At 55.2% G+C, this 53,076-nt stretch carries 47 protein-coding genes and 1 tRNA gene (1 of these 48 running past the window's edge); 22 read left to right on the top strand and 26 right to left on the bottom strand.

Annotated elements, in window-relative coordinates; all coding sequences use genetic code 11:
* From JO972_RS10805 to JO972_RS10815, 3 genes are all read right to left on the bottom strand, one after another.
* Window positions 1-154 carry the 5' portion of a LytR/AlgR family response regulator transcription factor gene (locus JO972_RS10805; protein WP_309490061.1) on the bottom strand. The gene continues 551 nt to the left of window position 1, outside the view, so only the first 154 of its 705 coding nucleotides appear in the window; the start codon lies at window positions 152-154; the stop codon falls past the left edge of the window.
* The gene (locus JO972_RS10810) at window positions 135-434 is read right to left on the bottom strand and encodes a hypothetical protein (RefSeq protein ID WP_309490062.1); all 300 of its coding nucleotides are present in this window, start codon (window positions 432-434) and stop codon (window positions 135-137) included. The genes JO972_RS10805 and JO972_RS10810 overlap by 20 nt, the downstream gene beginning before the upstream one ends.
* A gap of 217 nt (window positions 435-651) precedes the next feature.
* The gene (locus JO972_RS10815) at window positions 652-2,556 is read right to left on the bottom strand and encodes an ABC transporter substrate-binding protein (protein WP_309490063.1); all 1,905 of its coding nucleotides are present in this window, start codon (window positions 2,554-2,556) and stop codon (window positions 652-654) included.
* Window positions 2,557-2,798: 242 nt separating this feature from the next.
* Here JO972_RS10815 and JO972_RS10820 point away from each other — a divergent pair, with 242 nt between their 5' ends.
* A complete protein-coding gene (locus tag JO972_RS10820; RefSeq protein WP_309490064.1) occupies window positions 2,799-3,416 on the top strand; it encodes an N-acetylmuramoyl-L-alanine amidase family protein in 618 nt (205 codons plus the stop codon).
* Between the two features lie 19 nt (window positions 3,417-3,435).
* The gene (locus JO972_RS10825) at window positions 3,436-3,819 is read left to right on the top strand and encodes a Dabb family protein (RefSeq protein ID WP_309490065.1); all 384 of its coding nucleotides are present in this window, start codon (window positions 3,436-3,438) and stop codon (window positions 3,817-3,819) included.
* 118 nt (window positions 3,820-3,937) lie between these two features.
* Here the strand turns inward: JO972_RS10825 and JO972_RS10830 are convergent, their stop codons facing one another.
* Entirely contained in the window at window positions 3,938-4,810 is an 873-nt protein-coding gene (locus tag JO972_RS10830) for an alpha/beta hydrolase (protein WP_309490066.1), read from the bottom strand.
* The gene (locus JO972_RS10835; protein ID WP_309490067.1) at window positions 4,807-5,931 is read right to left on the bottom strand and encodes a TlpA family protein disulfide reductase; all 1,125 of its coding nucleotides are present in this window, start codon (window positions 5,929-5,931) and stop codon (window positions 4,807-4,809) included. The genes JO972_RS10830 and JO972_RS10835 overlap by 4 nt, the downstream gene beginning before the upstream one ends.
* 122 nt (window positions 5,932-6,053) lie before the next feature.
* Between JO972_RS10835 and lpxA the strand changes: the two genes are divergently transcribed.
* Complete coding sequence (gene lpxA, locus JO972_RS10840) at window positions 6,054-6,836, top strand: acyl-ACP--UDP-N-acetylglucosamine O-acyltransferase (RefSeq protein ID WP_309490068.1); 783 nt, start codon at window positions 6,054-6,056, stop codon at window positions 6,834-6,836.
* A gap of 26 nt (window positions 6,837-6,862) precedes the next feature.
* On the opposite strand, the gene JO972_RS10845 is transcribed toward lpxA, so the two are convergent.
* The 4 genes from JO972_RS10845 to JO972_RS10860 form a co-directional block, all read right to left on the bottom strand.
* Window positions 6,863-7,477 (bottom strand): N-acetylmuramoyl-L-alanine amidase family protein, encoded by a 615-nt coding sequence (locus JO972_RS10845; protein WP_309490069.1) that lies wholly within the window; start codon window positions 7,475-7,477, stop codon window positions 6,863-6,865.
* 82 nt (window positions 7,478-7,559) lie between these two features.
* Entirely contained in the window at window positions 7,560-8,450 is an 891-nt protein-coding gene (locus JO972_RS10850; RefSeq protein WP_309490070.1) for a hypothetical protein, read from the bottom strand.
* 36 nt (window positions 8,451-8,486) lie between these two features.
* On the bottom strand, window positions 8,487-10,031 hold the full coding sequence (locus JO972_RS10855; RefSeq protein WP_309490071.1) for an SUMF1/EgtB/PvdO family nonheme iron enzyme: 1,545 nt from the start codon (window positions 10,029-10,031) through the stop codon (window positions 8,487-8,489).
* Between the two features lie 150 nt (window positions 10,032-10,181).
* Complete coding sequence (locus tag JO972_RS10860; RefSeq protein WP_309490072.1) at window positions 10,182-11,408, bottom strand: hypothetical protein; 1,227 nt, start codon at window positions 11,406-11,408, stop codon at window positions 10,182-10,184.
* 117 nt (window positions 11,409-11,525) lie between these two features.
* Between JO972_RS10860 and pabB the strand changes: the two genes are divergently transcribed.
* The 3 genes from pabB to JO972_RS10875 all read left to right on the top strand — a co-directional run bounded on the left by pabB (window position 11,526) and on the right by JO972_RS10875 (window position 13,912).
* Window positions 11,526-12,824 (top strand): aminodeoxychorismate synthase component I, encoded by a 1,299-nt coding sequence (pabB, locus tag JO972_RS10865; protein ID WP_309490073.1) that lies wholly within the window; start codon window positions 11,526-11,528, stop codon window positions 12,822-12,824.
* A gap of 12 nt (window positions 12,825-12,836) precedes the next feature.
* Window positions 12,837-13,574: an alpha/beta fold hydrolase gene (locus JO972_RS10870; protein WP_309490074.1), complete on the top strand. Its 738-nt coding sequence runs from the start codon at window positions 12,837-12,839 to the stop codon at window positions 13,572-13,574.
* Between the two features lie 110 nt (window positions 13,575-13,684).
* A complete protein-coding gene (locus JO972_RS10875) occupies window positions 13,685-13,912 on the top strand; it encodes a hypothetical protein (protein WP_309490075.1) in 228 nt (75 codons plus the stop codon).
* 86 nt (window positions 13,913-13,998) lie between these two features.
* Here JO972_RS10875 and JO972_RS10880 read toward each other — a convergent pair whose 3' ends face one another.
* Window positions 13,999-14,655: a superoxide dismutase gene (locus JO972_RS10880; protein ID WP_309490076.1), complete on the bottom strand. Its 657-nt coding sequence runs from the start codon at window positions 14,653-14,655 to the stop codon at window positions 13,999-14,001.
* 180 nt (window positions 14,656-14,835) lie between these two features.
* On the opposite strand from JO972_RS10880, the gene JO972_RS10885 reads away from it, so the two are divergent.
* On the top strand, window positions 14,836-16,380 hold the full coding sequence (locus tag JO972_RS10885; protein WP_309490077.1) for a DNA recombination protein RmuC: 1,545 nt from the start codon (window positions 14,836-14,838) through the stop codon (window positions 16,378-16,380).
* A 47-nt stretch (window positions 16,381-16,427) separates the two neighbouring features.
* Here JO972_RS10885 and JO972_RS10890 read toward each other — a convergent pair whose 3' ends face one another.
* The 3 genes from JO972_RS10890 to JO972_RS10900 all read right to left on the bottom strand — a co-directional run bounded on the left by JO972_RS10890 (window position 16,428) and on the right by JO972_RS10900 (window position 18,740).
* The gene (locus tag JO972_RS10890; protein WP_309490078.1) at window positions 16,428-17,162 is read right to left on the bottom strand and encodes a DUF6250 domain-containing protein; all 735 of its coding nucleotides are present in this window, start codon (window positions 17,160-17,162) and stop codon (window positions 16,428-16,430) included.
* 28 nt (window positions 17,163-17,190) lie between these two features.
* Window positions 17,191-18,306, bottom strand: coding sequence for a lactonase family protein (locus tag JO972_RS10895; RefSeq protein WP_309490079.1), 1,116 nt, complete (start codon window positions 18,304-18,306; stop codon window positions 17,191-17,193).
* 359 nt (window positions 18,307-18,665) lie between these two features.
* Window positions 18,666-18,740 (bottom strand) — tRNA-Gly (locus JO972_RS10900).
* A gap of 150 nt (window positions 18,741-18,890) precedes the next feature.
* Between JO972_RS10900 and trpC the strand changes: the two genes are divergently transcribed.
* The gene (gene trpC, locus JO972_RS10905) at window positions 18,891-19,676 is read left to right on the top strand and encodes an indole-3-glycerol phosphate synthase TrpC (RefSeq protein ID WP_309490080.1); all 786 of its coding nucleotides are present in this window, start codon (window positions 18,891-18,893) and stop codon (window positions 19,674-19,676) included.
* Between the two features lie 32 nt (window positions 19,677-19,708).
* On the opposite strand, the gene JO972_RS10910 is transcribed toward trpC, so the two are convergent.
* From JO972_RS10910 to JO972_RS10925, 4 genes are all read right to left on the bottom strand, one after another.
* Complete coding sequence (locus JO972_RS10910; RefSeq protein ID WP_309490081.1) at window positions 19,709-20,089, bottom strand: response regulator; 381 nt, start codon at window positions 20,087-20,089, stop codon at window positions 19,709-19,711.
* 45 nt (window positions 20,090-20,134) lie between these two features.
* Window positions 20,135-22,270 carry a PAS domain-containing protein gene (locus JO972_RS10915; RefSeq protein ID WP_309490082.1) on the bottom strand — a complete coding sequence of 712 codons (2,136 nt, stop codon included), beginning with the start codon at window positions 22,268-22,270 and terminating at the stop codon, window positions 20,135-20,137.
* Window positions 22,271-22,420: 150 nt separating this feature from the next.
* Window positions 22,421-23,749, bottom strand: coding sequence for a mechanosensitive ion channel domain-containing protein (locus JO972_RS10920; RefSeq protein WP_309490083.1), 1,329 nt, complete (start codon window positions 23,747-23,749; stop codon window positions 22,421-22,423).
* 16 nt (window positions 23,750-23,765) lie between these two features.
* Complete coding sequence (locus JO972_RS10925; RefSeq protein ID WP_309490084.1) at window positions 23,766-24,563, bottom strand: ParA family protein; 798 nt, start codon at window positions 24,561-24,563, stop codon at window positions 23,766-23,768.
* Between the two features lie 189 nt (window positions 24,564-24,752).
* Between JO972_RS10925 and JO972_RS10930 the strand changes: the two genes are divergently transcribed.
* Window positions 24,753-27,806 carry an SNF2-related protein gene (locus JO972_RS10930; protein ID WP_309490085.1) on the top strand — a complete coding sequence of 1,018 codons (3,054 nt, stop codon included), beginning with the start codon at window positions 24,753-24,755 and terminating at the stop codon, window positions 27,804-27,806.
* A 2-nt stretch (window positions 27,807-27,808) separates the two neighbouring features.
* Here the strand turns inward: JO972_RS10930 and JO972_RS10935 are convergent, their stop codons facing one another.
* The gene (locus tag JO972_RS10935; protein WP_309490086.1) at window positions 27,809-28,738 is read right to left on the bottom strand and encodes an AraC family transcriptional regulator; all 930 of its coding nucleotides are present in this window, start codon (window positions 28,736-28,738) and stop codon (window positions 27,809-27,811) included.
* Between the two features lie 188 nt (window positions 28,739-28,926).
* Here JO972_RS10935 and JO972_RS10940 point away from each other — a divergent pair, with 188 nt between their 5' ends.
* The 6 genes from JO972_RS10940 (at window position 28,927) to JO972_RS10965 (ending at window position 33,646) form a co-directional block, all read left to right on the top strand.
* Window positions 28,927-29,799: a phosphoenolpyruvate hydrolase family protein gene (locus JO972_RS10940; protein WP_309490087.1), complete on the top strand. Its 873-nt coding sequence runs from the start codon at window positions 28,927-28,929 to the stop codon at window positions 29,797-29,799.
* A 4-nt stretch (window positions 29,800-29,803) separates the two neighbouring features.
* A complete protein-coding gene (locus JO972_RS10945; protein ID WP_309490088.1) occupies window positions 29,804-31,003 on the top strand; it encodes a Tm-1-like ATP-binding domain-containing protein in 1,200 nt (399 codons plus the stop codon).
* Window positions 31,004-31,022: 19 nt separating this feature from the next.
* Window positions 31,023-32,246, top strand: coding sequence for an FG-GAP repeat domain-containing protein (locus JO972_RS10950; RefSeq protein ID WP_309490089.1), 1,224 nt, complete (start codon window positions 31,023-31,025; stop codon window positions 32,244-32,246).
* 50 nt (window positions 32,247-32,296) lie between these two features.
* Window positions 32,297-32,593, top strand: coding sequence for a Dabb family protein (locus JO972_RS10955; RefSeq protein ID WP_309490090.1), 297 nt, complete (start codon window positions 32,297-32,299; stop codon window positions 32,591-32,593).
* 19 nt (window positions 32,594-32,612) lie between these two features.
* Window positions 32,613-33,251 (top strand): 3-keto-disaccharide hydrolase, encoded by a 639-nt coding sequence (locus tag JO972_RS10960; protein WP_309490091.1) that lies wholly within the window; start codon window positions 32,613-32,615, stop codon window positions 33,249-33,251.
* 98 nt (window positions 33,252-33,349) lie between these two features.
* Window positions 33,350-33,646, top strand: coding sequence for a hypothetical protein (locus JO972_RS10965; RefSeq protein WP_309490092.1), 297 nt, complete (start codon window positions 33,350-33,352; stop codon window positions 33,644-33,646).
* Window positions 33,647-34,020: 374 nt separating this feature from the next.
* Here JO972_RS10965 and JO972_RS10970 read toward each other — a convergent pair whose 3' ends face one another.
* A complete protein-coding gene (locus tag JO972_RS10970; RefSeq protein ID WP_309490093.1) occupies window positions 34,021-34,473 on the bottom strand; it encodes a thioredoxin family protein in 453 nt (150 codons plus the stop codon).
* A gap of 439 nt (window positions 34,474-34,912) precedes the next feature.
* Between JO972_RS10970 and JO972_RS10975 the strand changes: the two genes are divergently transcribed.
* The 3 genes from JO972_RS10975 (at window position 34,913) to rdgB (ending at window position 37,860) form a co-directional block, all read left to right on the top strand.
* Window positions 34,913-36,247 (top strand): serine/threonine protein kinase, encoded by a 1,335-nt coding sequence (locus tag JO972_RS10975; RefSeq protein WP_309490094.1) that lies wholly within the window; start codon window positions 34,913-34,915, stop codon window positions 36,245-36,247.
* 143 nt (window positions 36,248-36,390) lie between these two features.
* A complete protein-coding gene (locus JO972_RS10980) occupies window positions 36,391-36,963 on the top strand; it encodes a hypothetical protein (protein WP_309490095.1) in 573 nt (190 codons plus the stop codon).
* Window positions 36,964-37,266: 303 nt separating this feature from the next.
* Window positions 37,267-37,860, top strand: coding sequence for an RdgB/HAM1 family non-canonical purine NTP pyrophosphatase (gene rdgB, locus JO972_RS10985; RefSeq protein WP_309490096.1), 594 nt, complete (start codon window positions 37,267-37,269; stop codon window positions 37,858-37,860).
* Here rdgB and nirD read toward each other — a convergent pair.
* From nirD to JO972_RS11000, 3 genes are all read right to left on the bottom strand, one after another.
* Window positions 37,857-38,192 carry a nitrite reductase small subunit NirD gene (nirD, locus tag JO972_RS10990; RefSeq protein ID WP_309490097.1) on the bottom strand — a complete coding sequence of 112 codons (336 nt, stop codon included), beginning with the start codon at window positions 38,190-38,192 and terminating at the stop codon, window positions 37,857-37,859. The genes rdgB and nirD overlap by 4 nt on opposite strands.
* A gap of 28 nt (window positions 38,193-38,220) precedes the next feature.
* Window positions 38,221-40,740 (bottom strand): nitrite reductase large subunit NirB, encoded by a 2,520-nt coding sequence (nirB, locus tag JO972_RS10995; RefSeq protein ID WP_309490098.1) that lies wholly within the window; start codon window positions 40,738-40,740, stop codon window positions 38,221-38,223.
* A gap of 152 nt (window positions 40,741-40,892) precedes the next feature.
* Window positions 40,893-41,831 carry a LysR family transcriptional regulator gene (locus JO972_RS11000; RefSeq protein ID WP_309490099.1) on the bottom strand — a complete coding sequence of 313 codons (939 nt, stop codon included), beginning with the start codon at window positions 41,829-41,831 and terminating at the stop codon, window positions 40,893-40,895.
* Window positions 41,832-41,977: 146 nt separating this feature from the next.
* Between JO972_RS11000 and JO972_RS11005 the strand changes: the two genes are divergently transcribed.
* The 4 genes from JO972_RS11005 to JO972_RS11020 all read left to right on the top strand — a co-directional run bounded on the left by JO972_RS11005 (window position 41,978) and on the right by JO972_RS11020 (window position 49,271).
* Complete coding sequence (locus tag JO972_RS11005) at window positions 41,978-43,450, top strand: NarK family nitrate/nitrite MFS transporter (RefSeq protein ID WP_309490100.1); 1,473 nt, start codon at window positions 41,978-41,980, stop codon at window positions 43,448-43,450.
* Window positions 43,447-45,240, top strand: coding sequence for a bifunctional protein-serine/threonine kinase/phosphatase (locus tag JO972_RS11010; RefSeq protein WP_309490101.1), 1,794 nt, complete (start codon window positions 43,447-43,449; stop codon window positions 45,238-45,240). Before JO972_RS11005 ends, JO972_RS11010 begins: the two co-directional genes overlap by 4 nt.
* Before the next feature lie 76 nt (window positions 45,241-45,316).
* Complete coding sequence (locus JO972_RS11015) at window positions 45,317-47,026, top strand: DmsC/YnfH family molybdoenzyme membrane anchor subunit (RefSeq protein WP_309490102.1); 1,710 nt, start codon at window positions 45,317-45,319, stop codon at window positions 47,024-47,026.
* 25 nt (window positions 47,027-47,051) lie between these two features.
* Window positions 47,052-49,271, top strand: a complete 2,220-nt coding sequence (locus tag JO972_RS11020) for a molybdopterin oxidoreductase family protein (protein WP_309490103.1) — start codon at window positions 47,052-47,054, stop codon at window positions 49,269-49,271.
* Between the two features lie 169 nt (window positions 49,272-49,440).
* Here JO972_RS11020 and JO972_RS11025 read toward each other — a convergent pair whose 3' ends face one another.
* From JO972_RS11025 to JO972_RS11040, 4 genes are all read right to left on the bottom strand, one after another.
* The gene (locus JO972_RS11025; RefSeq protein ID WP_309490104.1) at window positions 49,441-51,138 is read right to left on the bottom strand and encodes a DUF2326 domain-containing protein; all 1,698 of its coding nucleotides are present in this window, start codon (window positions 51,136-51,138) and stop codon (window positions 49,441-49,443) included.
* Window positions 51,129-51,359, bottom strand: coding sequence for an ABC-three component system middle component 6 (locus JO972_RS11030; protein WP_309490105.1), 231 nt, complete (start codon window positions 51,357-51,359; stop codon window positions 51,129-51,131). Before JO972_RS11030 ends, JO972_RS11025 begins: the two co-directional genes overlap by 10 nt.
* Window positions 51,356-52,177 carry an ABC-three component system protein gene (locus tag JO972_RS11035; RefSeq protein ID WP_309490106.1) on the bottom strand — a complete coding sequence of 274 codons (822 nt, stop codon included), beginning with the start codon at window positions 52,175-52,177 and terminating at the stop codon, window positions 51,356-51,358. Before JO972_RS11035 ends, JO972_RS11030 begins: the two co-directional genes overlap by 4 nt.
* A gap of 339 nt (window positions 52,178-52,516) precedes the next feature.
* Window positions 52,517-52,939: a DUF3592 domain-containing protein gene (locus tag JO972_RS11040; protein WP_425498303.1), complete on the bottom strand. Its 423-nt coding sequence runs from the start codon at window positions 52,937-52,939 to the stop codon at window positions 52,517-52,519.
* Window positions 52,940-53,076: the final 137 nt, after the last annotated feature.

Below are 53,076 nucleotides of genomic sequence, written 5' to 3' on the forward strand. Positions count from 1 at the left end.
GCATGATCAGTTCCGGCTGCATGTTGTTAGCCAGCTCAATCCCCTGATGAATTGACTCTGCCGTTGCGATTACCTCATAGCCTTCGAAGGCGGCTAACAGAAGCTTGAGGTTCTCCATTTCTATCTCATTGTCTTCAATGATCAGAATCGTCATAGTGAATGGCTGTGCTGTTATTGACTTCCATCGGAGGTGCATTAATCGGTACAGGTAGAGGCTTATTCAGGTTCGTGCCATCTTCATCAACCGTGTCAATCTGCTCAGATTGGACTTCGGAGCAGTCGTTATGATCAAACTCACTGGTTTCCGGCGGCGACGCCAGCATAAAAGCGAACCAGAGTAAAAACGGACACGTAAACACCACAAAGATTCCTACAGCGCCCTTCATCAGGGAGAGGGAAGGAGTATCGTGATGATGGAATGAATGATTACTCATGCGCTTGATTAGAAAATGACAGCTGGGACCGCCGCATTCCGCATACTCGGTGCGGGTTCTCGTTAGACTGTCCGATTTGAGAATAAACTATCAGAAAACCTGAAGCACAGAGAGACTGCCTCTGCGAAATGTATGAAAATCACTGCGAAACGTTCGTTTACTACCTCAATGAGGGTTTGTTCATTGATGAAACTAACAAAGTTGCGAGGTGATCTAACTATCGCGATGCCATTTCAGGTAAAGAATTGAGTGGAACGGCGATGGAAAATACCGCTCCAGACGGCTGAGCCGGACTCACCTCGATGCTGCCTCCCAGCAGCTCCACGTTACGTTTGACAATGGATAGTCCGAGTCCGGTGGAAGTGTGGCCGGTGACACTTCGTTCGGATTGGCCGAACATCTTGAAGAGCTCCCTTTGTTTGTCGGGAGAAATGCCGGGTCCATGATCGCTCACTGTGAATTTCAGTGACTCGGGCTGAATGGAGAGAGCGAGCGTAACCGTTCCTCTCTCCGGTGAAAACTTGATGGCGTTGTGGAGGAGGTTAAGTAAAATTTGGGAGACGCGTGCGCGGTCCATTTCGAGAGTTCTCTGGTCACCTTGCCATGAGACATCGATGGAGACTTCCTTTTCATCAGCCAAAGCCTGCACCAGGTTCACCATGCTCGTGCAGCATTCCTCCAAGTTCAAGGTCTCCGGATGCACGCTCACGGCATTCATTTCCAAGGCGGAATGATCGAGGATATTGTGCAGCATCAACATCAGGAATTCCCCACCAGAATTGAGCTGACGGAGGAAGCGGTTGAACTTATCAGGTAAATTCAACGACTGGCTGTGGTGGTTGAAGATCTGGCTGAGGCTAATCATCGCACTCACCGGGGCTTTGAGATCGTGGCTGACATTGGTGATGAACCACGTTTTTTTGAGGTTGGCCTCTTCGGCGATCTGCTTGGCCTCGTTGAGTTTGGAATTCGTCGTCTGAAGGTGCTTTTCAGCATCCAAGCGGAGGGCGACTTCTTCCTTCAAGCGAACGTTCAGGCTCCGGAAGTAAAACGATATCACCGCGAGAATCAGCACGGCGGTGAGAACGGAGAGGAGGACTGGCCAGAACCATTTCGGGAGCTGTTTCGGTTGTTCATCGAAGATAAAGCCAGAGAGGTCCGGTTTCTTGCTGAGCATGCCGGTTTCCAGAAAAGTGTCCGAGATGTGGTTCCAGCGCTCCGGGTTCATATGTCCGGGGCGAACCAGGTTGGTCATCAAGTCCTGCGTCACGCGGGCCTCGTAGCGGAGTTTCTCACGGTTGTTGCCGGTGGGATACTCCTCGAGGATGAGGTTGATGGCTGTCTCGGGATCACGGAGGGCTTCCTGCCAGCCACGGATGGTGGCTTGACGAAATGCCTGCACCATTTCTTTTCGTTCATCGAGTGTCTGTCTGGCGGTGAAAAAATTATCCCCATAGAAATCGACGCCATAGGTGCGCGGGGAGAAGGTGTTGAACTCGATGCCATCCTCTAGCAGCGTGTAGGGCTCGTCGGTCTGATAGGCGGAGATGGAGCTGACGTTTTGGGATTTTTCCAAAATATCCAGCGCGTTATCGGGTCGGGCAATGATGTTGAGATTTTCTGATGCCAGTCCAGCCCTGCGGAGCATCGCCATGAGATCTCCCGAGTGGGCTTCGATCATCAGCGGGCCTTGGGCGACGGTTTCGATGGTGTCCGAAGACCGTTGTGTGCGTGTAATCAGCACCAGGGGTGAGTGCTGGTAGATCACTCCGAGCACTACCACGGGCTTTCCTGCGGCGTAATCGAGCAGTAAGCTGCTGGTGCCCACGCCAAAGTCGGCATTTCCTGAGAGCACTTCTTGGGTGACATCGAGAGTGGGGGTGCCGGGGCGGATTTCCAGATCGATCCCTTGGTCGGAATAATAACCCAAATGTTTCGCCATGTAGTAACCGGCAAATTGAAACTGGTGACTCCATTTCAACTGGAGAACCACACGCTCAGTTGCCTGACTTTCTGCTTTTACAACATTGGTTAGTGTTAGAAAAGTGACTAACACTATCACTGAGCATCGCCGTATAAGCTTCGGGTTGATCAGTGCAAAAAGGGAAAACACAAGCTCCATCCAATGGCGAATGGGGCAAGAACTCCATGAAAAAACGCCGCCTCGTGATATTCATTAAGGAAATGATTGGCGCTCATCTTTCGGCTTGGTGAGGTGAATTGTTTGCGCGGAATAAAACAGTGCGTTCCTTCTCGTATGTGATGAGTGGGCAACTCCATTCGGGCTAACTATTTGACTTGATATAAACTGATCTTAAAGTGCGTATGCCTGCCAGTCGATCAAACCATCCTCCGCTTGAATTCATGACCCCTTCCGCCCCCCTCCGCGTCACCTTGCCCATGCTGTTGGCGCTTGTCCTCTGTCAGGTTTCCCAAGCTCGCACCGTCAATCGCGTGATCATCGATGCCGGTCACGGGGGAAAGGACAAGGGAGCTCACCGGGGCAAGGTTTATGAGAAGACGCTGGCTCTCTCGGTAGCGAAACAAACCGAAGCGCTGCTCAAGAAGAAAGGCATGCCGGTGACCATGACGCGCCGCAGCGATGTTTTCATCTCGCTGACCAATCGCGCAGCCATCGCGAATCGTTATAAGAACTGCGTCTTTATCAGCATCCATTTCAACGCCCACAAGAGCAATGCCTATCATGGGGTGGAGACATACTACTACGGCACCGAGGGCAGCAAGCTCGCGGCGCACATTCACCTGCGGATGTTGAGTCGATTGAAAATCCGCAACCGCGACACCCGTCAGCGGAAGGATCTTGCGGTGCTGCGTCGCACCCGCTGCCCTGCTGTGCTGATCGAGTGCGGCTACATTAGCAATGCTTACGAGCGCAAACGCTGCCTCAGCGCTTCCTACCAGCAGAACTGTGCGCGCGCGATTGCCGACGGCATCATCGCTTATAAAAACTTCAAACAGTAAATTCACCTAACCATAATCTATGAAAACAATAACATTGATACTCGCCCTTTCCTTCGCCAGCCTCATCAGCGCATTTGCGCATGACCACGGTGATAAGAAAGCGCCATTCCGCCACGTCGTCTGTTTCAAGTTCAAGGCTGATGCCACACCTGAGCAGATCAAAACCGTGGAAAAAGCTTTTGCCGCGTTGCCATCGAAAATCGATACCATCAAAGGTTACGAATGGGGCACCAGCCTCGGTGGTGTGGAGCGTGCCAAGGGGTTCACTCACTGCTTTGTGGTGACCTTTGATAATCAGGCTGGCCTTGATGCCTACTCACCTCACGACGCGCACCAAGCTTTCATCAAGCTGTTCAAGCCCTTCGTCGAAGACGTCTTTGTGTTCGATTACATCGCCCAGTAAGCGATTCGTTTCAACTTATCCGAAAAAACCCACGCTGTATGTTCACAGCGTGGGTTTTTTCGTGCTGATGTGGCACGCGTGTCAGGTCACGCGGGTGCGGCGCTCTCCGGTAGAGGGGTTAGGGGGCGGTTGGCTTCGGCGTCGTGGCGAAACCTTGCTGCTTCATCCACTTCAGGCAGAGGCCAGGCCAAGTTTTAATCTCCGCGTTGGGGCGTGAACCTCCCATGCCAAAGCCATGTCCACCACTTGGGAAAATGTGTGCTTCTAACGAGGCATCCATGGCATTGAGCTTGGTCTTGAGCAGTTGACTGCTTGGGAAATAGGGATCGTTTTTGGCCACCGCGAGAAAGATCGGTGGGCTGTCCTTGGTGAAGTTTAGCTCCGGAGCCAGCTCCGTGGTGCTTTTTCCCTTCTGCAGATAGGCCGGGTAAATGAGGATGCCAAAGTTGGGCTGGGCGCTGAGGGGCTGGTAGGTTTTTTCATCGGGGTAATTCCGCGGGGGATTACCTAACAATGTGGCGGCAAGATGCCCGCCAGCGGAAAATCCCATGACGCCGATCTGATGGGGGTCGAGTCCCCAGTCCTTGGCGTTGGCGCGGATCATGGTCATGGCGCGCTGTGCGTCCTGCAAGGGGGCGGCATGTTTCGGCTGTCCTTTGCGTCGGGGGACGCGGTATTTCAGTAGCACTGCCGTGACGCCCTGCTTGCTGAGCCACTTACAGAGGGCGGTGCCTTCATGGGCGATAGCCAGCACGTTGTAGCCGCCGCCGGGGCAGACAAGGACGGCGGTGCCGGTCGCCTTGGATTTTTCCGGATGGTAGACTTCAAGTGTCGGCTTTGTGACCTCGCTGATACGCGTCATCGAGTCCTTTTTCTTGACGGTCTTTTCAGGCCCGGCCGTGGTTTCTCCGGGTGCCAAGCCTGGCCAGAGTGGGATGGGTGCGGCGTGGGCGCTGACGGTGAGGGTGAGCAGGAGGAGGATCTTTTTCATGACTTGGAAGCAGCCTCGGCTTCTTGGATCAATGCGTCCAGTGCTTTTTCCATGGCTTCGCCACGCAGTCCACGATGGCGGATCACGCCTTTGTGATCGATGATGTAGAGTGATGGCCAGGCTGAGACGTTCCAGCGGTCTGAGATTTTGAAGTCTTTTTGCTGATTGTTGAAGCTGCGCCAAGTGACGGTGCGTTTTTCCACCAGCTGCTTGAGCTTTGTGGGGTTGTCCGAGTTCACTCCGATCATTACGAAGGGGCGGTCTTGCCATTTCTCTACGAGCTTGCGCTCGTGAGGGACCATGGCCATGCAAGGGCCACACCAGCTGCCCCAGAAGGTGAGTTGAACCACCTTGCCTCGGTAATCACTGAGTTTGAAGATGGTGCCTGTGTGGTCGTCGCCGATGATTTCCGGTGCCTGACTGCCGACAGAGAGGTTGTTTTTCTCAAACATCACGGCTGAAATGCGGCCCGCCAGTGATTTTGAGACTTCGGCCACGCGTGGGTTCTCATTGAGTTTGGTGAGAATAGCGAAGGCTTTGTCGAGATAGGCCTGCTTGGCCTCTGGGCTGAGCCGACGGTTGTATTTCGTGCGGTTCTGTAAATTGACGGCGAGATAATACTGGCAGAAATAGCGGGTGTCCTCGCGGTTGGTTTGATCATGCAGTGTTTGCAGTGCCTTTGCCTGATCTTCGGAAAATCCGCGCGACAGCGAACGGGCGTAGAGGTTGATGATGGGATCGTCCAAGTAGTGCGCCTTGAACAGATCGGCGATCTCGCCTAGCTGATCACGGGTGCGGCATTTGCTGAGCGACCAGGTGAGCCCCTTTTTAGACATGGCGTCGTTGGGGTTTTTGACCACCTCGGTGAGAATTCGGTCGATGTAAGGGCCCGATGCCGGCATTTGGCGATACAGGGCGCTTGCTTTGCTTTTGTCCTTCAGAGCTTTGATCTTATCGGTGATCTCGACCTCCGCGGTGTTGAATTCGGTCATGTTTTTCTCGATGACTGCGGCGGAGAATGAGGCCTTTGCGGTGGCGGGTGCATTCTCGGCCTCCGGTGCTGCGGCACTCAGTCCGGTCAATGGGGCGAACAGGGCGCAGATCAGGATCTTCGGGTTCATGAATCTTGAGTAATCCTGTTTGGATTCCCTTGCAAATAGAAAGCAGCGCATTGGCGGATCCTTGAGTGGCGAGGCATTTTTTAGCGTTGGAAATTTCATCGACCGGTCCTAGGGTCGCGCTCATGCCAGACATCCATCCGAGTGCCATTGTCAGTGACCAAGCAACCCTAGCTGATGACGTCACCGTGGGGCCCTTTTCCATCATCGATGCCGGAGTAAATATCGGGGCAGGCTGCCAAATTGGTGCTCATGTATGGGTGACCGGTAACACCGTGATGGGGGCTGACAATCATATTGGATACGGGTCAATTGTCGGCACGGACCCTCAGGACGCTTCTTTTGACTCATCGTTGGAAAGCAATGTGGTGCTTGGCGATGGCAATCGGATCCGGGAGTATGTCACCATCCACCGCAGCACCGCGGCCGGAGGCAGCACGACGGTGGGGAACTCGAACTTTCTGATGACCGGGGTGCATCTGGCGCACGATGTTCAGATGGGCGATTTCAATAACCTCGCGAACAATGTGCTGCTCGCCGGTCACATCATCATCGGCAACCGAGTCTTTCTCGGTGGTGGTGCCGCTTTTCACCAATTTCTTCACATTGGCGACTTTGCCATTGTGCAGGGGAATTCCGCCATCAGCCGTGACGTGCCGCCATTTTGCACCGCGCACGGGCGGAACGAACTGGCCGGGCTGAACGTGATCGGTCTGCGTCGCGGTGGTTTCAGCGCGGAAGATCGGGCCGATATCAAGAGGGCCTATCAACTTCTGTTCCGCAGTGGTGGTAACCTGCGTGAAGCCTTGGCCGAAGCTGAAAACCGCAGCTGGTGTGATGCTGCCGAGGTGCTACTGGCCGCCGCCCGTCATCCCTCCCGTAAGGGCTTGATCACAGGTAAGTCCTGATTGATCCGATCGCTGATGCAGCGTAATTATCGGCTGCGTTTGTAGCTCAAAATCCCTTCACCGATGCCCTCGGCAATGGATTGCCGGAACCAGCCTTTTTTCATCCGGTTGCGCTCGCTGCTGTTGGAAACGAAGCCTCCTTCCACGAGGATGGCGGGGTTCTTGGAATGGCGCAGGACGTAGAACCGGGCATACTTCACGCCACGGTTGATGGTGGCGATCTTGGACATCATTTTCGACTGCACGTGAGTGGCGAGTTTTTTACCTTCGGCCCCATAATAAAAAGTTTCCAAGCCATGGGGGCTGGTCTTGCTCGCGTGGTTGTAGTGGATGCTGACGAAGATGGAGTTCCTGTATTTATTGCCGAAACTGGCGCGTCCGGGGAGCGAAATGAAGACGTCGCTGCGGCGGGTCATTTTCGTCCGAATACCTCGTTGCTTGAGCCAATATTCGAGCCTCAGCGCGGTATCTAGCGCCAGGTGTTTCTCGTATACTTTGCCGCTGAGACCTCCTTTGTCATGGCCTCCGTGTCCGGCATCAATGATGACGTAACGAAAATTCTTCGCTTGGGCGAGGCCGGCGAAGAGAGCGAGAGCGAGGAGGATGATCAGCGGGGTTTTGTGCGTTGGGCGGGAGATCATTCAGCGTGTGGCGGTGGATTGGCTGGAAGTGAAGTGGGGCGAAGTTGAGGAGAGCAGAAGGGGCGCTGGAGGCGCGGTCAGGCTATTTATACATGAACGGAGGGCGTTCGGAAATGTTGCGAATTATTTTCCGTTTCTCTGCCTCTGCCTTGGGGTTGTAGGGCACACTGCCGGCAACTTGAACTTCACCATTCCCAAAGGCCATCAGACGAGGGTCTCCGGAGGCTCCTCGTTTGTGGTAGCTGGACGAGAGCACCTGGCCGTTCGGTGAGATGATCGTGTGGGCGAAGAGGTTGGGTTTCACCTGGTAGAGCGCGTGCATGTTGCTTTTGCCATCGAGAGTGGCTTTGGGGCGGCGGAAATTGATCACCTTGCCGAGTGGCTGGGTGGCAATGTGGCGGCCGTTGTTTTGATTGAAGATCTGGGCATAGAGTTCGTGACCTTGGTTGGCCGAGAAGTTTACCAATTTATACTCACGGATTTGACCTGGTTGGCTGGGAAGTCCGGCGCGCTGAACCCAGACGGCACGACCTCCGGTGACGGTGAAGTGCACCCGGTTCGAGGTGTAACCATTGGTGGTGGACCCCGGCATTCTGACCGCTGCGGTGCAGGTGTAGTTCCCCATGTTCCCCAGTGCGTAGGTGGTGGAAAGGGTGATGGTGCGGGCGACCGTTTGGCCGACCGGGATGACGGTGGGGCGATAGCTGATGCGGCGTGCGGGTGGGACCACGCGACCGCGAGAGGTCATCTGAAAGCTAAGCCATGAAAGGTGGCTATTTCCCGAGAGCACCAGCTGCCGACCGGAGTGGTTGGTGATGTGGATGGTGGCGGTCACCGGCTCGTTGAGCAGGTAGTTCGTCTTGTTCATCTTCATCACTACAGCCACCTGGGCATGCGCCTGAACGAAGGCGAATAGGCCGAACAGGATAGCCAGTAGCGTGCGATGGCGGGGTGTGGTGGACTGGAAATTCATAGGTGCTTACTGATGTAGGAAATTCAGGGCCTGCCGTCAATCACCCTCTGAGCTGCGTTCAGGGGAGACTCCGCAGGTGCGGAAGCCGAGGTCCGGGCGGCGCAGGCTACGATCGTCCACCCACTCGTGGGCGCGGGCGCCGTATTTGGGCTTCAGGTAGGAGGCTCCGCAGAGGATGAAGCGGGCCGGCTTCGAGGGATCGGCGGGGTCGAAGACCGCCTTGCGAGTCCACTCGCTGACATTGCCTGCCATGCCGTGGACACCGAGCGAGGTTTTTTCCGTTTGATCGACCGCTTTCCAGCCGGTGCCGCCTAGTTTGGCAGGGTCCGCGCCGGCAGAACAGGAGCCATACCACTCGTCACGTGTTGGCAGGCGGTGGCCTTTCCACTCGGCATAGGCATAGGCATCCCACCAGTCGATTCCTACCACCGGGTAGTTCAGGTCCACCGGCAGGCCATTCCATTGACCTCCGGCGCTGGCTTCGGCGTAGAGCGAGTCCCAATCGTCCGGGAGATGGTCGGTTTTTTCCTCTGGCTGGTCGTCGTGCTGATAGACGGCGCGTTGCTCTGGGCTGATGACCGAGAGGGCGTTGAGGAATTTGGCATACTCGCCGATGGTGACTTCATGCGCACCGATCCAGAATTCATTCATCGTTACGGTCGTGCCCAGTGGTCCGGGGTATTGACCCGCGGGGATGCGGACGAGGTCCTCGAGCTGGCGTTCAGGTGGGGCGACTTTGCGGTTAGAGAGGTAATAGACCAGGCCAATGACAATCGCGAGGGTGGCCACGGCGATGGCGATCTTGGCGATAGTGGCACTGGAAATGAGCGGCCGCATCGGCATGGTCGAGCTAGCAATCTTGGCCTTGTTTCTTGGCTCGGCCAGCTGGCGCTCGATGCCGTCGGCCAGCTCGTAGATTTGATCCCAGCTCAATGGCTGGTCACGGTGGCCGTCTGCCATGAAGCCGAGTAGCGAGTCGGTGCGGGTCGAGCCCGGTTGGTTCGGCGTCAGCAAGTCCCGCAGTAACTGACCTAACAGTTGCTTGTCCTGCGTGGCAACTGATGGGTCTGGCTCGCCACTAATCGCCATGTTGACGAGTCGCGCGTGGAACTTTTCATCGATGATGACATCATGGGCAGTCAGCGGTAGGGTGGCGATCCCCTGGCTTTCTAGACTTTTAGAGGTATCGGCCAGGCTGCGAATGATGCGTGCCATCTGCAGTGGCGGAATACTGAGCCCCTGCTCGTAATGCTCGCTGAGTGGCTGACCGGGGAGTTTTTCGCGGGCAAAGAAACATTGTCCCTCAGAGTGGATGGCTTCTAACACTGAGCTGATCAGCGGGTGATCAACCGTGGCCTTGGCTCGCACATCTTCAAGGAAAGGCTCGGTGAGTGTGGGGTCATTACGTTGTTCTCCGTAGAGATTGCAAATGATTACTTCGCGCTGCACGGAGACCTGTGTGGCGTGCCAGGTAGCGGTCGCCTTGCCCTGATAGATGAGCTTGCCAATCTTGTAATCACCCATCTCCCGGCCTTCGGTGAGGTCTTCGGGAGTCAGCGCATTTTGAGTATCTGTGGACATGGTGTGAGGATAGGACTGCCTGGCGAGGCTCAAGTCCCGCGCATGCTAGCCTATCCCCATATACACGCAAAGAGGATTAGGGGAAATTTCCACCCGATTTCTGACATGTAGACCTCTCTGGCTGTTTTTCCGGTTAGACAAGGTGGCCTGTTAGCGTGTTGGCAGCGGGGGCAGGCGTGGATCGTCTCCATAGCCGCCGTTGAGGTCCGGCAGCAGGCTGTTGTTGTCCAGTGGAAGATCGAGCGGGAGGTCGTCCAGTGGGTCGCCAGGGCGAGGTTCGGGGAGAGGGCGCATTTTCCCACCGTGCACCGCATTGAGTCGGCGGGGATGGGCTTGCTGATCGATCACTTCACCTTCATAAATGAGTTCCACCACGTAACCGTAGAATTCGCGTCGACCTAACAAATGGGCATCTGCCAAGTCCGCCTCGGGGATGGCGTAGGACACCTGCAAGGTTTCTTCGTTACCGGGGTTTTGCCAATCGACTTGGTTATCGCCCCACGCAGGAGTGATCACGGCATTGGTATCGGCTTTGACAATTTCCCCGCCGTTCACACGATCATAGAAGTGCACTTGCACCTCGACGTCGTCCGGGTTGATCACCTTATCTGGGCGCGCCAGCAGAGTGATCGAAACATCGACGTGACGACCTGCGAGTGGTCCCCTGGCCTTGCGTGTTTTCATCGGGCCGATAGCGATGGCGTTTTTCTGCGTGCCCATGCCCATTCCCTTGATTAATTTGGCGGCGGCCAGGCGATAAAAGACGCCGGCTTTGATCCCCATTTGTTGGATCTGTTGGTAGTGGTCGGCCGCCTTGGGATAGATTCCCATGTCTTCGAACAAGAGCGCTTTGTGATACATGACTGCTGGCTCGGCAGGATCGATCCTGCCAGCTTCATCCAGCTTCAGCATCGCCCGCATGACATCGCCATCGAGTTGGATGGATCGCGCTTCTTGCACCAAGCGTTCCACCCGAGGGTTGGCAATCGGCTGGTGCATGTTCATCAGCTCGGCAGGGAGTGCTGGAGCGGGGATCGCCGGGCGTGGGCGGGCTGGGGTGGCTGGCACTCTCAGTGGTGCCGGTGGGTAATCGGCCGGAGTATCTGACACGCTGGCGAGGATTTCGGCCAGAGTTCGCGGTTCGATAGGCTTCGGAGCGGCACTCACTGTAACTCGAGGCCGTTCCTCAACCTGCGCCACCTCCAAGGGCTGCCCGCTGCGCACGGTCAGGGCGGTCCCCACGGTGATCAACTGGGCAAAGGCGATCAGCGCCAATAGCCAGCAAGCGATGGGGAAGGTGGGTCGCCGGTGACGACTGGGAGAGGGCGCATTAGCCGACTGGTGATCAGTCACTTGTGCGCGAGTGGATTGACTCATAGGTGGCGGGCACTCTAGGAAATCCCCTCCGCCGATGTCAATACGGGAAAATCTCCACGGTGGGGGACAAAGGAATCCTTGCGCAGACAGGGCTTTCCACCTTCATTGGCCATAGGCATGCCGCAAGATACGAGTTCAGGAAATGTTGAACCGCCCCGTCCGCTTGAGCTGGAGATGACTCCGGCCGAGGTGGCGGCGGCCTTGCAGCATCTGCCGGGGATCACCTTTTTTGACACCTCCGGGAACTTGCCCTCCCGCAGTCATGCTCCGGTATCCATCGTGGCTGCCCGACCGCGGCAGCTGATTTCCGGTGATATTCATCAGGCGGCGGATGTGCAGCGTCTGCGCGAGGCATTGGCCGGTTGGCAGGTGCACGCCCCATCGCTGGGCTTTCCAGCTGGAGGTGCCTGTGGCTGGATTGATTACGAAGGGGCGTTCTGCTTTGGCATCTATCCGGAAATGTTGATCTATCAGCACGACCGCCAATGCTGGTGGCAGTGCGGTCGGCTCAGTGAGGAACTGCGTGAGCCTGCGGCCCCATCCTCATTGCCTGCCATCAGCGAGTTCACACCGTCGACCACGAAGGCGCAGTATGAAGATGGGGTGCGCCGCATTCACGAATACATTGCCGCTGGCGATATCTACCAGGTGAACCTCACCCAGCGCTTCTCGGCCCCGCTTTCGCACGCAGAGGGGTCGCTTTTTCCTCTCTACGAGCAGCTGCGGCAGCGCACTCCCTCGCCATTGGCCATCTGGATGAAGTTGGCGGAGCGCGAGGTCCTTTCGTCGTCGCCGGAAACTTTCCTGCGCATGAGTGGGCGGCAAATCGAGACCCGTCCGATCAAGGGCACCCGTCCGCGCTATGCTGATCCAGAACGCGACGCCGCCTCCGCCAGCGAGCTACTGGCCTCCGAGAAAGAGAAAGCCGAGCTCATCATGATCACCGATCTTGAGCGCAACGATCTCGGGCAGGTTTGTGAATTTGGCTCGGTCCGGGTGGCCGACATGCTGGCGCTGGAGAAGCTGGAGCAAGTTTATCATCTGGTTTCCACCGTCACCGGGACGCTGCGGGAGGAAATCGACCACCTCGATGCCCTGGCGGCCTGTTTCCCCGGCGGGAGTATTACCGGAGCCCCGAAGAAGCGCTCCATGGAGATCATCGAGGAACTGGAGCCGGTGCCGCGCGGACTCTACACAGGGGCGATCGGCTACCTCGGTTTCAATGGGGAAAGTCAGTTTAACATCCCCATCCGCACTCTTGTTAGGGAAAACGAGACCTTGCACTACCATGTGGGAGCGGGCATCGTTGCCGACTCGGATCCCGCCGCTGAGTATCAAGAGACCTTGGACAAGGCAAAGGGGATCCGACTGGCTATCGAGCAGTTTCAGACGTCGATGCCGGATCTTTCCTCCTAATCACACTTACCGATGACCTCACGCTGCGCCGTCCGGATTTTCCTGTTTATCACCTTGCCGCTGGCATGGTCCGCCTGCTCGCCCAGTGTCACCGAACACGAGGTCACGCCCGCCAAGAATGGGGAGTATGTGATTTTGCTGCACGGCTTGGCCCGGTCGCCCCAATCCATGGAACCGCTGGCGCAGGCATTGCAGGAGGAAGGCTACGGAACCTGCAACACCGGTTATCCATCGACCAAGCGCACCGTTCCAGAGCTCTCAGGCACCTCGCTGCGTGAGGCGGTGGCGAAATGCAGGCAGCTGGGCGCGCGCAAAATCCACTTCATCGGCCACTCAATGGGCGCGATGCTGGCTCGCTACCATCTGGTGGTTGAACCACCCAAGGAAGCGGGTCGACTGATCCAGCTGGCCCCTCCGAATCAAGGGAGTGAGGTGGTGGATAATCTGGTCGACCGGCCTATTTTCAAAGCCGTAAACGGCCCGGCTGGGAGCACCCTGGGCACCGACCCGCGCTCGCTCGCCGCCAAACTGCCCGCGCTCACCCACGAGACTCTGATTATTGCTGGTCGGCGATCGGTGAACCCGATCAATTCCCTGATGATCCCCGGCCCGGACGACGGTAAAGTCTCGGTGGAAAATACCAAGGCCACGGGCATGAAACGCCATATCGTGCTGGCCTGCTCGCATCCGGTGATCATGAAGAAAAGGCGCACCATCGAGGAGTGCATACGCTTTCTCCAAGGCGGCTGAATCCGCTGGTGATGGGGCTTGGCGGCGATGCCGACTTTCTAATTAGATTGACGCTTGGGCATGAATCACTAGGGTGCTGCCCTACCGCCTCACCACCACCTATTTTTATTATGCGTTCTATTTCCCTACTATTTGTCGCCGCCCTGCTGGCTCTGACCCCATCATGCTCCCTGCTCAGCAGCCTGCTGAAAATTCCAGCCAGTGCCGTGCAAATGGCGACCCGCACCGTGGGCCTCAGCGGTCTCACCGATGAAGCTCCCCAGCCTGAAGAGGACGCCGAACTTGGTGCCCTGAACGAGCCAGCTGCCGAGGTTGATGCCGTGGGCAACGACCAGTAATTCCTAAACTGGCGATTATCATTCACAAAAAAAAGCGCGACCTGGTGACAGGCCGCGCTTTTTTGTAGGATCGATAATCGGGTCGACTAGCTGCATCCGCAACCGCCACCGCAGCACTTGGCGCTGGAGAAGTTCTCAGCGACCACGTCCCAGTTCACCACATTCCAGAATGCGGAGATGTAGTCAGGGCGTTTGTTCTGGTAGTTGAGGTAGTAGGCGTGTTCCCAGACGTCGAGTCCGAGGATGGGCTTGCAACCGCAGGCGCCGACGAAGTCACCCATCAGTGGGTTGTCTTGGTTGGCGGTGGATCCGACTCCCAGGGAGCCGTCTTCTTTTACCATGAGCCACGCCCAGCCGGAACCGAAACGAGTGGCTGCAGCCTTGCCGAATGCTTCTTTCATGGCGTCCAGGGAGCCGAATGAGCTGTCGATGGCTTCGGCCAGATCGCCGGATGGAGCGGAAGCACCGCCGGGAGCGATGACTTTCCAGAAAAGGCTGTGGTTGAAGTGTCCGCCACCGTGGTTGCGCACAGGAGTTTGAATGTCTGCTGGCAGCTTATCGAGGTTCTGGATCAGAGCTTCTACGGAAACGCCTTCGAGATCTTCCTTGCCTTCAAGTGCACCGTTCAGTCCGTTGACGTAGGCTTGGTGATGTTTGTCATGGTGGATTTCCATGGTCTTGGCGTCGATGTGAGGTTCGAGCGCGTCGAAGGAATATCCGAGTTCTGGTAGTTCGTGGGCCATAATATTTAAGTTAGATAGGTTTTTAAGTTGTTGGGTTGTCTTTGGCTTCGTGCGGGATTATTCATCCGTTAGCAGCAAACGCTGTCGACGCGGGTACTATGACGTAGCTAAGTGTCATCGCAAGTAAAACTCTGTGCAGCGCCTGCTGCCTGCTCGAATCTCATTCTTCATTTTCCTCTTATGATCACACCTGAATTGCTCCCTTACATTACTACCGGAGTGGGCCTGCTCACCGGATTTATTATTACCTGGCTGCTGATGAACGCCAAGGTGAAGTCCCAGGCTAGCGTGGCCGCCGAGAAGCTGTTGTCGTCCAGCGAGAAAAACCAACAGCTGATCCACGATCTCGAAACTCTGCGCAAGAAATACGATGACCTTCAGGTGGTGGAGTCAGCCCTCCGCCAGACCGGCACCGAACTCGAGGTGCGTTTGAAGGAGGAGAAAAAAGCAGCGGACGAGAAGCAAGCGATGTTGGAAAAGGCGGAGGCCCGTCTGACCGATACCTTCAAAGCACTTTCCGCCGATGCTCTGAAATCGACCCAAGACCAGTTCCTCTCGATGGCGAAAAACAGCCTGAAGGTGCAGCAGCAGGAGGCGTCCAGCGAGCTGGAGAAACGCAAGACTGCGGTCGAACAGCTGGTAAAACCCATCTCCCAAACGCTGGAAAAAGTTCAAAACCAGATCTCCGAAAGCGAGAAGATGCGCGAGGGCGACAAGCAGGCGCTGAAACAGCAAATCGTGCACATCACCGAGGCCAACCTTGGCCTGCAGAAAGAAACCTCCAAGCTGGTGAAGGCCCTGCGGCAACCGACCGGACGAGGTCAGTGGGGCGAGATGCAGCTGCGCCGGGTGGTGGAAATGGCAGGCATGCAGGAGCACTGCGACTTCGAAACGCAGACCACGACCACCAACGACGAAGGAAAACGCCTGCGTCCAGACCTCATCGTCAAGCTCCCGGGTGGCCAGCAGATTGTGGTCGATTCCAAAGCCCCGATGGATGCCTACCTTGACGGCATCGAAGCCGATGATGATGACCAGCGTGCCACGGCCATGGCGCGTCATGCCGCCCAGGTGCGCAACCACATCCAACAGCTCAGCAGCAAACGCTATCAGGACCAGTTCGCGACCACTCCGGAATTTGTCGTCCTTTTCCTCCCCAGCGAGGCCTTCTTCTCCGCTGCCCTTGCCGAGGACTCCACTCTGATCGAACAAGGTGTCGATCAAGGCGTCATCCTCGCCACTCCCACCACGCTCATCGCGCTGCTGCGCGCCGTTTCCTTCGGCTGGCGTCAGGAGGCGCTGGCGCAGAATGCACGTGAGATTTCGGCAGTCGGTCGCGAGCTCTACACCCGCCTCGGTGCCTTCGCCGGTCACGTGCAGAAGTTGGGTCGCAGCCTGAACTCGGCCGTTGGCGATTACAATAAAACGGTGGGCTCGTTGGAAACCAGAATCCTCACCGGCGCCCGCAAGTTCGAAGCCCTGGGCGCCTCTCCGGAGAGCAGCCAGATCGAAGTGGTCGAAGGTTTGGAGTCGGTTCCCCGTGAGATCCGCTCCGATCTGCCGGTTTACGAGAACCCGGAAATCCCCAGCGGCGAAGACTTCGCCATCGCCAACAGCGATCACCAGGACAAAGCCTTCGGCTTCCAGGGTTTCACCAGCCCCGGCGATTCGAATCAGCCTGACCCCAGCTCTGCCGCAGACGATCTGAGATCGGCATTTGAGTAGGAAAATCGATCAGTGCGGAGCTTGGCGTTTTTGATCGGATATCGCCCTCACTTTCGAGGGAGGCGGCTCACCGTGAAGTTATCGATCAGCAGGTGACTGTTCACCGTGCGGAAACCGAAATGCCCACTCGTGAGAGGGTCGCTGTCCTCCAGCTTGAAGATGACTTCTCCATCGCGTGAGTAGCTGGTGGTTTTGCCATCGGCGATGATTTTAATACGCAGAGTTTTGCCGCGTTTGTTGAGGTAGCGCGCGTCTTTGAGGTCGTGCTCGGGGAGCAGGGGGCGACTGCCATCGCCCGGATAACGGCGGAAGCGGGTGCTGGTGTTGCGATTGCCACCGTAGCCAACGTAGTAGAGCTTGAGGTCATCGTAGTCGGAAAACTTGCCGCTGCGCTGTTTGTTGAGGGCAGATCCATCGGGAGCATTGGGATCGGTCGCCAGCCAGAAACAATTGAGGTCACTCAGACGGTCCGCCTTTTTCCCATCGGGATCTTTTTTCAGCAACACCGTGGCATCATACTCGATCACCAAGGGCGTGCTGAGCTTGTGTTTGAACCAGATCGTGCAGCCTGAGCGATCGATGATTTCCATCTGCCCCTTGGTATTGATGCGAACGCTGCCGCCGGCTTGTTGCTGCACCAGCCAGTTCGAGAGGTCGCCGGAAAAGTCATCGTGGTGGAGTGGCTTGCTAGTCTGGGAAGGCTCGGCCAGCAGCGGGCTGGAGATGAAGGTGGTGACCGCAGCGAGGGCGATCGACTGAAGCATCTGACGTCGTGTGGGCATGGGGAATTGGGGGTTGGAATGGGGGAGCTTATTGGCGGAACTCGATGCACATCGCGGAGGGCACTTCGATTTGGTGACCGCTAAAGCTGAGCTTGCCGGTGGTGCGATCGATTCTGAAAACGGTGACGTTGTTAGAGCGCTGACCGGCGACCAATAACCACTGGCCGCTGGGGTCGAGATTGATGTTGCGGGGGATCCAGACTTCCGCATGGATATTCTGGATGCGGGTCAGCTTCCCTTCCTCACCGACGCTGAAAACCGCGATGGAATCTCGCCCTTGCTTGGTGAGATCGCGGTTGGCGGCGTAGACGAACTGGCCGTCTTTGGAAACGCGGATTTCCGAGCAGGTGACCTTGGTCTTGTCCGCCCCGTCCGGCATCGTGCTGATCACCTGCTTGCGGCTGAGTTGGCCGCTGCTGGGATCTCGATCGTAAACCGAGATGTCCACGCTGAGTTCATTGAGGACGTAAGCTTGTTTGCCATCTTTGCCGAACTTCATGTGTCGGGGCCCCGCACCAGGCCGAGCTTCGGTAGCGCCCACCTTGGTGAGTTTCGCGCTTTCGGGGTCGATGGCGTAGGTGATGATTTTATCCATGCCGAGATCCACGGCGTAGGCGAAGCGGTTGTTCGGTCCGTGGTAGATCGAGTGTGCGTGCGCTTGCTGCTGACGGTTCGGGTGCTGGCTGGATCCTTCGTGCTGGTGCAGGGAGGCCAGCTTGCCGAGGCTGCCGTCTTTGCCGACCGGTAACGAGACGATTTTTCCTTCCGAATAATTGGCACCCATCAGCATTCGATCGCTGGCGTCCAGGCTGATGTGGCAGAGGCTTTTGCCGCCGACGCCTTGCTCGCTGATCTTGTTGAGCTTGCCATCGTCGCCAATTTTCCAAGCAAACACCGCGCCTTGACCATCTTCTAACTGGGCGGTGGAGTAGATGTATTGCTGGCTGGGGTGCATGCAGATGAATCCGGCATCCTTCACCTTGCCTGCCAGAGTGGCTGGCGTCAGTGCGCCGGTCGTGTTGTTCAGTTCGGTGGTGAAAACCCCGCCACCTCGGGTGCCCAGATAGACCCGGGTGGAATCATCGGCCGCCGCGGCCATCAGGGTGCTACTGCTCAGGAGGAGGGCGGTGAGGAATCGCTTCATGGCGCAAGCATACTAGCTGCTGCCCTCAGAGACATCAAAAAAGGAGATCCTCCCCAAGCAAGGATGTCATACCACGGAGAGGGCGCTCGAACTGCGTTCTCATCTATTCACCAGGGCACAAAAAACGTTACCGGTGTGGGTAACGTTAGAAATCAATGAATGTTTTTTCAAATGGAGCGGGTGAACGGATTGCCTGGGGGCTGTGCTGGGTAGTCAGTTTCTTGGGAAACTGTGGGGGGAGAAAGCCGTGATGCACGGCACTGCGTGGTGCGCTCGAACTGCGTTCTCATCCGTTCACCAAGGCACAAAAAAACGTTACCGGTGTGGGTAACGTTAGAAATCAAAAAGCTAGTTTCAAATGGAGCGGGTGAACGGATTCGAACCGTCGACATCGACCTTGGCAAGGTCGCGCTCTACCACTGAGCTACACCCGCGTCACAATTTGATGAACCGTTGCCAGTTCGCTTGCTTGCGCGGGGGTTATTTACACTGAGATCAACTTCTGACAAGATCTTTTTTAGTGAAAATGCGATTTTTTTTCGTTTGGTATTTGGATTTTGGTGAGGAGAACATAAAGAACGTGCATGGACATCCTCAGCGAGATCATGCAGCACAAGCAAAGTGAGGTGGAGCAGATTCTGCCTCAGCTGGAGAAATATCGTGCCGCGGCACTGGAGCGCAACGACTTCGGCGGATTCCGCACGGCATTGGATCGTGGGCCCGATCGCTTGGGCATCATTGCCGAGGTGAAGCAGGCGTCGCCGTCGGCTGGCATTATCGATCCTAACTTCGATCCTCTGCGTCAGGCGAATATGTATATCGATGGAGGAGCCAGTTGCATGTCCGTGTTAACGGATCAGAAGTATTTCAAGGGATCACTCGCTGATCTAACGAAAATTTCACCAACGTCTAACATTCCACTACTGCGCAAAGATTTCATTTGTCACGAAATCCAGATTTACGAAGCCATCATCGCAGGGGCGGATGCCATTCTGCTGATTGTGGCCGCTTTGGATCAGGAGACATTAAAACGTCTGCACCGCGAAGCACTCGATTTCCAGCTCGATGTGCTGGTGGAGGTGCATGATCTCGAAGAAATGGAGCGAGCACTCGACCTGGGTGCCGATCTGATTGGGATCAATAACCGCAACCTGAAAACTTTCAAAACCGACCTCGCCACGACCGAACAACTTGCCGACGAGGTGGGTGATGATGTTCTGTTAGTCAGTGAGTCGGGTATCAAAACGGCGGCCGACTGCCTCCGGGTGTTAGAAGCCGGTGCCAATGCTGTGCTGGTGGGCGAAACGCTGATGAAGGCGAATAATCCGGCAGAAACCATGCAGCAGTGGCTGGATATCCGCCTGCCGTAGTCGGGTCGTCGTCACGGTGCGCAGTGGGCAACTTAGTCGCTCAGCTGCGCTTGGATGGCCTTGAGAATGTCATCCAGACCGGAGGTCTTGCTGACAAAGGGAAGGCCGCCATTCATCTGGATGCCGCCGGGGTTATCCGGGTTTTCCTCCACCAGTGCGGTGAGCATGAGCACGGGTGTTTTGGCTAACATAAAATCCGAACGGATCGCACTGACCACATCGCCACCGTCCATCCCGGGCATGACCAGATCAATGATGCAGATGTCAGGCTGCAGGTTGCGCGCGGTCTCGAGCGCCTCCCGCGGGTCGTTGATCTGGGTGACCTGATAACCGGATGCCTCCAGGTTCTCTGCCAGCAGTGTGGTGAAATCAACTTCGTCGTCGATTAATAGGATTTTGGGATTTTCATTCATACATAACACTCTCGCTCGGTTTCTCTGGGCAATCAAGTTAGAACGCTATTCTTTCATCACTTTCAGGGTCAGGGTGGCACTGGCGCCACGACAGTCATCGCGGTTGGCCAATAGCAGCTCGCCGCCGTGAAGCTCGGCAATTTTCCGCGAGACGGTGAGGCCCAGCCCGGTGCCCTTGCCGGTGGCTTTGGTGGTGAAGAAGGGGTCGAACAACTTGTTAAGCACTTCTTCGGGGATGCCTTTGCCGGTGTCGGTGACATGGATGCGGATCATCTGGTCGCCTTCACGGATCCGCTCTTTCAGTCGGGACCCTTCGTCATGAGCGACATTTTCCATGCTCACCAGCTGGGTGCGGATGGTTAGGGTGCCGCCGCCTTCCATGGCGTGCATGGCATTGATGAAAATATTCACCAGCACCTGCTCGATCTTGGTCTGATCGGCCTCGACGTTGGGTAGGTTCTCACCGGGGGTGAAATCGATGGTGATACCGCTTTTCACCAGTTGGTATTCGATCAATTCCAGCGCTTCGGTCACCAGCCTGTTAGGATCATGGCTTTGTAAATCGATGCGCCGATCCGATGAGTAGTCGACCAGACCGCGGACGATTTTTTTCGCCCGATCGATGCCGCGTTTCATCCGTTCGATGGTGTCCTGGCCCTTGCTGTCGTCCTCTGGAAGTCGGCGTGCGAGCAGCTCTAGGCCCATGCCAATCATCGCCAGCGGGTTCTTCACCTCGTGGGCCACGCCGGCGGCCAGACGGCCTACCGATTCCATTTTTTCCGCCTGAATCAGCTGTTCGTGGGCGCTGGTGAGGTTTTCGTGAGTTTGCATCAGCTCCTGGTTGAGCTTCTGCAATTCCTTCTCCGCCTGCTTGCGCACGGTGATGTCGGTGGAGATGCCGCCGACGGCGTAGATGTCGCCGCGCAGGTCGCGCATGGGGAACTTCATCGACACATAATTGCGCTGCTCATCTTTGACGGTGAGAGTTTCATCAAACTGCAGCGGCTCGCCCCGCTTGATCACCAAGGAGTCATTTTTCTGCAAGCGTTGGACGACCTTGGAATCGCCGATCACCTCGAGATCGGTTTTTCCCACCACCTCGGCGGCCTTGACGTTGAAAAGCTCCTCAAAGCGGCGGTTGACCATGAGGTATTTGCCGGTGACGGATTTGGCATACATCGGAGAGGGACTGTTATCGACGATTTCCTGCATCCGGTGTTCCGTCTGGCGCAGCGCTTCGCGGGCCTTCTCCTGTTCGGTGACATCGCGGTTGATGCCCAGAATGCCGGAGACCTGACCGTCCTTGTCCTTGATCGGGACCTTGGTCGTGATGATATGACGTTTGGCACCGCTGGAGTTCAGCATTTTGTAGGTGTTGTGGACGACCACTTCCTGCTTGTCCATAACCGCTTTATCGTCGGCCAAGAAGCGCGATGAATGTTCGTTGGGGAAAAAATCGTAGGGAGTTTTCCCCACCACGTCGGCCGGGCTCTCAGCGCCGACAAATTCGGCCAGCGCCTTATTCGCGACCCTGTATTTGCCGCGATCGTCGCGGATGTAGATCCCGTCGGGAATGCTGTCGAGAAGGGTCCTCAAGGTGTTGCGTTCCTTTTCCAGGGCATTCTGCGCTTCCACCATCTCCGTGATGTTACTGGAAACCCCGAAGGTGCCGATGGTGCGTCCTTTTTTATCGCGCAGGGGTAGCTTGGAAGTCAGCACCCAGGCATCGCCTCCGCCTTCCAAGTTCTCCTTCTCGATGAAGCGTTCCTTGCCTTTGCCGCTGGCGAGGATTTGAATTTCGTCTTCGCGGTTTTTCTTAGCATTTTCCGGATCGAGGAACTCGGCATCTGATTGGCCAATCATCTCCTCCGGGGTCATGCCGGAATAATCGGCGAGCGCCTTGTTCACCTGGATGAATTTCGACTCGCGGTCTTTAAAATAAATCCACGACGGCAGGTGATCCATCAGAGCGTTGAAATAGCGCTCGGCGACATCGCGCTGATTGCGGGCCCGCTTGAGCGCCTGCTGGCTCTCGAGCAGTTCCAGCCGAGATGATCCAATAGCGCCTACCATCAGCATTAGCAAAACCAGCCCAAGCCCCAGGCAGCACCACCTGCCCCAGCCGGGAATTTCCTGAGCCACAGCCAAGGCAACTAACAGTATGGCCACCACAGCGCCCATGAGTGCAAACAGCCGATCATTTCCCAAATTCACCCTATCAGTAAACCACAGGTGCCACGACGATTCCAGTCATTTAGAAATCATCATCTTGGCAAGAGGTGTGCCACGAAGGTGATCTTCCCAATCTAACACGTGACGGTGCAATCGTGTTTAGAGCTGTGTGGAGTCCTTGGAAAGCAGGTTGGTCTCCTCGTTGCTGGCGATCTCATCGCGCACGGCTTCCTCCAGATCGAGGTCCTTGCCGGTGTCGGTGTCCTCGAAGGACGGCTCACCCTGGCTGGAGGCGGTCGAGCGATTTTCGCCACTGGCAGGGGGCTGGTTGATGACGCGGTAGATCGGTTCCGGCATTTCGATGCCTTCCTGGTCGAACTTGGTTTTGATCAGTCGGATCGATTCGCTGCGCACCTTGAGGTAGTCGCTCTGGCGCTGGTCAAGCCAGCCGAAGAAGCGCATCTTCACCGAGCTGTCACCGAGTTCCTCGATGATGACGCTCGGTTTGGGGTCGTCGAGCACGCCGTCGATTTTTTGCAGGATGGAAATGCCGAGTTGTTTCACGCGGACCAGGTCGAGTTCTACCGAGACGCCCACGGCGAAGTCGAAGCGGCGTTTCGGATTGCGGCTGAAGTTGACGATTTCTTCCTTCAGGATCTTGCCGTTGGGCACCCGCAGGTGGTTGCCGTCCACGGTCATCAGCACGGTGTCCCGGGAGGTGAGGCGGACCACGGTGCCCTTGCGACTGCCCACCTCCACGGCGTCGCCGAGCTCGAAGGGGTTCCGCACGCTGAGCAGCATGCCGGCGATGTAGTTTTCCACGATCCCCTGCATGGCAAAACCGATGGCAATGCCCGCCACGCCGGCGAGTCCCAGCACGGCGGTGACCATGGTGGTGGCATCGAGCAGTTCCATCGCCAAGGCAATGGCGAGCAGCAGGATGAGCAAGCGCATCAGGCGCTTTACCAGCATCGCCGGCATGCCGTGCAGGCCGAGCTTGGTGTAGATTTTCTCCCTCGAGGTGAGCCAGCGACCGAGGAAAATGGCGACCGCTACGATCAGCGCGCTGAGGCCGATGAGGGGAAGTTTTTTGACAAAGGTCTGCCACAAGACGAGCGCCTTTTGCCGCAGCGGACTGAGTCGACCGGAGATCTCGGTGCTGGTTTCGATCTGGTTGCGGACGAAGATGACGCCCTCGGTTTTTTCCGCCAAGGCGACGGCCGTTTCCGCAGATTCCCCCTCGATCACGGTGCCCTCGAGAATGACTACGCCGCTGATGGTGCTGACCTCGATGTTTTCCAGGCCACCGATGGCTTGGTAGATATTCAGCAGGCGCTTGCTGATGTTTTGGTCGGCGGTTACCGGCGTGACCTCCACTTTTTCCTCGGTGATGCCACCCTCTTGGGCGTGCAGCTGGCCGGAGAATGCCGCGATCAGGCAGGCGGCGGTGAGCAGGAGAAGCCGAAGGGGTCGGTGCCAAGGGGTCATGGCCGGAAAGGGGGGCTTAAGTTTGTGCCGCCAGCGGTGGTCCGCAGACCGAGTGGCGAGTGAGGAATTCATCGGTGGCGTCGCCATAGGCCTTGGCTCCGATACCGCTGGGATCGTGTTCGAAGACAGTCAGTCCGTGGCTGGGTGCCTCGCCGATACGGATCGAGCGGGGGATCACCGTGTTGTAGAGTTGGGCGGGGAAATAATTGGAAACCTCCTCGACGACTTGGCGTGAGAGGTTGGTGCGGCCGTCATACATGGTCATCAGGATGCCCTCCAGGGTGACGTCCGGATTGGCTCCGGTCTCGCGGATTTGCTCGATGACCTGGACAATTTTTGCCAGGCCCTCGAGGCCGAACCACTCGCACTGCAGCGGGATCAGGATCTCATCGGCCGCGGCCAGTGCCGAGGTCATCAGCACGCCGAGCGACGGCGGGGTGTCCAAGATGCAGAAGTCGAACGAGTTGTGTTGCTTCGAGTTGGCCAGCAGGTTGCGCAGGCGCAGTAAGTGGTCGTCCATCCGTGCCAGCTCGATCTCCACCCCCGCGAGGTCCATGCCGGAGGGGATCAGGGAGAGGTTTTCCATGCGCGTCGGGATGATTTTTTCCTCCATGCTACCTTCGCCGAGCAGTGGGTAATACATGCTCTCCGTGCCGTCCGGCTCGATGCCGATGCCGCTGGTGGTGTTGGCCTGGGGATCGAGGTCGATCAACAGCACACGTTGTCCTTTGAGCGCGAGTCCGGCAGAAAGGTTGATGGCGGTGGTGGTTTTTCCTACGCCTCCTTTTTGGTTGGCGGTGGCAATGATTTTCATGGGTCGAAAGGCAGAAATGAGCAAAAATGGATCCCGATGGGTGTCGTTGGGAGCTTGGGCGGGCCGCAAGGGGCTGCGTCGTGAAACATGCACAATATCGGCGCTTCACCAAAGATAAAAAACGCTGGATCTGCAAACGCGGCATTGCACTGGACGCCGATTGCGGCAATCTGCGGCTCCACGAGAACCATGGAAATTACCGAACAATGGATAGGCCAGGCCGCCGGTGGCCGCGTTTTCAAGGAGGCTCGCTCCTTGGTGAAGCTGGGGAAGGTCAGCCAGGTGAAACGCAGCGAGGATGTCTTCCAAGGGACCTTCCAGCAAGGACGCAAACCCATGCGGGTGGTGGTCAAGGTGCTCGGACCCCATCACGTGAAGAACCTTTGCCCCTGTTCGGTCAGTCGCGCGACCGGAGGCATGTGTGAGCACGCCACCGCCGTCCTGCTCGCCGCCGTCACCGATCTCGCCCCGGAGAAAAAGTCCCCCGCTAAGAGCTCAGCTCCGGCGTCCCAGCCGATGCCCGAGATGCAGCCGCTGGACATCCGCCTTTCCCCCAAGTTCCCCCACGAGGGGCTGCGCGCTGTGCACCTGCGCCCGGCCGACCCCTCGACGCCGGTGCAGCAGCCGGACCTGCTGCTCGCCCTCTGGCTGCACAAACAGACCGGCCAGACCGGTGCCGCGATGCTTTCTCTCCAGGAGTCGCAACTGCCCGGTTTTTTCCGCGCCGTCGCTGGCCACCAGCGGGTGACACGAGGTGCCTCAGCGATGGAGATCCATCAGGCGACCCTGCGTCCGCATCTGGAAATGGAGATCAACCAGGAAAGCGGCGGCGACACCCTGTGGCTGCGTCTCGCGGATCTGGAAACAGGCGAGATCTTCGTGCTGGGCGATGCGCTGGCGCAGTGGGACGAGGAGAACGCCCGACTCCTCATCGCCGCCAGCCAGGATAAGAACCGACTCGGTGAGCTGCTCAGCCTCGACGACCTCGCATCTGGCGATTGGATGGAGCTGGACACCGCGGCCTTCGTCAAACGGCTTGAAGCGATTGAAAAAGCCTACCAGCTGCCAGCCGATCTGGGCGGCATCGACCTGCGCGATGCCTCACCGCAGATTGAGCTTGAGATCGCAGGCTCCACCCGCGCCCTGCAAGCCAGATTGAGCGCTCGCTACACGGACGCCGTCAGTGTGGCTCTAGGCCTCAGCCCTGAGGCCTCCGCCTTTCCGTGTCGCTCCGATGACGATCCGAACCAGTGGCTTGTCAGAAATGAGGAACACGAGCAGGAAGCGATCTCCCGGCTGATGGGGCAGGGTTTTGAAATCCTCGATGCGTCCGGCTTTCTCTTCCTTCGCGGCGAGGATGAGGTGCTCGATTTCCTCACCGTGACGCTGCCGGCGCTACGGAAGATTTGGACGGTCAATACCGAGGAAAAACTCGGCAGGGTGGAGGAGCGACTGGAACGCATCGTGCCGCAGTTCGAGATGGCAGACGGCGGACAGATCGCCTCCGGTCAGGATTGGCTGGCCTGCGATGTCACCTGGCAATGCGGCGAGAGAACCTTGGATGGCAATGCGGTGCGGAAGCTCTTGCAGTCGGGCAGCCGCAGCATCAAGCTCCCCGGCGGCGGAAAAGCGGTGATCTCCCAGTTCGATACCGAGGTGATGGATGGGGTGTTGCTAGACGCCGATCCGAAACAGGAAAATGGTCGCTACTACTTTCCACCGAACCAGGTCGGCTATCTCAAGCGGCTGAACAACTACTACCAAGCGGCCGACGGCAAAAGCGCCGAGCCGGAAGTCGATGTGCCGGCGCTACCGGACGATCTCGAACAGACGCTGCGCAGCTACCAGAAGGATGGTGTGCAGTGGCTTTACCGCCGTGCGCAGGGAGAAGGTGCCGCGCTGTTAGCTGATGACATGGGGCTGGGGAAAACCTTGCAGACGCTTGCCTTTCTCAAACTCTGGCAGGGCAAGGGGCCTGCGCTTGTGGTGGCCCCGGCAACCTTGTTGGGAAACTGGCGCGATGAAGCAGCCAAGTTCGTGCCGGACCTCAAGGTGCTGGTGATGCACGGCAGCAAACGCAAAAATTACTTCGAGGTAATGGCGACGGCCGACGTCATCATCACCAGCTACTCCCTCTTGGATCGCGATAACGCGCGGTATCGGGAGATCGAATTCGGGGCCGCGGTGCTGGACGAGGCCAGTGCCGTTAAGAACCCGGACACCCTAGCGGCCAAGGCGGTGAGAAAGATCAATGCCGCCGCCCGCATCGCCATTTCCGGCACCCCGGTGGAGAACAGCGTGCGTGATTTGTGGTCGATTTTCCAATTCCTGCTGCCCGGATATCTGGGGGGGCGTGAGGACTTTAAAAATCGCTATGAGCTCCCCTGTGCCACCGAAGCGCAGAGCCCGGAAAGCCGAGCCGCCATGCAGCGCCTGCGCTGGCGCACCGAACCCTTCATGCTGCGCCGCACCAAGTCGCTGGTGGCCAAGGATCTTCCAGCCAAAATCGAAAGCGTGGTCTGGTGCGAACCCTCAGCGCTGCAAAAGGAAAGCTACCAAGCGATCCTCCGCCAAGGCGCGGCGAAGGTGGATGAGCTGCGCCAGAAATCGGGCGCCGATAGTGCCAGGATGCAGATGCTCACCGTGCTGCTGAGGTTGCGACAGACTTGCTGTGATCTTCGATTGTTAGACGATCAGCTGAAGAAAAAGTCACTGGCCGAGGTGTCAGGGAAGTTGGCGCGACTGATGGAGCTGTTAGGCGAAGCGGGGCGAGGTGGCCACCGGGTGCTGGTGTTCAGTCAGTTCACCTCCATGCTGGCCTTGATCCGTGCCGAGCTGGAGAAGGAGAACATCCAGCATTGCTACCTCGACGGGGCAACGCGCGATCGCAGCAAAGAGGTCGACCGTTTCCAGAATCCAAGCGGGCCACCAGTTTTCCTGATCAGTCTGAAAGCGGGTGGCTACGGCTTGACACTGACGGCGGCGGACACCGTGGTGCTGTTCGATCCCTGGTGGAACCCGGCGGTGGAAGCCCAGGCGGCCGACCGGATTCACCGGATCGGGCAGACCAAACCGGCGACGATTTACAAATTCATCACCCGCGACACCGTGGAGGAAAAAATCCTCCGGCTGCAGGAGAAAAAACGCAGCGTCATCGATGCCGCCATGGGCGAGTCAGACGATGAGGCACGCCCGATGATGAATGGTCTGAACGAGCAGGAAATGTTGGACCTCCTGAGCTGAGTCTAGGACTTCGGCTTTTCTTGTCGGTCCAAGCGATACTCGGAAGGTCGGATGCCCACCCACTTGGTGAAGGCATTGGAAAAGTGCGCCCCGCTGGTGTAGCCGATGGTGCTGGCGATGGCGTCGACTTTCAGATCGGTGGCGGACAAGAGCTCGTTGGCGCGTCGCATCCGCAGGTAGGTCAGGTGCTGCACCGGGCTGCGGCCGAGTTGTTTTTTGCACAACCTGCGGAGGTGTTCCTCGCTGACACAGGCTTTTTCGGACATCGCGCTGAGGTTCCAGTCCTTGGCGAGATCGCTTTCCACCGCCTTCCAAAGTTTCCACAGGCGCTCGTCCGACTGGTGCGGTTGGGCGAAGCGCACCACGTAGTCGTGGATCAGCTGCACCCAGTGGTGCTGGGAGGCTGGGCTGGTGGCGGCCTGACATTCTGCGATCAAGCCGCGCACTGCGTGACGCATCGGTTCGGCATCGTAGTCCCCGCGCACAGGTGAGTTTGCCGAGACAATGGGAGCGGAGTCCCGGTTTTCCACATAGCGCACCCAACAGAACTCCCAGGTTGTGCCCTTCACGCTTTTCAGCGCATTGGCGACGAAGGGCGGGAGCAGGCAGGCTTGGCCGGCTTTGATCTTGATCCAGCGACCGTCGGCGAGCACCCGGCCCTCGCCGGAAAAGCAAGCCATCATAAAGGTGCCGGATTGATTGGAGCGTGAGATTTCGAAGGGAAACTGGGCATGCATCACCCCCGCGTGCACGATGTTGTGCTGGGCGAGCAGCGGGCTGACGGGTTTATCGAGCAGCCATTCGCGTTCGGTTTCGGCATCCGCCTGCACCACTTCCATCACGGTTTGTTCTCCGATGATTCGGAAATCGCCGGACTTCCGTGCCGCCTTTGATGGCGCGGCTGACGTCGGCTGTTTTTTAGAGTGAGGCATAGCTGGATGTGAACCTACGGTGATTTCCATACTACTGGCTCGGCGTGGATTTTCCATCATCAATTCTGTCTTTGGGCCAAGTGGTGTATTATTGGCAACGAAATGTGGGAATTATGCTCTTTAACTTCCACGGAGCTCTGGGGTTAAATAGGCCTCTACATTCACACTCATTAATCTCATTCATCATTATGCCTAATCCATGGACGGGGGTCGGAAATCCCTACACACGCGCTGAAGTCAACGAACGCTTGCAGGACACCCTGTCCAAGGGTGAGCCCATCATTGTGGCGGGTGCCGGCACCGGTATCTCTGCCAAGTTCATCGAAAAAGGCGGCGCCGACCTGATCATCATCTACGCCTCCGGCCGCTTCCGCATGGCTGGTGCGGGATCCATCGCCGGCATGATGGCCTATGGCGATGCCAATGCCATTTCCATGGAGATCGGTGAGTTCGAGGTGCTGCCAGTGGTCGAGGAAGTTCCCGTGATCTGCGGTGTGCACGCCTCCGATCCACGCCGCCGGATGTGGCACTTCCTCCAGCAGGTGAAAGCGATGGGTTTCTCCGGCATCAATAATTTTCCCACCCACACCATCGTTGACGGCCAGTTCGGTCAGTCGATCGAGGAAACTAACATGGGGGTGCAAAAAGAGATCGATTGCGTCGAGCTCGCCACCCAGAAAATGGACATCTTCTCGATCACCTACGTCGCCAAGCCGGAAGAGGCCGCTGCCATGGCGAAGGCCGGCGCGGATGTCATCATCGCCCACGTCGGTTGCACCGTCGGCGGCTCCATCGGGGTCAGCGATGCCTCCATCGGGCTCGACCAGGCGGCGCAGGCGACCCAAGCCATTTGCGAAGCCGCCCACTCGGTGAACAAGGACACCCTGGTGCTCTCCCACGGCGGCCCGATCCTGACTCCGGCCGATGCCGCCTACATCAATGAGCACACCGATACCGTTGGCTTCGTCGGCGCGTCATCGATCGAGCGCATGGCGGTGGAAGGCTCGATCACCGACCTCACCAAGGAGTTCAAATCCATCCCAGTGGAACGTATCAAGTAAGCAGATGAATATTGCCGTCATTGGAACCCTCGATTCAAAAGGTCACGAGCATCAGTTCGTGGCCGATCAAATTCGTCGCCGTGGTCACGATGTCACCCTGATCGACCTCGGCACCGGCACGGATCCGCAGGTCACGCCAGACATCACACGCTATCAGGTGGCCGAGGCCGCCGGGCTCGATCTGCAACCATTGCTCGATGCTAAGGACCGCGGTGCCTGCGTGGTCGCCATGGCCGAGGCGGCACCGGTGCTGGTGAAGCAGCTGCAGGAAAAGGGCGCCATTGATGCCATCATCTCCCTCGGCGGCGGCGGTGGCACCGCGCTTGCGACTGCCTGCATGCGCGAGCTGCCGATCGGTTTTCCCAAGGTGATGGTTTCCACCCTCGCCTCAGGCAACACGGCACACTACCTCGGCACCAAGGACATCACCATGATCCCTTCGATCGTTGACGTTGCCGGGTTGAATTCAGTTTCGAAAATGATCTTCGCCCGCGCCGCAGGTGCCGTTTGTGGCATGGTGGAAACCACGATCGATGCCTCCGATGACAAGCCACTCATCGCCGCGTCGATGTTCGGTAACACCACCGACTGTATCAACATCGCCAAAGACGTGTTAGAAGACGCCGGTTACGAAGTGCTCGTCTTCCACGCCACCGGTGCAGGTGGCAAAACCATGGAAGCGCTGATCGAGTCGGGCATGGTCAAGGGAGTGTTAGATATCACCACCACCGAGTGGGCGGACGAACTCACAGGAGCGACCCTTTCCGCCGGACCCACCCGCATGGACGCGATGAGCAAGGCGAAGATCCCAGCCGTGGTTTCCCCCGGCTGCCTCGACATGGCGAACTTTGGCGAGCCCGACACGGTCCCTGAGCAGTACGCCGATCGCCTTTTCTACATTCACAACCCCCAGGTCACCCTGATGCGCACCAATGCTGAAGAGTGTGCCCAGTTAGGAAGAATCATCGCCGAGAAAGCCAATGCGAATCAGGCACCCACCGCCATTCTGAACCCGCTGAAAACGGTCAGTGTAATCTCCGCCGAGGGGCAGCCGTTTCATGATTCGGAGGCCGATGAGGCATTGTTTGGAGCCATCCGCGAGTATGCCACTGTGGAGGTGATCGATTACGATGAAGCCATCAATAGCGAAACCTTCGCCAAGGCGGCTGCCCACAAACTACTGGAGCTCATGGCACAGGCCTAAGCTCAGGCTACATCCACTTATGAAACTTACATCCACCGCCACCTTGGCGCTCGCCCTGGTCTGGTCGTCTGTCGCCCAGGCCGAAGTCAGCTTTAAGAAACTCACCCTGTCGGAGGAGTATCTGTCGGAGGGTGCCTCCGTGGGGGACCTCGATGCCGATGGTCATCTGGACGTGATTGCGGGTCCGAAATGGTGGCGCGGTCCGGATTTTAAAAATTCATTCAGCTACGCGCCGGTGCAGGTTTATCCGATCACTGGCAAGGGACTCTCGGCATACTCCAGGTATTTCTTCACCTTCCCTATCGAGGTGACCGATGACAAATGGTTAGACGTGCTGAAAGTCAGCCTGCCTGCGAAACCTGCTGAATTGGCGATCAATCCAGGTGAGAAAGCGCACGAGCCGGACAACACCCAGCACAGTTGCGAGCACTGTCTGGCGCAGAAACACATCTGCAACGAGTCGCCCCAACTGCTCAAGGTGCTACCCGGTGACGCCAAGCAGCTTCTCGCCTTTTCCCAAAACCACATCACCCTTGCCGAGCCGACCACTGATCCCAAAGCTCCGTGGAAGGTGTTCAAGGTCTCGGGAAAAAATAAACGCTTCAAGGTTTACTCCCACGGACTGGGTGCGGCCGATGTCAATGGCGACCAGCTCCCGGACATTCTCGAAAAAGCCGGCTGGTGGCAGCAGCCGAAGAACTGGGATAAGAAGTCGGCGTGGAAATTCCACCCCTACGATTTCGCCCCGGGGAAAGGAGGCTCGCAGATGTTTGGCTACGATATTGACGGCGATGGCGATACCGATGTGGTCACCGCCCTTGATGCCCACGGCTACGGCCTGGCATGGTATGAGCAGATCAAGTCCGCTGATGGAAACATCACCTTCAAGCAGCATCTCATCATGCCGGAGAAGGCATCTAACAATCCAAAGGTTCTCTCCTTTTCCCAACCCCACGCCATGGCCTGTGCGGACATTGATGGCGATGGGATTAAGGACATCATCACCGGTAAATGTTACTTCGCCCACAACGGCAAGGACCCCGGCGCCAAGGACCCTGCCGTGCTTTATTGGTTCCGCACCACACGCGGTAAAAAAGGCACCACCTTCACTCCGCATCGCATCGATGATAACTCCGGCGTAGGTCGCCAGATCTCCACCGCCGATCTCAACGCGGACGGCAAAGAGGACATCGTGATTTCCAATAAGAAAGGCACCTACGTTTTCCTCCAGGCCGGTCAGTAAACACCTCCTGTAAATCCCCTGTATCTAACCAACCGTAACTTAATTATATTATGACCAGACACTTCGGAGTATTCCAATTCAAACCAGAAATCACCCAAGAGCAGATCGATGAATCCTTTGAGGCACTCGTCGATTTGAAAAACAAGATCCCCGGCCTGCAGTCGGTGGAGCACGGACCGTATAAATCGGACGAGGGACTGAACGATGGCTTCACCCACGGCTTTATCATGACCTTCGACACCGCCGAAGATCGCGATAACTACCTGCCGCACCCCGATCACCTGAAAGTGGTCGATCTCGTGCAGCCACGTCTCGAGCGCCTTGTCGTCTTTGATTTCGATCTCTAACCTAACAAATTTACTAACGATGAAACTCATCACCCTTCTCACCTGCGCGATCTGCCTCGGCACCGTGCACGCTCAAGAACCCGCCAAGCCGGTGCCACTTTTCAACGGCAAAGACCTCAGCGGCTGGAAAACCGTCAATCCTGCCTTCATGGAAAAATGGTCGGTGGAAGACGGCTCGATCGTGGCAGGCAATCTCACCGACAAGATCCCGCGCAACACCTACCTGGCCACCGAGAAACAATACGAGGACTTCGAGTTCCGCTGTCTGTTCCGCATTCGCGGCGATCATGCCACCGGACTGATCAACTCCGGCATCCAGTATCGCTCGATCATCAAAGGGAAGAAAATCATCGGCTACCAGGCAGACATCGGCAAAGACTGGTGGGGCGGCATCTACGATGAGCACCGGCGGAAAAAGTTAGTTAAAGGAGACACCTCCACCCTGGAGCGTGTGCTCAATCCGGAAGGATGGAATTCCTACATCATCCGCTGCATCGGCAATCACCACGAGCTCTACATCAACGGGGTGAAAACGGCCGACTATGTGGAGAAAAACCCGAAAATCCCCTCCAAAGGCCACATCGCCGTGCAAATTCACTCGGGTGGCAAGGCCAAGGTGGAATTCCGTGATCTCACCATCACCGAGTTTTCCAAATAAAGGGGAAAGTCCTAGAGGGAAGTGGCGCATCGACCGGTCTCATCATAGAATCGTCACTTCCAGCTTGATCGCTTCGTTTCCGTATGTAGAAATGAAGTATGAATTCTAAAGAACTCGCGGAATCCGCGACGCGTGGAGGCAATCCACCCGCCGGACTCAATCAGGCACTGCGCTCCCTCTGGCTGGCCCGTGCCGGCCGATGGGAAGAGGCGCACGACCTCTGTCAGGAAATAGACGGCCCAGCCGGCGCCTGGATCCACGCCCACCTCCACCGCGTGGAAGGTGACCTGCCCAACGCCGGATACTGGTACAGCCAAGCAGGGAAACCCCAGCCGGTAGGACAGGAAAAACTCGGCGAAGAGTGGCTGCAGCTGGTGGAAGAACTGGCTGGTTAGGCAGGCAGACCTAGCCAAGGCCTTCCCCGAAGGCCAACCTCATCTTTGGCGCGATCTTGGCGCTCTGCCTCCTGGTGATTGTCGCTGCAGGCTTTGCTTGGTAACTGGGCTGGGAGGATGGCGGGCACTTGATGCTGATCGCCGGAGGTGTCGCCAATATCCCCTTGTTTCACTTTGCCATGGACTGGCCACTGCGGAAGAAGGATGGGGCGAATGAGCCGTCGGAACGAAGCGCTTAGATAGATACAATCAGCTGCCTGCGCCGATCGACTTGAGTGCTACGCTCATACATCAGGACAAAAAAATAAGCCACGTGAAATGCATCACGCGGCTCTGTTATAAAAAACCCTTACAATCAGGGAAGAGAGAATGTGTTAGTCCATGTCCTTCTTCTCCAGAGCGGAGTCGAGATGGGCAAGGAACTTGTCCACGTCAGGGAATTGGGAAGCGGTGAAGCGGTTGAACTCTTTACCGTCAGCGTCAAAGAGGATCACGGTAGGAACACCACGGACGCCGTATTTCTGCAGCACCTTGGAGTTCTTTTTCTTGAGCTCTTTGTCCTTGTTAGGGATGTCGATTTTGACCAGCACGAACTTCTCAGATGCTTTCGAGGTGAACTCGGACTTGGAGAAAACTTTCTTGTGCATCATGATGCAAGGCGGGCACCAGTCGGATCCGGTGAACTCGACCATGACAGCTTTGTTCTCTTTCTTAGCCTGGGCGATACCGGCATCGACGTCTGTCAGCCAGTCATCTCCGGCGATGGCAGTTCCTGCAAATGTGGCAAGAGCGAAGGCGGCGGTGAGGATATGTTTGATTGCTTTCATCGTTAGTAAGCGTCTGATTGGCCGTTTTTATTCCAAAATTCTCCAACTTTTTCGCAAATGCCACCAAATCCGTGGCTCGAATTCGGGAAACACGATGTTTGCAGCGGATTCACACTGCTGGTGGCGATACCCTCTCTCAAACTGATTTCGAGCATGAATTGCCCCTGCCTCAAGGAAAGCAACTTTATACCAGGAGTTATTTAATTATCGGTGATTAAATCCAACGATGTAGTAATCCCTCCAGCTACTTTGAATGATAAGACTACCAACGACACCTACACACAATTTTACTTGTCGCTACGCAAACTAACAGACTAGAATCATTTCAACTAGATCGGGTATCAGCTCTGTGCTTAACGACTCAAAGTAGTCAAGCATGTGAAAGTTCCTACTACCCGAGTCAACTAATAACACTGTTAGCATAAATACAACACCCTATATGGCAACTTACACAGAAATAAAACTAATCGGACGAGGTGGTTTCGGAGCCGTCGAAGAAGTAAAAGACGAAAAAGATAACCGCTTTGCTCGCAAAACATTTGCACCATCATCAACAATAAGTGCTGGTTTTCACGATAAACTGAGAAAACGCTTTCGCAGGGAAGTTTTAACTCAGCAAGAACTTGGAGGTTCAGAGATAATTCCTGTTTTAGATCATGATCTATCTGGATCTGAACCATGGTTCATTATGCCTCTGGCAGAGAAAACTTATACAGAGGAGATCGCTGATAATAAATCAGCTGGATCTGTGGAGATTGAACCTATAGCTGATATTTTAAATAGTTTGCAACGGCTTCACGATGAAAGATACGTTCATAGAGATCTTAATCCTAATAATATACTATTTCATGATGGAGCATGGAAACTCTCAGACCTAGGGGCTGTATTGCCTCCATCAGGTCAGACAATGACTCTGACTGAAGACACTATTATCTTCACAGAGAAGTATTGCGCACCTGAACAACGACAAGACTTCCATAATGCTCAAGCCTCAGCAGATATTTATTCTTTTGGATGCATTCTTCATGACTTATTCGGTCAATATGACCGCACTCCATACGCTAAACATTCCGCCACTGGCGGAATGGGTGTAATTATTGAAAAATGCACTGATCCCAAACCAGATAGACGACCTTCACTCAAGATCCTTCGATCTTTGGTCTTAGATACACTTTTTGAAGAAGGTGGACACTGTGAAGTAGATGATGAAGAAGCCAATAAATGGCTAGAGAAGCTTGATTCTGTTAATGATTGGATAGATGCAGACTATGATGATTTTGCTAGGTTCTTCGCTACTCTTGATACAGAAGAAAGAACTGAAGGACTAGAAAACGAATGGGTATATTCTCTATCCACACCATTTTTAACTCGTCTACCATCAGAGGCTTTAAAGAAAATAGTCGAGAGAGGAGATGGAATATCCTCAGCAATTGTTGAGAAGTATTGTTATTGGGCTGCTTCAACACGTTTCTTGTTTAATTTTGCAGATAGCGTTTGCGGTCGTCTAACTACAATTTTTGATCACGGAACCCCATCAGACCAAGCGTTAGCTTTTGCTTCACTAGTTCAATTAGCAGAATCACACAACAGATGGTATATCATGAGGTGTGTAGTAAGGCGTAGTAAGGAAGATGTAATTGATTCTGGATTGGCTAAGCGTATGGCTATCGAGCTTATGACAGAAGAACTAGAGTGGAGTTTTAAGAGATGTGTCTTGACTATTAAAGAAGAACCTTCCTCATTATCTCCAGCCTTAGCAAAGATCTGCGACTAGAAAAATGCTAACAAGGCGCAGTAGCCAATCCCATGCGGCGCCTTTCCAGCCAAATTTTTAGATAATTATAACCATTAACCCCTTCGTCAAAATTTGTTGTCCCGTATGGGATAGTTATGCTAAGACGTTCGCTAAAAAACAGTATGAAAAAATCCAGTCCAGATTATAAAACTCTAAACTATTTCAATGAGCAAATTTTTGACTTATCCAAAAGTGATAGAGAAGTCGCAATTTTGGGAGGGGCAATACTAGAAGGCTTTTTGTATGAATTTCTAAAGGATGTTTTGGTTGATTCTAATTTTCAAAAAGTTAAAGGACTATTCGATTACCCTAAACCCCTGAGTTCCTTCGGTAATATGCTTTCTTTAGCTTTTGCATTTGGACATTTATCCGAGGAAGACTTCAGAGGCATTAATTCTTTGAAGAAAATTCGTAACCGTGCAGCGCACACTATGCAGACTGGAGATAATGATGAATTTTCTTTCACTGATAAATACTTTAGAAATTGTTTAAACGATTTTTATCCTGAGCTTGATATGACAGGGTTTCCCGACGAAATTCGAGATGAAGTAGTTGGTGACGTTGATAAATTAATTGATAATAATGCTCGTGCAGTATATAGAATCTTATTTAATTATTGTGTTGTTGGTATTCTAGGCAGAAAGAGACGCACATCACGTATAACTCCTCCACTTGCGAAGATCGTAAGAGAATGAAGTAAAATAAGAAGCCCAGCTAAAGATACTCAAATCTAGGTCACTATACCGAACAAGTCGTAGTAGCCAACCCCACACGGAGTCAGTTTGTTAAAGTTTTCTCAAAATTATAACTTCATCGCCTTTGTCTAAGTTCGATCCCCCGTGAGGGTTGGCTATGCTAGGACGTAAGTCGCCCAGCATGCGCCGTTGCTTTGGTTCGTCAGCCAATGGCCTGTTCGAGGCCACCTTGGACCTCACGATAAAATACCTCCAAGAGTCCAAAATTCTCGATAAATTTTTTCCTGATGTTAGCTCTGCGGCATGAAAAAGCTGCTTGTTGCCACTGGAAATGCTCATAAGACCGAGGAAATTCGCGCCATGTTAGGTGCTGGGTATGAGGTGACGGATTTGAAGTCCCACCCATCGTTGCCGGCGGTCGAAGAGACCGGGGTGACGTTTTTGGAAAATGCCACCTTGAAGGCTGTGGAGATCAGTCGCTCGGTGCCGGGGCTGGTGCTGTCTGATGATTCCGGACTGGAAGTGGATGCCCTTGGCGGTGCTCCCGGCGTTTACTCGGCGCGCTATGCTGGTGAGGACGGCAATGATGCGCTCAATAACAAAAAGTTACTCGCCGAGCTCGAAGGTGTCGGCGAGGGTGAACGGTCCGCCCGTTTCCGCTGCGTGATGGTGCTGGCTGAAAATGGGGAGGCGCTGGCGCACTTTGACGGTGCCGTGGAGGGACATATCTTATCCGCGCGCCACGGCGAGGGCGGCTTTGGTTATGATCCCTTGTTTGTGCCCGAGGGATATGACAAGTCCTTCGCCGAGCTCGGTGAAGAGGTGAAGAACAGCCTCAGTCACCGCGCTCGGGCGATGGTGCAAGTGAGCCGCTGGTTAGCAGCTCGGGAGGATTAGGCCGCGATGATCAGCTCGCCACCCTCTTCCTTGATGGGGAAGGTCTGGATGGTGTAGGTAGGATCATTGAGGCACATGCCAGTTTCCAATGCGAAGTGGTGCTTGTGGAGTGGGCATGCTACGTAGGGAACGCCATTTTCATCACCCACCATTCCGCGTGAGAGCACCATGCGCTCGTTGATCGGATTGAGGTTCTGAACGGCATACCACTTACCCTCGGTGGGTAGGTGGAATACAGCGATCTGGGTGTCGCCTACTTTGACGCAGGTGCCGAGGTGCAGTGGGAAGTTGTCAATACTACCTAGGCTGGTCCATTTGGTATCGGTTATCATTATTGTCGTGTGGTATTATTTTTAAGGGTTATTGAGCTATTGCCGTTTCTTCTGCGGTCTCGTTGAGACGCGCCGGGCTGATTTGGTCTCTCACTTTGACAAAGTGGATGGAATCATCCTTGTCGTCAGTGTTGGAAAAGGAACGGAATCGTTTCATTTTCTCAGGATCGTTGATGGCATTGGTCCACTCGCACTCAAAGGTGTCGATGAGTTGCTGCATTTGAGCTTCAAGCTCGTCGCAGATGCCGAGAGAGTCGTTGATGACCACGTCTTGGAGGTGTTTGAGTCCACCATCGAGTTTGGTCATCCAGGTGGCTGTGCGTTCCAGTTTATCGGCGGTCTTGATGTAATACATGAGGAAGCGGTCGATATACTTGATCAGGGTTTCGCGATCGATGTCGGTGGCAAAGAGGTCGGCGTGGCGTGGGTTCATACCGCCGTTACCACAGACGTAGAGGTTCCAGCCTTTCTCGGTGGCGATGATGCCGAAGTCTTTGGAGCGAGCCTCCGAGCACTCACGAGCGCAGCCGGAAACACCGCCTTTGATCTTGTGGGGTGAGCGGATGCCGCGGTAGCGGTTTTCCACATCAATGGCAAGCGTTGTGGAGTCCTGAACGCCAAAGCGGCACCAGCTGGAACCGACACAGGATTTCACTGTGCGTAGCGCCTTGCCGTAGGCGTGACCTGATTCGAAGCCAGCATCGATGAGTTCTTTCCAGATCGATGGCAATTGATCGACCCGAGCACCCAGCATGTCGATTCGCTGGCCGCCAGTGAATTTCATGTAGAGGTCATACTTCTTAGCGACTTGGCCGATCACGATCAGTTTGTCCGGAGTGATCTCGCCTCCCGGAACGCGGGGGATCACCGAGTAAGTGCCGTCCTGCTGGATGTTGGCGAGGAAGGTATCATTGGTGTCTTGCAGCTGAGCGTGCTCGAGGATCGGCTTGTTCCAGGTGGAGGCAAGGATGGAGCCCACGGCAGGTTTACAAACCTCGCAGCCGAGGCTGGTGCCGTGTTTTTTGATCAGTTCTTCAAAGGTCTGGATCCCGGTGGCGCGGATGATTTGGTAGAGTTCCGTGCGTGAGTGATCGAAGTGTTCGCAGAGGCGATTGCTCACCACCACGCCGTTTTCCTTCATCTTGGCTTTGAAAATATCAGTCATCAAGGGCACACAGCCACCACAGCCAGTGCCGGCTTTGGTGCAGGCCTTGAGCTCGCCGATGGAGCCGCAGCCGTTATCGATGGCGTCGCAGAGATCGCCCTTGGTGACCGACTCGCAGGAGCAGATTTGGGCGTCGCTGGGGATATCGTGCGCTCCCATGGCGGCCGAGCCTTCGCTCGCGGGGAGGATCAGCTGGATGGGCTCGGGAGGCATAACCAGACCGTTCTGATAGATCTGCAGCAGGCCGCCGTAGGCCGAGGCATCGCCGACCAGAATACCGCCTAACAATGTCTTGCCGTCCGCGCTGACGACGAGTTTTTTGTAGAGCTTACTGTGTGGATCATTGATGACGATCTCACGAGCTCCGGAATCAGCCGGAGCTTCGATGGCGCCAAAGCTGGCGACGTCCGTGCCAATCAGCTTGAGCTTGGTAGACATATCGGCGCCTTCGAAGCTGGCTTCTTTTCCTAAAAGTAAATCGGATACCGCATCGGCCATCTGGTAGCCGGGAGCGACGAGGCCGTAGATCATTCCCTCATACAGCGCGCACTCGCCGATGGCGAAGATGTGGGGATCGCTGGTGAGCAGCAGGCTATTGACCTGGATGCCACCGCGCTCACCGACTTCGAGACCTGCCTCCTTGGCGAGTTCATCACGCGGACGAATGCCAGCGGAGACGATGATCATATCGACCGGAAGTTTGCTGTCGTCCGAGAACTCCATGGCGCTGACGGTGTCCTCGCCGGCGATGTTCTTGGTCGCTTTGTTCAAGTGCACCTGGATGCCGCGTTCCTCGATGATGTCCTTGAGCATGATGCCGGCGTCTTCATCGAGCTGCCTGGGCATGAGCCGTGGAGCGAACTCGACGACGTGCGTTTTCAGGCCCAAATCCTGAGCGGCCTTGGCGGCTTCCAAACCCAGCAATCCACCCCCGATCACGGCGCAAGTCTTGCTGTTCTTGGCATAGGCTTTGATCGCCTCGAGATCTTCGATGGTGCGGTAAACAAAGACACCTTTCTTCTCAATCCCCGGCACGGGTGGCACGAAGGGAGACGAACCGGTCGCCATGATCAGCTTGTCATAGGGCACCACCTTGCCGGCAGCGGTCAGCACGCGCTTGTTTTTCCGGTCGATGCTGGTGGCGAGTTCGTTGACGTGAAGTTCCACGCCGTTGTCCTCATACCAGTTGAACTTGGCCATCGCTAGGTCGTCGGCGGATTTGCCAGAGAAGTATTCGGACAAGTGGACGCGATCGTAGGCCGGCCGTGGCTCTTCGCAGAAGGTGACGATCTGGTAGCGCTTCGCTGTGTCTTTACTGACCAAGCGTTCGCAAAATTTATAACCGACCATGCCGTTGCCGATGACGATGATTCTTTCTTTCATTGTAGTCTGGGGTTTTGAGGTTTGTGTCTGGAAAGGATTTCCTTAACCCAAGTTGAGCATGTGGCATGCCATATGACGGCCCTAGACATGAATGAGCCTCATGACAGGCATGAGGCTCATTATTTTAATGTGTGGCTGAAGTGGTGCTGCCGTTAGCTGGCTGGCACGGGTTCTTCGACGTCCGCAGCGATGGCGGCTTCGAGGTGTTCTTTGCAGATGCTGATGAAATCTTCCTCGGGTAGGGACAGCGTTTTATGCGCGGGAGAGAACACACCCCAGGTGCGCTGTGGCGCTGGAGTCGAGATGGTGTGCGAAGTTAGCTCACCGGCTTCGATTTCCTCACGTGCTACCCATCGGGGGATGATGCCCACGCCCATGTCGAGCTTGGTCATCTCCTTGATTGCCTCCATGTTGCCGAGGGTCAGCGGCTGATGGTGCTGGATGACGTGTTCGTTGAAGTGACGGGTGACCAGGCGTTTGGTTTCACTCTTGGCCGAGTAGGTGATCAAGCGGACATCGGAGAGCTCCTTGCGCATGGTAGGCTCTTGCTCGGTCCACGCGTGCTCGACACTGGTGATGAAGCAAAGCTCATCGTCGGCGAGCGGGGTGAAGTGGAATTTCTGATCGGGTAGCGACTGCTGAATGCCTACGCCGATATCGACCTGACCATCTTTGATCATTTTCAGAATCTCCGTGGTATCGCCGATGCTTACAGAGACCTCACAGCGTGGATGCTTTTCATAAAAGGCCTTGAGTGCAGCGGGTAGCACAATTTGGCAGATGGAGTCCGGCACTCCGACGTGGATCGAGGTGTAGCCCCATTGCTTGAGCTTTTCGAGTTTGGACAAGCCGGACTCGAGCTCGGCGACAACACGCTTTGAGTGGTGCAGGAAGACCTCGCCATAAGGTGTGAGGATGATGCGCTTTCCCATGCGCTCGATCAGTGGGCAATCGAGTTGTTTTTCCAGAGCTTTGATCGAGTGACTGACGGCGGACTGGGTGATGAAGCAGAGTCGGGCCGCCGCGGTAAACGATCGGGTTTCCTCCAAGGCAATAAAGATATTGAGCTGACGTATATCGGGTAGATTCATAATACAGTTGTTTGGATAATAGTATTGATGAGAAATACTCAGCAGTTGCCATACCATGTTTCTCCATGACTTATTTTCATCTTTAAAATGATGCGTCTGAATAGCAATGGGGTTCGATTGGCATAGGGAGTGCTTGATGGGCGGATATGAGCAACACACAACTCAACCCCCTAAATGTTAAAAACCCGAGCATTCGCACCCTGCACTTCACCTGGGTGGCGTTTTTTATAACATTCGTTGTCTGGTTCACCCACGCGCCTTTGGGCTCGGTGTTGACGGAAGCCTTTGGCATGAGCAAGGCGCAGTGGAAGGCGCTGCTGATCTTAAATGTGGCCCTGACGATCCCTGCACGGGTGGTGATTGGCATGCTGGTGGATAAATTGGGACCACGGAAAACTTACAGTGCGCTGCTCATCATCTCGGGGGTCTTATGCGCCCTGTTTGCATCCGCCCAAACCTACGAACAGCTCGCGATGGCGCGCTTTGCAATGGGGTTTGTGGGGGCTGGATTTGTCATTGGTATCCGCATGGTGGGCGAGTGGTTCCCGGCTCGTCAGGTGGGACTGGCCGAGGGGGTTTACGGCGGCTGGGGGAACTTCGGCTCGGCTGCTGCCGCGATGACCATGCCCTCGCTGGCCTTGGCCTTTGGCGGTGAAAACGGCTGGCGTTACGCTCTTTACAGCGTCGGTGCCATCGCCTCGCTTTACGGAGTTTTCTACTACATCGTGGCCCGCGATACCCCAAAGGGATCGACCTATTTCAAACCGAAAAAAAGTGGAGGCATGGAAGTCAGCACTCCGCGTGACTTCTACTTCCTGCTCGTAATGACGGTGCCGATGTATCTCGCGCTCGCCGTGCTGGGCTGGAAGCTGTCACCGACCGGTGTCGGGCTGCTCAGCCAGACAGCTGTCAATATCATCTACGTCGGCCTCGCCGCGCTGTTTGCCTTCCAGGCCTCGCAGATCTATCGCGTGAACAAGGAGATGCTGAAAAATGGAGGCGTGGGCGAGATGTTCCGGTTCAAGTTCAAGCAGGTTGCCATTTTGGATTTGAACTACTTTGTCACTTTCGGTTCCGAACTGGCGGTGGTCTCGATGCTGCCATTTTTCTTCATGGACACCTTTGGCCTCAGTGCGGTGACCGCCGGCCTGCTGGCTTCCGGATTTGCCTTCATGAACCTGGTCGCACGCCCGGCAGGTGGCTTGATTTCTGATAAACTGGGAAGACGCAAGAGTCTGCTGATCTTCATGGTGGGGCTGGCTGTGGGTTATTTCCTGATGAGCCAGATCGATGCCGGTTGGGCAATCCCACTCGCCGTGGGAGTCACCATGCTTTGTTCCTTCTTTGTGCAGTCTGGTGAGGGTGCCGTGTTTGCCATCGTGCCGCTGGTGCAGCGTCGGATGACCGGCCAGATTGCAGGGATGGCAGGAGCCTACGGCAACGTGGGAGCGGTGGTGTTCCTGACCGTGTTTTCCTTCGTCAATGCCTCCACTTTCTTCATGATCATCGCCGCGTCGAGCTCGCTGGGTTTTGTGGCCACCATGTTCCTTGACGAGCCGGAAGGGCACGTCGCCGAGGTCATGCCTGATGGTTCTGTGGAATTCATCGAAGTCGCATGAGTGAACTTCCCCATTGCCATCCCTCCCCGTCTGATGTGAAGCTGGCTGGGATGAAAAATCATAGCCCTGCCCCGTCTCGACTCCGCGTTGAGGCGGGGCAGTGTTCTTTGTGTGGTCCGAAGGAGCAAAACGAAGACTGCACCGGCGTGCGAGTGCCGGACGATGCGGTGGTCGCTACCAAAGGCATTGCCGCAGTGGTTGCCGATGGGGTCAGCGCGGCCAACGGCGGCAAGGTGGCCGGCGAGATGTGTGTCCAAGGTTTTCTCTCCGATTACTTCTGCACGCCAGAGACTTGGACGGTGAAGACCTCTGCGCAGCGGGTCTTGGATAGCCTCAACCGCTGGCTCTACGGGCAGGGGAGTGCCGAGGGCTTCAGCGATGAAAAAGGCTACGTCTCCACCCACAGTTCACTGGTGCTCTGTTCGCGCACCGGCTTCATTTTCCACGTCGGAGACTCCCGCATTTACCGCGTCAGAGATGGTGAGATCGAGCAGCTGACACGCGACCACCGATCGATGGTTTCCAAAGCGAGCTTTTTGAATAGGGCCATGGGCTTGAGCCTTAACTTGAAAGTGGATTACCGCGAGGCGGACCTGCAAGTGGATGATCTGTTCATCCTCTGCACCGATGGCGTGCACGATTTTATCAGCGACCAAGAAATTCGCAAATTGGCCGATTCCGAAGGCTGCCTCGATGACATCGCTGCCGCCATGGCGCAGCGGGCACTGGACAGCGGTGGCGACGACAACACCACCTGTGTGCTGGTGAAGGTGGAAAGCCTTCCGGACAGCAACTACGAAGAAGCCCAGAGGGTGGTGAGTGAGCGTCCGTTTCCTCCTTTGTTGGCTCCGGGGATGAAAATCGACGGACTGGAAGTGGAGGAGGTGATGGTGGAAAGTAAACGCAGCCAGCTCTACCGGGTGCGCGATCTCAACGACGGACGCATGCTGGTGATGAAAACTCCATCGGTGAATTTCAAAGACGACCCAGAATACATCGAACGCTTTGCCGCCGAGGAATGGGTGGGCAAACGGGTGGAGCACAAGAACTTGGTGCGCGTGATCGACCGCGATAGCAAACCGACCTTTCTCTACTACCTGATGGAATCACTCGACGGGCAAAACCTGGCCGACTGGTTGCACGGTCATCAAGGCCGGCCACCGATCGATGAAGTGGTCGCCATCGTCCGGCAGATTGTTTCCGGCGTGCGGGCGCTGCACCGCAAGGAGGTGCTGCATCAGGATTTGAAATTGGAAAACATCATCGTCGATGCCGAGGGCAAGGTAACGGTGATCGATTACGGTTCCTGCCGGATCGCTGGCCTGCGTGAACGCCTTGGTCGTCAGGATGACGACGCTCTCGGCACGCTTGATTTTTCAGCTCCGGAGTATCGGATGCCGACGTCCAGCAGGATTGGCCCGCGGGCGGATCAATTTTCCATCGCGATGATTGCCTATCACCTGCTCAGCGGTGGCAAGTGCCCCTACGGTGAGAAATGGGCGAAGGCAAAGAGCCCCAAGGATTTTAGCCAGCTGGAATACGTGCCGCTTTACCATCACTACCCGATGGTGCCGGTGTGGCTCGATGGTGCGGTGGCGCGGGCGGTGGAAATCGTCCCCGGCGCCCGTTATCAGGGTATGAGTGAGTGGGTCTACGATCTCGAGCACCCCAGCGATTCCTATTCCATGGCTTCGTATTTGCCATTGATCGAGCGCAATCCGGTGAAGTTCTGGCAGACTGTATCGGCGGTGCTCGCCGGGATCATTATCCTGCTACTGGTGATTAAATGATAAATTATCACATAAATAATGAAATGTGATCATCGTCACAAGGGTCACTGGCATGACGCCTGCTATGAGGACGGTAATGCCCCTAGCCACACACAAGAATGACGAGTACAGCTTCTCGAAAAAGCCCTATGTACTCGGTGACGATCAGCTGAATCTGATCGAGGAGTTCTTGCGTGAACAGCAGGAGCTGACCGCTGTGGACCGCTTTAGCCAGAAGCATGCCTCCACCCCCGGTCACGCGCAGAAAAATTACTACCAAGACCTGATCCCGATCCGCAAACCGTCGACCGGTGAGCAGTATGCCTTCGAGGTGGATCTCGACAAATGCACCGGCTGCAAAGCCTGTGTGGTGGCCTGCCACAGCTTGAACGGGCTGAACGATCAGGAAAGCTGGCGCGATATCGGATCGATCCGTGGCGTCGTCGATGGCGTGGCCGAGCAGCAGACGGTGACCACGGCCTGTCACCACTGCGCCGATCCTGCCTGCCTCAATGGCTGCCCGGTGGGCGCCTACGAAAAGGAAAAGGACACCGGGGTGGTGCGCCACCTCGACGACCAATGCATCGGCTGCCAATACTGCTCGCTGAAGTGTCCTTATGACGTGCCGAAATACGACAAGTCCCTGGGGATTGTGAGGAAATGCGATATGTGCCACGAGCGCCTCGCCGAAGGGGAAGCCCCGGCATGTGTGCAATCCTGCCCCAGCGGAGCCATCCAAATCAAAGTGGTGCAAACCAGCGGCGTGCACGAGGCGGCGAAGGGAGGACGGCGGATGCTGCCCGGAGCATTTCAGTCGGAATACACCAAGCCGACCACCGTTTTCCGCAGCAAGCGCAAGCTGGACGCAACCATGCAGGCGAGCGATGAATATGAGCTCACTCCGGCGCACTCGCACCTGCCGCTGGTGACCATGCTGATGCTCACTCAGGTGGCTGTCGGGCTGTCATTGGTCGATGGCATCGGGCGGCTGTTAGCTCCCGAACGATTTACCAACTTGCATCTTCCGCTGCTGCTTGCGGCTGTGTTGTTAGGAAAGGTAGGCCTGATTGCCAGCTTCACCCACCTCGGCAGTCCGAAGGGTGCCTGGCGTTGTTTCCTCGGTCTGAAAACCTCCTGGCTGAGTCGAGAGGTGATTCTCTTTGGTGCGTGGATGCCGGCGTTGATGCTGTCCCTGGCTGTGGCCGCGTGGCCACATCTCTACGGCTGGGCTCCGACAGCTGCACAGGCAATTTTACCGAGCGTCCTCCCAGGCTGGTTCGCGTTGGCGACTTCGGCATTGGCTGTTTTGTTAGGTCTGGTGAGCGTGTTCTGTTCGATCATGGTCTACGTCGATACCCGCCGCGCATTTTGGTCGATGGGTAAAACGCTCGGCCGCTTTGGAGGCACGATGTTGTTAGGAGGTTTCACCGGTCTCTGCGCTGCGGAGTTGATCTTTGCGGACTCGGTCACGGTCTTTGCTGTGACGGGTGTATTGCTCTCGCTGGTGCTCAAGCTGGTCACTGAGATCCGGCAGCTGACACCGGCGAAGCAGGACGAGTGGAGTTATGCCAAGAAAAGCGCACTGCTGCAGCTGCAGCCGCTGAGTTCGGTGCTGAAACTTCGCTGGCTGACACTCACGGCGGCGATGCTGGCGGTGGCTCTGGCGATCCTGGTTCCCCCGCTGGCGGTGACCGGCGCCGTGGTGGCCTGTATTTCCCTGCTCGCCAGCGAGTGGCTCGAGCGTAAGCTGTTCTTCCAGGCCGTGGTCACTCTGAAGATGCCCGGTGAGCTGAGCCGTCCGCATTAAGCACTTCATCTCCACGATTTCCAACATGTCGACACCTAGTCATTTCCTCAAACAGCTGATCCCTCCCGTGCGCCAATGGCAGGGGCCGAAGACCGACCGCCTGGTGCGCAAGCCGGGGAAATTTGGCCTTGGTCAGGTGCCGGCGAATGTGGTCCCGGATGCCACCACCACTATGGTCTGCGGTTTCTGTGCCACCGGCTGTGGGCTCAATATTCACATGAAGGAAAATGAGGCGGTGGGCTTGACTCCTGCCACCGAATACCCGGTGAACCTCGGCATGGCCTGCCCAAAAGGATGGGAGGCGCTGACCCCACTGCAGGCGAAAGATCGCGCCACCGCGCCACTGCTGCGAGAACAACGTGGCGGCCAGCTGGAAGAGGTCGATTGGGATCGTGCCATGGTGGTTTTCTGCGAACGCATCAAGGAGATCCAGGCGAAACACGGAAAGGAATCGGTCGCCTTTCTCAGCACCGGTCAAATCGTCGCTGAGGAGATGGCCTTTCTCGGTGCCTTGAGTAAGTTCGGCATGGGCATGAAGCACGGCGACGGCAACACCCGCCAGTGCATGGCCACCGCCGTGGTCGCCTACAAGCAGAGCTTCGGTTTCGATTCTCCGCCTTACACATATCAGGACTTTGAGGAATCGGACGTCATCGTGCTGATTGGTTCCAATCTCTGTATCGCGCACCCGATCATGTGGCAGCGGGTGGAGCGCAATCCGCACAATCCGGAAATCGTGGTCATCGATCCACGCAAAACGGAAACCGCCGTGGCCGCGACCCAGCATTATCCGATCGCTCCGAAGAGTGACCTGGTCTTCTTCTACGGTCTTGCCCGCCTGTTGTTAGAAAAGGGATACGTGGACCACAAGTTCATCGCAGCGCACTGTGAGCACTTTGACGAATTTGAAAAACACATCGCCCAGTTCACCCCCGATGAGGTGGAGAAGCGCAGTGGCATTTCCATAGCGCAGCTGGATCAGCTGGCTGAGACGATCGGGGCAGGGAAGCGCGTTTCGTTCTGGTGGACGATGGGTGTCAACCAAGGCCACGAGGCGGTGCGCACTGCTCAGGCGATCATCAACATCGCCCTGATGACCGGCAATATCGGCCGACCCGGCACCGGGGCGAACTCGATCACCGGCCAGTGCAATGCCATGGGATCGCGATTGTTCAGTAACACGACCAATCTGCTAGGCGGTCACGATTTTTCCAATCAAGCCGACCGTGAAAAGGTCGCCGAAGCCCTGGCGATGAATCCCGAACTAATTCCCACCGAAACCGGCTGGGCCTACGATCAGATCATCGAGGGAATTCATGCGGGGAAAATCAAAGCCCTCTGGGTGGTGGCGACCAATGGCTCGCACTCATGGATTCACCAGGAGCAGTACCGCGAAGCGATGGAGAAGCTGGACTTCCTCGTGGTGCAGGACATGTATGCCACCACGGAAACCGTCGAGCAGGCGGACCTGCTGTTGCCCGCCGCTGGCTGGGGGGAGAAAGATGGTGTGTTCATCAACTCGGAGCGCCGCATCGGACTGGTGAAAAAAGTCGCCAAGGCCCCTGGCTCAGCGCTGTCCGACTTCAATATTTTCCGACTCATCGCCCAGTACTGGGGCTGTGGTGAGATGTTTTCCCGCTGGAGTTCGCCGGAGCATGTGTTCCGCATCCTAACAAAAATTTCCCAAGGTCAGCCGTGTGATATTTCCGGCATCGATAGCTACCGCACCCTCGATGAACTCGGCGGCATCCAGTGGCCTTGCCGTCCTGAGGATGTCGAGGGACTGACTCAGGACAATCAACGCCGCCTATTTTCCGACGGCCGCTTTTTTCATGCCAATGGTCGGGCCAAGTTCCTCTTCTCCGATCCGGTAGAAGTCGCCGAACCGACGGATGATGAGTTTCCTTTCATCCTGCTAACAGGTCGCGGCAGCTCCGCCCAGTGGCACACCCAGACGCGCACCAAGAAGTCCGCGGTGCTGCGCAAACTCTACCCGCAATCGATCTACGTGGAAGTGCACCCAGAGGATGCTGAGAAGTTGGGTATCGAACCCAACGACACCATCACCGTGCATTCACGCCGTGCGGAGGTGACGGTGACCGCTATGGTGACGCCCACGGTGCAACCCGGCCAACTCTTCATGCCGATGCATTACGCCAAGACCAACCAGTTGACCAAGGCGTCGTTTGATCCGTTTTCCCGCCAGCCAAGTTACAAATTCTGCGCGGTGCGAGTAGTTAGATAGGGTCGTTTCGCCGAAACGACCGGGGAGAGAGCATTCGAGGCAGTCCTTTCCAGCAGACTGTCACGGTGTGCAACATTTCTATACCAGCCCCTTCACTTCGGCGGCAAAAGCAAAAAATTCATGCCACATATCAAGCGAACTCTTGAAGATCACCACCTCATAGGCGTAATCATACCCTAAACAATTTATCGTTCTGAGACAGCGATACTACCTCAAATTTTGACACATCAATATCAGACGGCAATTTGTCCCTTAATACAGACAACACATACTGACAGTTATTGTTCTCAACAAAATCCGTCAAAATGCTCGTAATCTGGTTGTCGTGTATATTTTCAATTTGATCCTGCAAAACAAAGTGCAGGCACTCTATACCCATATGGTCTGCAAACAGGATGTAGGACAAATCAAATGCTGCCATTTCCCCCTTTTTCTTACCTGTGCCAGGATTTGCAAGAACACTGGAAATGTTCAACTCATATCCCTTCGGATTCTTGTCGGCACTTAATACGTATTTTTCTCCGTATAGATCATTTGATAGCTTTGAGAAAAATTTATTAAATTCAGAAACTCTCTTCTGAATTTTATCATCTAGCGAGTCTATCCCTTGGTCTATTTTCTTGAGTTCTTCCTTAATGGCTCCGAGCTTATCCATGCTGCTTTCCCACAGCCTTTTCTGCTCTTCCAGAGAGCCTTTTGATTCATAAGACTGATTTAGTTTTAGGACGACACTCTGAAACTCATTCATCGTATCCGACTTACTGATTGATGCAGCTAGTGCTTTTTCCTGAGACAAATAATCCTCAAGTTGTTTATTCAGCCCAAGCAGCTCAGATTCCAGTGAGGGAAGTTCATTGGTGATGTATTTCTTTTTCTCCAGCACCATGCCATTGTGAAAGCTCAATGTCTCATCAAATGTTTTTTGTATTGATGGCATCAAGAATTTGGCTTCTTCATAGAGGCTTTTTATTTTCTCTACATTAACATTTGAGATTTCGTCCTCTAACTCCCCAGCACTTTCTTTGATTAGCTCGATCCGCAACTCAATTCGGGCTATCTGGGTAGACAGCCTATTGATTTTTGCTTTTGCTAGATTCAGTTGTTGAACTTCATTTTCATAATTTTCGTTAACACTGAAATTGTCTTTCTTAGCTTCCAACTCCTCAATTTCACTATCAACGACCAATAACGACTGCTTGATTTGGGAAATCGTCTTTTCTTTTTTCAGTCGCTTCTGGAGGTCTTCCTCGATCTTTTTATGTGCGAATAGCTTTTGTTTCCTGTCTGAAACATCTATATCGATGCCCAACCAGAACAGATATAAAGCCTCGTATTCCTCATACTTGGTCGCTGGGTGGAGGACTTTCACCGTGTTTATCAAACGGTTTTTTTCGTCTCTAACATTTTTTGACACAATCTGCTTGAACGTAGGCTTGCTAACGCTGGAATTGAAAATCAAGCTCTTTAGGCACTCTGGGAAATCCTTGGACTTTACTGGTTCGCCGTTAATTTCGAGTATTTTGTCACTCCGTTGTAAAAAGTTCCTGCGGATGACAATTTCTCTGGACGCTGCAATATCAAGATCATCTTTAAGAACCAAAGTGATGCAAACATTATTACCAGTCAGGTAGTTCTCCACCACTGAATTGCTCCTCCCACGAAACTCAGGGTCTTGGTAGATATTTTTCCCACTGCTACCCAAACAATAGTCTATTAATCTTAGAACTGTAGTTTTACCTACATTATTCCCTGACTCCTTCCTGCTCCTTGTCTCGGTCTCATCAACAATAAGGTTGATGCCCTTTCTGAAAGAGATGTTCCTTATGAGGGATTCTCCCTCCTCAATTTTTAAGCTTTTTAGAAACATTTTTGAATACGCCCTTTTTCACCATCGATCGCACCAACAAGGTAGAGCCAATCTAAAGTCAGCAAGAATAGCTCGGCTGAAATATCATGGTTTGATTTCAAATTCTCATATACTGCAAAACTGTTTAGATGATCCTCTTTGCTTGAAGATAGCACTTCGAGAACCAGCGCACCCCAGTAATAAACTTTCCTTTCTGGATGTGTGTCTTTTCCTACAATCATGATGACAAGTGAGGTTCTTCCAAAATTTTACATCTCATAAACGCATCCACCATGATAATGGACACCCCAAAGGCCACATCCTCATCATACAGATTGTTCTCAGAGGAGCAGGATGCAATCAACTCTTCTTCGATGTCTTCAATAATGCTATCCGCATTCTTTTGGACTGCCTCCATGGAATCGTCCCCTACTGAAACATATCTGCCTCTGACTTTCAAATACAGCCGCCTAATGTTCCTCAGCAGACGTTCTTTTTTGAAGCTGCCTTGCTTTTCCAGTTCTCCATATAATGAAGCGATTTTGGTGTAGAATATCTTATACTCATCAATCAGGGGCCTATTCCTAACAACAGAATTGTATGCTATCTTGCCCTCTATATCAAAAACCGAAGGTTCTGTTTCCTCGACATCCTCGACATCTTCCAGCGATGATGACGCGATGGCGTTTATTGCTACTAATAAAAGCGATTTTTTTGCATTCAGGGCAGTAAAGCCTTTCGACTCGTGCTCCTTTTTCCATTCGCGTAACAACTCCACCGGGTAATCAGGCTCATTTTCTAAGTTGTCGATGATACCATGACACTCATCACACAGCAGTATTAGGTTGTTGTAATGCCTCCTTTCATCGACATTCATTTCCGGATTGAACCTAGGCCCTTTTTCACTGGCAGCTTCAATGTGGCATATTTTACTGACTATGGTTTCCCCATCACGCGCAATCAGGGTTTTTCCACAGTCTGGAGCTGCGCATTCATTTCTAGAAAGGGTATCTAGCCGTCGGACGTGCGACGGCCTGTATTGTCTGGCCTTTTCTGTCATTTGAACCCTTTTTATCTGATTATGTGGAACCTCTGCATGTGAGAAATGAGGCTTCGCTGGTCAGTTTATCAAAATAGCCTCCAGAAGCAACTCCTGCCCGAAACCCATAGGAACGAAAAAAAGGGCAAACTACAAGAGCAAACGGGCCATCGAAATTTCTCTACCCTCTCTATCCAGAAAGGCACGATGGACACGTCTGGTTATAGACTTCTCTCAGATGCTTGATGGCGACTTCGGTATAGATGGAAGTGGTATCGAGGCTTTCAATGGTCCAAGCTTTCTAAGGTTCTTAGAACAGGTCCAGTGGATTTGGCGGGAGATGGAGAAGATGCACCGTTTCTATGCCTGAGCGCTATTTGCTGCGTTTGGCTCAGCCCGACTGATGATAGCCCGCATTAACCAACCTGATGCGATCAGGAAGAGGCCAATCAATAAAGGGGCGAATGTACCCCAGTTCCAGCCTGGTTTGATCACGGCTTCGGCAGGGTCATCGGGGTCGTAAAAGACGGTGAGTTCTTGGACCTCTCCGTATTCTTTGCGGGCCTGTGCTTCGGCTTCTTCTTGGGTGTCGTAGTACTCGCTGTCCACGACATTGCCGTTGCCCAAGGAATAGCGGGAGGAGAAATATGGTTTGCCGTCCACTTCATAGCTGTAATCCAACCTGATAAAATAGGCGGTATCCAGGCGTCTGGCGGTTCCACCCACGCCGGGTTGATGATCGATTTTGCTTTGCACCACCACATTCACCAGCTTGCCGGGCACTGATGGCCAGCGAAGATTGAATGAGAAGGTAGTCGAGGCCGGGCCAACGGTTTCTGTAGAATGCTACCACCTTATGAACAATAGTATCAAACATCAGAAGTCCATTGTTGGCATCGACCTCGGAGACAGGAAACACG

The organism is Oceaniferula flava (assembly GCF_016811075.1).
Taxonomy (GTDB): Bacteria; Verrucomicrobiota; Verrucomicrobiia; order Verrucomicrobiales; family Akkermansiaceae; genus Oceaniferula; species Oceaniferula flava.

Bases quoted from the DNA above. Each gene is read 5' to 3' on its own strand.
- nirD (WP_309490097.1), bottom strand. From the start codon at position 38,192: ATGATAACCGATACCAAATGGACCAGCCTAGGTAGTATTGACAACTTC.
- rdgB (WP_309490096.1), top strand. From the start codon at position 37,267: ATGAAAAAGCTGCTTGTTGCCACTGGAAATGCTCATAAGACCGAGGAA.
- JO972_RS10820 (WP_309490064.1), top strand. From the start codon at position 2,799: ATGACCCCTTCCGCCCCCCTCCGCGTCACCTTGCCCATGCTGTTGGCG.
- JO972_RS10950 (WP_309490089.1), top strand. From the start codon at position 31,023: ATGAAACTTACATCCACCGCCACCTTGGCGCTCGCCCTGGTCTGGTCG.
- lpxA (WP_309490068.1), top strand. From the start codon at position 6,054: ATGCCAGACATCCATCCGAGTGCCATTGTCAGTGACCAAGCAACCCTA.
- JO972_RS11010 (WP_309490101.1), top strand. From the start codon at position 43,447: ATGAGTGAACTTCCCCATTGCCATCCCTCCCCGTCTGATGTGAAGCTG.
- JO972_RS10835 (WP_309490067.1), bottom strand. From the start codon at position 5,931: ATGAACCCGAAGATCCTGATCTGCGCCCTGTTCGCCCCATTGACCGGA.
- JO972_RS10910 (WP_309490081.1), bottom strand. From the start codon at position 20,089: ATGAATGAAAATCCCAAAATCCTATTAATCGACGACGAAGTTGATTTC.
- JO972_RS11020 (WP_309490103.1), top strand. From the start codon at position 47,052: ATGTCGACACCTAGTCATTTCCTCAAACAGCTGATCCCTCCCGTGCGC.
- JO972_RS10850 (WP_309490070.1), bottom strand. From the start codon at position 8,450: ATGAATTTCCAGTCCACCACACCCCGCCATCGCACGCTACTGGCTATC.
- JO972_RS10815 (WP_309490063.1), bottom strand. From the start codon at position 2,556: ATGGAGCTTGTGTTTTCCCTTTTTGCACTGATCAACCCGAAGCTTATA.
- JO972_RS10930 (WP_309490085.1), top strand. From the start codon at position 24,753: ATGGAAATTACCGAACAATGGATAGGCCAGGCCGCCGGTGGCCGCGTT.
- JO972_RS11000 (WP_309490099.1), bottom strand. From the start codon at position 41,831: ATGAATCTACCCGATATACGTCAGCTCAATATCTTTATTGCCTTGGAG.
- nirB (WP_309490098.1), bottom strand. From the start codon at position 40,740: ATGAAAGAAAGAATCATCGTCATCGGCAACGGCATGGTCGGTTATAAA.
- JO972_RS11005 (WP_309490100.1), top strand. From the start codon at position 41,978: ATGAGCAACACACAACTCAACCCCCTAAATGTTAAAAACCCGAGCATT.
- JO972_RS10830 (WP_309490066.1), bottom strand. From the start codon at position 4,810: ATGAAAAAGATCCTCCTCCTGCTCACCCTCACCGTCAGCGCCCACGCC.
- JO972_RS11025 (WP_309490104.1), bottom strand. From the start codon at position 51,138: ATGTTTCTAAAAAGCTTAAAAATTGAGGAGGGAGAATCCCTCATAAGG.
- JO972_RS10970 (WP_309490093.1), bottom strand. From the start codon at position 34,473: ATGAAAGCAATCAAACATATCCTCACCGCCGCCTTCGCTCTTGCCACA.
- JO972_RS10885 (WP_309490077.1), top strand. From the start codon at position 14,836: ATGATCACACCTGAATTGCTCCCTTACATTACTACCGGAGTGGGCCTG.
- JO972_RS10960 (WP_309490091.1), top strand. From the start codon at position 32,613: ATGAAACTCATCACCCTTCTCACCTGCGCGATCTGCCTCGGCACCGTG.
- JO972_RS10880 (WP_309490076.1), bottom strand. From the start codon at position 14,655: ATGGCCCACGAACTACCAGAACTCGGATATTCCTTCGACGCGCTCGAA.
- JO972_RS10935 (WP_309490086.1), bottom strand. From the start codon at position 28,738: ATGCCTCACTCTAAAAAACAGCCGACGTCAGCCGCGCCATCAAAGGCG.
- JO972_RS10965 (WP_309490092.1), top strand. From the start codon at position 33,350: ATGAATTCTAAAGAACTCGCGGAATCCGCGACGCGTGGAGGCAATCCA.
- JO972_RS10945 (WP_309490088.1), top strand. From the start codon at position 29,804: ATGAATATTGCCGTCATTGGAACCCTCGATTCAAAAGGTCACGAGCAT.
- trpC (WP_309490080.1), top strand. From the start codon at position 18,891: ATGGACATCCTCAGCGAGATCATGCAGCACAAGCAAAGTGAGGTGGAG.
- JO972_RS10810 (WP_309490062.1), bottom strand. From the start codon at position 434: ATGAGTAATCATTCATTCCATCATCACGATACTCCTTCCCTCTCCCTG.
- JO972_RS10860 (WP_309490072.1), bottom strand. From the start codon at position 11,408: ATGAGTCAATCCACTCGCGCACAAGTGACTGATCACCAGTCGGCTAAT.
- JO972_RS10980 (WP_309490095.1), top strand. From the start codon at position 36,391: ATGAAAAAATCCAGTCCAGATTATAAAACTCTAAACTATTTCAATGAG.
- JO972_RS10845 (WP_309490069.1), bottom strand. From the start codon at position 7,477: ATGATCTCCCGCCCAACGCACAAAACCCCGCTGATCATCCTCCTCGCT.
- JO972_RS10855 (WP_309490071.1), bottom strand. From the start codon at position 10,031: ATGTCCACAGATACTCAAAATGCGCTGACTCCCGAAGACCTCACCGAA.
- JO972_RS10920 (WP_309490083.1), bottom strand. From the start codon at position 23,749: ATGACCCCTTGGCACCGACCCCTTCGGCTTCTCCTGCTCACCGCCGCC.
- JO972_RS10870 (WP_309490074.1), top strand. From the start codon at position 12,837: ATGACCTCACGCTGCGCCGTCCGGATTTTCCTGTTTATCACCTTGCCG.
- JO972_RS11030 (WP_309490105.1), bottom strand. From the start codon at position 51,359: ATGATTGTAGGAAAAGACACACATCCAGAAAGGAAAGTTTATTACTGG.
- JO972_RS10915 (WP_309490082.1), bottom strand. From the start codon at position 22,270: ATGGGCGCTGTGGTGGCCATACTGTTAGTTGCCTTGGCTGTGGCTCAG.
- JO972_RS10895 (WP_309490079.1), bottom strand. From the start codon at position 18,306: ATGAAGCGATTCCTCACCGCCCTCCTCCTGAGCAGTAGCACCCTGATG.
- JO972_RS10890 (WP_309490078.1), bottom strand. From the start codon at position 17,162: ATGCCCACACGACGTCAGATGCTTCAGTCGATCGCCCTCGCTGCGGTC.
- pabB (WP_309490073.1), top strand. From the start codon at position 11,526: ATGCCGCAAGATACGAGTTCAGGAAATGTTGAACCGCCCCGTCCGCTT.
- JO972_RS10940 (WP_309490087.1), top strand. From the start codon at position 28,927: ATGCCTAATCCATGGACGGGGGTCGGAAATCCCTACACACGCGCTGAA.
- JO972_RS10925 (WP_309490084.1), bottom strand. From the start codon at position 24,563: ATGAAAATCATTGCCACCGCCAACCAAAAAGGAGGCGTAGGAAAAACC.
- JO972_RS10875 (WP_309490075.1), top strand. From the start codon at position 13,685: ATGCGTTCTATTTCCCTACTATTTGTCGCCGCCCTGCTGGCTCTGACC.
- JO972_RS11035 (WP_309490106.1), bottom strand. From the start codon at position 52,177: ATGACAGAAAAGGCCAGACAATACAGGCCGTCGCACGTCCGACGGCTA.
- JO972_RS10955 (WP_309490090.1), top strand. From the start codon at position 32,297: ATGACCAGACACTTCGGAGTATTCCAATTCAAACCAGAAATCACCCAA.
- JO972_RS11015 (WP_309490102.1), top strand. From the start codon at position 45,317: ATGCCCCTAGCCACACACAAGAATGACGAGTACAGCTTCTCGAAAAAG.
- JO972_RS10975 (WP_309490094.1), top strand. From the start codon at position 34,913: ATGGCAACTTACACAGAAATAAAACTAATCGGACGAGGTGGTTTCGGA.
- JO972_RS10825 (WP_309490065.1), top strand. From the start codon at position 3,436: ATGAAAACAATAACATTGATACTCGCCCTTTCCTTCGCCAGCCTCATC.